General features: G+C 42.8%; 45 protein-coding genes and 2 tRNA genes (1 of these 47 running past the window's edge). 9 read left to right on the plus strand and 38 right to left on the minus strand.

Features of this window, described 5'->3' with window-relative positions; genetic code table 11:
• Positions 1 to 193, plus strand: a 193-nt coding sequence (locus tag D1614_RS26075) for a hypothetical protein (protein ID WP_206610031.1), incomplete at its 5' end; no start/stop codon positions are given.
• 217 nt (positions 194 to 410) lie between these two features.
• Here the strand turns inward: D1614_RS26075 and D1614_RS14395 are convergent.
• The 21 genes from D1614_RS14395 to tamL form a co-directional block, all read right to left on the minus strand.
• On the minus strand, positions 411 to 1,217 hold the full coding sequence (locus D1614_RS14395) for a hypothetical protein (RefSeq protein WP_119438665.1): 807 nt from the start codon (positions 1,215 to 1,217) through the stop codon (positions 411 to 413).
• A gap of 236 nt (positions 1,218 to 1,453) precedes the next feature.
• The gene (locus tag D1614_RS14400; RefSeq protein WP_206610032.1) at positions 1,454 to 2,080 is read right to left on the minus strand and encodes an NAD(P)H-dependent oxidoreductase; all 627 of its coding nucleotides are present in this window, start codon (positions 2,078 to 2,080) and stop codon (positions 1,454 to 1,456) included.
• 119 nt (positions 2,081 to 2,199) lie between these two features.
• Positions 2,200 to 2,637 carry a MarR family winged helix-turn-helix transcriptional regulator gene (locus tag D1614_RS14405; RefSeq protein WP_119438667.1) on the minus strand — a complete coding sequence of 146 codons (438 nt, stop codon included), beginning with the start codon at positions 2,635 to 2,637 and terminating at the stop codon, positions 2,200 to 2,202.
• A 199-nt stretch (positions 2,638 to 2,836) separates the two neighbouring features.
• Positions 2,837 to 3,163 (minus strand): DUF3467 domain-containing protein, encoded by a 327-nt coding sequence (locus D1614_RS14410; protein WP_119438668.1) that lies wholly within the window; start codon positions 3,161 to 3,163, stop codon positions 2,837 to 2,839.
• Positions 3,164 to 3,176: 13 nt separating this feature from the next.
• On the minus strand, positions 3,177 to 7,436 hold the full coding sequence (gene rpoC / locus D1614_RS14415; RefSeq protein WP_119438669.1) for a DNA-directed RNA polymerase subunit beta': 4,260 nt from the start codon (positions 7,434 to 7,436) through the stop codon (positions 3,177 to 3,179).
• 41 nt (positions 7,437 to 7,477) lie between these two features.
• Positions 7,478 to 11,287 (minus strand): DNA-directed RNA polymerase subunit beta, encoded by a 3,810-nt coding sequence (rpoB, locus tag D1614_RS14420; RefSeq protein ID WP_119438670.1) that lies wholly within the window; start codon positions 11,285 to 11,287, stop codon positions 7,478 to 7,480.
• Positions 11,288 to 11,394: 107 nt separating this feature from the next.
• On the minus strand, positions 11,395 to 11,772 hold the full coding sequence (gene rplL / locus D1614_RS14425) for a 50S ribosomal protein L7/L12 (protein ID WP_119438671.1): 378 nt from the start codon (positions 11,770 to 11,772) through the stop codon (positions 11,395 to 11,397).
• 32 nt (positions 11,773 to 11,804) lie between these two features.
• Complete coding sequence (gene rplJ, locus D1614_RS14430; RefSeq protein ID WP_119438672.1) at positions 11,805 to 12,323, minus strand: 50S ribosomal protein L10; 519 nt, start codon at positions 12,321 to 12,323, stop codon at positions 11,805 to 11,807.
• Positions 12,324 to 12,334: 11 nt separating this feature from the next.
• On the minus strand, positions 12,335 to 13,030 hold the full coding sequence (rplA, locus tag D1614_RS14435) for a 50S ribosomal protein L1 (RefSeq protein ID WP_119438673.1): 696 nt from the start codon (positions 13,028 to 13,030) through the stop codon (positions 12,335 to 12,337).
• Between the two features lie 21 nt (positions 13,031 to 13,051).
• Positions 13,052 to 13,489, minus strand: coding sequence for a 50S ribosomal protein L11 (rplK, locus tag D1614_RS14440; protein ID WP_119438674.1), 438 nt, complete (start codon positions 13,487 to 13,489; stop codon positions 13,052 to 13,054).
• Positions 13,490 to 13,509: 20 nt separating this feature from the next.
• Positions 13,510 to 14,058, minus strand: coding sequence for a transcription termination/antitermination protein NusG (nusG, locus tag D1614_RS14445; RefSeq protein WP_119438675.1), 549 nt, complete (start codon positions 14,056 to 14,058; stop codon positions 13,510 to 13,512).
• Positions 14,059 to 14,077: 19 nt separating this feature from the next.
• Positions 14,078 to 14,269: a preprotein translocase subunit SecE gene (gene secE / locus D1614_RS14450; protein WP_119438676.1), complete on the minus strand. Its 192-nt coding sequence runs from the start codon at positions 14,267 to 14,269 to the stop codon at positions 14,078 to 14,080.
• A gap of 208 nt (positions 14,270 to 14,477) precedes the next feature.
• The gene (gene tuf / locus D1614_RS14455) at positions 14,478 to 15,665 is read right to left on the minus strand and encodes an elongation factor Tu (RefSeq protein ID WP_119438677.1); all 1,188 of its coding nucleotides are present in this window, start codon (positions 15,663 to 15,665) and stop codon (positions 14,478 to 14,480) included.
• Positions 15,666 to 15,704: 39 nt separating this feature from the next.
• A tRNA-Thr gene (locus tag D1614_RS14460) sits at positions 15,705 to 15,776 on the minus strand.
• 65 nt (positions 15,777 to 15,841) lie between these two features.
• Positions 15,842 to 15,914: transfer RNA gene (locus D1614_RS14465), tRNA-Gly, on the minus strand.
• Between the two features lie 260 nt (positions 15,915 to 16,174).
• Complete coding sequence (gene hpf / locus D1614_RS14470; protein WP_119438678.1) at positions 16,175 to 16,477, minus strand: ribosome hibernation-promoting factor, HPF/YfiA family; 303 nt, start codon at positions 16,475 to 16,477, stop codon at positions 16,175 to 16,177.
• 2 nt (positions 16,478 to 16,479) lie between these two features.
• Positions 16,480 to 17,379 carry a tyrosine-type recombinase/integrase gene (locus D1614_RS14475; RefSeq protein ID WP_119438679.1) on the minus strand — a complete coding sequence of 300 codons (900 nt, stop codon included), beginning with the start codon at positions 17,377 to 17,379 and terminating at the stop codon, positions 16,480 to 16,482.
• A gap of 38 nt (positions 17,380 to 17,417) precedes the next feature.
• The gene (gene rpsU, locus D1614_RS14480; protein ID WP_119438680.1) at positions 17,418 to 17,609 is read right to left on the minus strand and encodes a 30S ribosomal protein S21; all 192 of its coding nucleotides are present in this window, start codon (positions 17,607 to 17,609) and stop codon (positions 17,418 to 17,420) included.
• A gap of 116 nt (positions 17,610 to 17,725) precedes the next feature.
• On the minus strand, positions 17,726 to 18,823 hold the full coding sequence (locus tag D1614_RS14485) for a helix-hairpin-helix domain-containing protein (RefSeq protein WP_119438681.1): 1,098 nt from the start codon (positions 18,821 to 18,823) through the stop codon (positions 17,726 to 17,728).
• A 116-nt stretch (positions 18,824 to 18,939) separates the two neighbouring features.
• A complete protein-coding gene (locus D1614_RS14490) occupies positions 18,940 to 20,313 on the minus strand; it encodes a sodium-dependent transporter (RefSeq protein ID WP_119438682.1) in 1,374 nt (457 codons plus the stop codon).
• A 115-nt stretch (positions 20,314 to 20,428) separates the two neighbouring features.
• Positions 20,429 to 22,768: a translocation and assembly module lipoprotein TamL gene (gene tamL / locus D1614_RS14495; protein WP_194086711.1), complete on the minus strand. Its 2,340-nt coding sequence runs from the start codon at positions 22,766 to 22,768 to the stop codon at positions 20,429 to 20,431.
• A gap of 16 nt (positions 22,769 to 22,784) precedes the next feature.
• On the opposite strand from tamL, the gene D1614_RS14500 reads away from it, so the two are divergent.
• Positions 22,785 to 23,636, plus strand: a complete 852-nt coding sequence (locus tag D1614_RS14500) for a TrmH family RNA methyltransferase (RefSeq protein ID WP_241558114.1) — start codon at positions 22,785 to 22,787, stop codon at positions 23,634 to 23,636.
• A 923-nt stretch (positions 23,637 to 24,559) separates the two neighbouring features.
• Here D1614_RS14500 and D1614_RS14505 read toward each other — a convergent pair.
• From D1614_RS14505 to D1614_RS14520, 4 genes are all read right to left on the minus strand, one after another.
• Entirely contained in the window at positions 24,560 to 25,504 is a 945-nt protein-coding gene (locus D1614_RS14505; protein WP_119438684.1) for a lysophospholipid acyltransferase family protein, read from the minus strand.
• A gap of 185 nt (positions 25,505 to 25,689) precedes the next feature.
• Positions 25,690 to 26,463 (minus strand): type IX secretion/gliding motility protein PorT/SprT, encoded by a 774-nt coding sequence (gene porT / locus D1614_RS14510; RefSeq protein ID WP_162304511.1) that lies wholly within the window; start codon positions 26,461 to 26,463, stop codon positions 25,690 to 25,692.
• A gap of 70 nt (positions 26,464 to 26,533) precedes the next feature.
• A complete protein-coding gene (ubiE, locus tag D1614_RS14515) occupies positions 26,534 to 27,262 on the minus strand; it encodes a bifunctional demethylmenaquinone methyltransferase/2-methoxy-6-polyprenyl-1,4-benzoquinol methylase UbiE (RefSeq protein ID WP_119438686.1) in 729 nt (242 codons plus the stop codon).
• Positions 27,262 to 28,302, minus strand: a complete 1,041-nt coding sequence (locus D1614_RS14520) for an AIR synthase-related protein (protein WP_119438687.1) — start codon at positions 28,300 to 28,302, stop codon at positions 27,262 to 27,264. Before D1614_RS14520 ends, ubiE begins: the two co-directional genes overlap by 1 nt.
• Positions 28,303 to 28,413: 111 nt before the next feature.
• Here D1614_RS14520 and D1614_RS14525 point away from each other — a divergent pair, with 111 nt between their 5' ends.
• Positions 28,414 to 29,175 (plus strand): SDR family NAD(P)-dependent oxidoreductase, encoded by a 762-nt coding sequence (locus D1614_RS14525; RefSeq protein WP_119438822.1) that lies wholly within the window; start codon positions 28,414 to 28,416, stop codon positions 29,173 to 29,175.
• Here D1614_RS14525 and D1614_RS14530 read toward each other — a convergent pair.
• Complete coding sequence (locus tag D1614_RS14530) at positions 29,160 to 30,152, minus strand: glycosyltransferase family 4 protein (RefSeq protein ID WP_119438688.1); 993 nt, start codon at positions 30,150 to 30,152, stop codon at positions 29,160 to 29,162. The genes D1614_RS14525 and D1614_RS14530 overlap by 16 nt on opposite strands.
• Positions 30,153 to 30,432: 280 nt before the next feature.
• Here D1614_RS14530 and D1614_RS14535 point away from each other — a divergent pair, with 280 nt between their 5' ends.
• Complete coding sequence (locus tag D1614_RS14535; RefSeq protein ID WP_119438689.1) at positions 30,433 to 31,488, plus strand: sensor histidine kinase; 1,056 nt, start codon at positions 30,433 to 30,435, stop codon at positions 31,486 to 31,488.
• A gap of 13 nt (positions 31,489 to 31,501) precedes the next feature.
• Complete coding sequence (locus D1614_RS14540) at positions 31,502 to 32,218, plus strand: LytR/AlgR family response regulator transcription factor (protein WP_119438690.1); 717 nt, start codon at positions 31,502 to 31,504, stop codon at positions 32,216 to 32,218.
• Positions 32,219 to 32,221: 3 nt separating this feature from the next.
• Here D1614_RS14540 and D1614_RS14545 read toward each other — a convergent pair whose 3' ends face one another.
• Together D1614_RS14545 and D1614_RS14550 are read right to left on the minus strand one after the other, a co-directional pair.
• Positions 32,222 to 32,962, minus strand: coding sequence for a nitroreductase family protein (locus D1614_RS14545; protein ID WP_119438691.1), 741 nt, complete (start codon positions 32,960 to 32,962; stop codon positions 32,222 to 32,224).
• Positions 32,963 to 33,309: 347 nt separating this feature from the next.
• On the minus strand, positions 33,310 to 40,044 hold the full coding sequence (locus tag D1614_RS14550) for a T9SS type A sorting domain-containing protein (RefSeq protein ID WP_119438692.1): 6,735 nt from the start codon (positions 40,042 to 40,044) through the stop codon (positions 33,310 to 33,312).
• Between the two features lie 985 nt (positions 40,045 to 41,029).
• Between D1614_RS14550 and gap the strand changes: the two genes are divergently transcribed.
• Entirely contained in the window at positions 41,030 to 42,031 is a 1,002-nt protein-coding gene (gene gap, locus D1614_RS14555; RefSeq protein ID WP_119438693.1) for a type I glyceraldehyde-3-phosphate dehydrogenase, read from the plus strand.
• Between the two features lie 238 nt (positions 42,032 to 42,269).
• Here gap and D1614_RS14560 read toward each other — a convergent pair whose 3' ends face one another.
• A complete protein-coding gene (locus D1614_RS14560) occupies positions 42,270 to 43,517 on the minus strand; it encodes an ABC transporter permease (RefSeq protein ID WP_119438694.1) in 1,248 nt (415 codons plus the stop codon).
• Positions 43,518 to 43,902: 385 nt separating this feature from the next.
• Here D1614_RS14560 and bamJ (D1614_RS14565) point away from each other — a divergent pair, with 385 nt between their 5' ends.
• From bamJ (D1614_RS14565) to D1614_RS14575, 3 genes are all read left to right on the plus strand, one after another.
• A complete protein-coding gene (bamJ, locus tag D1614_RS14565) occupies positions 43,903 to 44,514 on the plus strand; it encodes a BamJ family beta-barrel-assembly machinery protein (protein ID WP_119438695.1) in 612 nt (203 codons plus the stop codon).
• A 52-nt stretch (positions 44,515 to 44,566) separates the two neighbouring features.
• The gene (gene bamJ, locus D1614_RS14570; RefSeq protein WP_119438696.1) at positions 44,567 to 45,280 is read left to right on the plus strand and encodes a BamJ family beta-barrel-assembly machinery protein; all 714 of its coding nucleotides are present in this window, start codon (positions 44,567 to 44,569) and stop codon (positions 45,278 to 45,280) included.
• A 101-nt stretch (positions 45,281 to 45,381) separates the two neighbouring features.
• The gene (locus D1614_RS14575; RefSeq protein ID WP_119438697.1) at positions 45,382 to 45,753 is read left to right on the plus strand and encodes a DUF3127 domain-containing protein; all 372 of its coding nucleotides are present in this window, start codon (positions 45,382 to 45,384) and stop codon (positions 45,751 to 45,753) included.
• A 351-nt stretch (positions 45,754 to 46,104) separates the two neighbouring features.
• Here D1614_RS14575 and yaaA read toward each other — a convergent pair whose 3' ends face one another.
• The 9 genes from yaaA to D1614_RS14620 all read right to left on the minus strand — a co-directional run.
• Positions 46,105 to 46,872 carry a peroxide stress protein YaaA gene (yaaA, locus tag D1614_RS14580; RefSeq protein ID WP_119438698.1) on the minus strand — a complete coding sequence of 256 codons (768 nt, stop codon included), beginning with the start codon at positions 46,870 to 46,872 and terminating at the stop codon, positions 46,105 to 46,107.
• Positions 46,873 to 47,090: 218 nt separating this feature from the next.
• Entirely contained in the window at positions 47,091 to 48,998 is a 1,908-nt protein-coding gene (locus D1614_RS14585; RefSeq protein ID WP_119438699.1) for an endonuclease MutS2, read from the minus strand.
• A 288-nt stretch (positions 48,999 to 49,286) separates the two neighbouring features.
• Positions 49,287 to 49,607 (minus strand): DUF1905 domain-containing protein, encoded by a 321-nt coding sequence (locus D1614_RS14590; protein ID WP_206610034.1) that lies wholly within the window; start codon positions 49,605 to 49,607, stop codon positions 49,287 to 49,289.
• Entirely contained in the window at positions 49,607 to 50,404 is a 798-nt protein-coding gene (locus D1614_RS14595; RefSeq protein WP_119438701.1) for a gluzincin family metallopeptidase, read from the minus strand. Before D1614_RS14595 ends, D1614_RS14590 begins: the two co-directional genes overlap by 1 nt.
• Positions 50,405 to 50,445: 41 nt before the next feature.
• The gene (locus D1614_RS14600) at positions 50,446 to 51,366 is read right to left on the minus strand and encodes a hypothetical protein (RefSeq protein WP_119438702.1); all 921 of its coding nucleotides are present in this window, start codon (positions 51,364 to 51,366) and stop codon (positions 50,446 to 50,448) included.
• Positions 51,367 to 52,475: 1,109 nt separating this feature from the next.
• Positions 52,476 to 52,985 carry a DUF3124 domain-containing protein gene (locus tag D1614_RS14605; protein WP_119438703.1) on the minus strand — a complete coding sequence of 170 codons (510 nt, stop codon included), beginning with the start codon at positions 52,983 to 52,985 and terminating at the stop codon, positions 52,476 to 52,478.
• Positions 52,986 to 53,087: 102 nt separating this feature from the next.
• Positions 53,088 to 53,903 carry a ZIP family metal transporter gene (locus D1614_RS14610; protein WP_119438704.1) on the minus strand — a complete coding sequence of 272 codons (816 nt, stop codon included), beginning with the start codon at positions 53,901 to 53,903 and terminating at the stop codon, positions 53,088 to 53,090.
• A gap of 43 nt (positions 53,904 to 53,946) precedes the next feature.
• Positions 53,947 to 56,304 (minus strand): ammonia-forming cytochrome c nitrite reductase subunit c552, encoded by a 2,358-nt coding sequence (locus D1614_RS14615; protein ID WP_119438705.1) that lies wholly within the window; start codon positions 56,302 to 56,304, stop codon positions 53,947 to 53,949.
• Between the two features lie 123 nt (positions 56,305 to 56,427).
• Positions 56,428 to 57,671, minus strand: partial view of a sulfatase family protein gene (locus tag D1614_RS14620; protein ID WP_119438823.1) — the 3' portion only. The gene runs 361 nt beyond the window's last position; 1,244 of the gene's 1,605 nt are visible here — the last part of the coding sequence; the start codon falls outside the window, past its right edge; its stop codon occupies positions 56,428 to 56,430.

The raw sequence follows: 57,671 nt of genomic DNA on the forward strand, positions 1-57,671 counted from the left end.
AAAAAAGATGGAAGAACTACTACAGAAAACAAATAAATTTGGAGTTATAACCTGTAAACTTTTTTTAGGACGAGTCACACTTACCAAAGCACAGCTACACCATAAGTTTTACCGGGAACAACCAAAGTGGGAAAAAAGTGCCTGCATACGAGCAGATCTTTCGTCGTCTAGAATCGCCTTCCCGGCAGAATAACATAGCATCGAATTATGTTATCAAGAATTTGCGGTACTGAATAATTTAGTATATTCAACCCTTGGGTTTTCAAACCAAATCTAACCAAATTAAAACGAGAAGTCGGTTCATCAGAGCCGGCTTCTCTTTTTGCCGAAACCAGTGTAGCACAAGCATTTGGAATCTATCAGGCGCTTTTAAACAATGCCATTCCAAAGAAGGCCGATGACTTTATCCGCTATAATTTCTGCAATACAATCACCTCTTCCTGACCATCTTTACTCAGCGAAATTTCCAGTTTGGCAGCCGTTAATTTGGCGACGCCGTTAACGCTCTCTCCGTCGGAATTTATCCAGGTTATTGTAAACACATCTTCCAGACCCGAAGGCGTTAGTGTCGCTATTCTTTGCTGCTTTTTATACCCCAGCACTTCACCATTTAAGATCAATAGTTCCTTTTTGCTGTTACCGGTATCCACGACATCCACCAAATAAGTACCGTTGTAGTAAGGACTTACCGGTTTATAATTTTCGTCCACTTCTCTTTCGGTCTGGGTCTGTGTAACCGCCGGCGCTTTTTCGGTTTTTACCAACGCGGTAACTCTAGGAGCTGTGTTCGCTTTCTGAGGCAGTCCGCTTATGGTTGTGTTGACAGGCAACTCAGTGAGGTCCTTTAATGCATCCACCACCGCTTCACCAAACCCTTCGCGGTAATCTTTTGAACGCCCGGTTCCCTCGTTCGACCATATTACTTTGCTCATACAGTCTTTTAATTCCACCTTTACTTTGTTTCGCAGCAAACTCGATGCTTTCACCAGGTTTACGGTTAAAGTCTCGCAGTAATCTTCCGGCATCTGGTTGGTGGCAAAAATGCCTTTAATGGATTGTTTGTCCAACTCGGCCTGCACAACAGAGCTAAGGCCGTATGGGTTAATATCGTTCCCAAAATCATCAAAATGAGTAGGAATTAGTACGTATTTATAAGGCTGCTGGGCATTTACCGAAATACCCATCAGCAAAATGGCAAAAAGAATCAGATACTTCATTGTTATTCGTTTTTAGCGAACCGGAAAAGATACGCTTGTACAAACATACCCGCGTTTTTGATTTCCGGTAGATTGGCACCAAGCTAACAATTTTTTGCCATCTGACGAAGCATCTGCCAATGGTTCTTTTCCCCGAGCCAGAAAAAAAGTGGTGATACTGAGTAAGCGTGTTTCCCGGGAGTCCATAAAAAAGGCTTCCACTATTGTGAAAGCCTTTATGTTGGTTCGACACGAAATTATGCGTATTCCAAAACGAATTCGTTTTTGGGATTTCTCACTTTCTTCATTCCTTCCAGCCAATCGCCTTCTGCGTCCCGGTAGCCAATAGGAAGCATGGTAACGCTTCTCAGCCCCTTTTCTTTCAGACCCAGTAACTCATCGAGTTCATCACTGCTAAAACCCTCCATCGGGGTACTGTCGATCTTTAACTCGGCGGCCTGTGTAATGGACAAACTAAACCCAATGTAGGCTTGCCGCGCAGTGTGATTAAAATTCTCCTCCGCTGTTTGCGGCAGGTACAAATCCTTTAATTTGCTGGTGTAAGAATCAAAACGTCCCCGTGGTAACCCCCGCTGATCAGTGGTATAATTAAAAATCTGGTCTATTCTTTCTTCGGTATACCGGTCCCATGCTGCAAAAACGAGGATATGCGAACAATCGGCCACGATTTGCTGTCCCCAGGCTATCGGCACAATCTTGTCTTTTAACTCCTGGTTCGAAATAACAATCACCCGGAACTGCTGTAAACCCGAAGAAGTAGGTGCCAAACGGGCAGCTTCCACAATTTTTTCCACAGCTTCCTGCGATACTTTTTTGGTAGGGTCGTACTTTTTTGTGGCGTAACGCCAATTTAAATTCTCCAATAACATTTTCTGTCTCCTCAATTATTAGTAAATCAAAACATCGTCGAATAAGATTAGGAAAATAAGTTTATTGATTTGCTAAATCGTTTGCTACGGAAAAGAAGTACCTGCTTTTTCAGCTAAGGCAGACTCTTTTTAGTCTTGTTCAAGATTTTGGTAACAATTCGTTTCAGATCTTCGAGGTCTTCGATTGTTAAACCGATATCCTTCACCACTTTTTCAGGAACCAGCACTGCTTTGTTTTTCAACGAACCGGCTTTCTCGGTGAGTGTAATTTCAACCACCCGCTCGTCGGAACGTCTCCTGCACCGGTGAATTAATTCTTTCGCTTCCAGCCTTTTTAACAGTGGTGTAAGTGTTCCGCTATCCAGGTTAAGTTTCTCTCCTATCTGGTTGACGGTTTGCACTTCGTTCTCCCACAATACCATCAGAACCAGGTACTGCGGATAGGTAATATCCAACTCATCCAAAAACGGACGGTACCTGTTAATGATTTCCCTTGATAATGAATATATAGGAAAACAAACCTGACTCTTTAACTGTAACTTTTCCTCCATAAGCGAGCACAAATATAGCCCACAATTATATTGTGCACAATTTTATTTCCCAAAACACAAACAATGAATCAACATTTAACATTCAGAGAACAAAACAAGGTGCTAGCGCGAGTTTGCAGGAGGCGATCATTCTAAAACAGGCTAAAAATAAAAGAGGAACCATTTCTGATTCCTCTTTCTATTTAGTGTAAGCTTTTTGTTACGCTTGTGCAGTAGGACCACCAAAATTCATTGGCGGCATCATGGGGTCAGATCCCGGTTTTACGTTCTTTATCGGCCCGTGCATGGCTTCATATTTTGCAATATTATCCTGAAGTGCCAATAACAAACGCTTTGCATGTTCCGGTGTAAGAATAACTCTCGACTTGACATTCGCCTTTGGAATACCGGGCATAATCCGGACAAAATCCACCACAAACTCTGAACTCGAGTGCGTAATAACTGCCAGGTTCGAATAAGTCCCCTGAGCTACTTCTTCACTCAATTCAATATTGATCTGCTGTGACTTTTGTTTGTTGTCTTCCATATCTGCTTAACTTTTATGAATGTCTTCCGTCAACCAACCTGTCGTATTCTTCTTTCGATCCTACAACCAGGTTTTTGTATTCTTTCAGACCGGTTCCGGCCGGAATCAAGTGACCGCAAATTACGTTCTCTTTCAATCCGTCGAGGTAGTCCACCTTACCGTTGATCGCTGCTTCGTTCAGTACCTTGGTAGTTTCCTGGAACGATGCTGCCGATAACCAGCTGCGTGTTTGAAGTGCAGCCCTGGTGATACCTTGCAGAACCTGGCTGGATGTGGCAGGAATTGCGTCCCTGGATTCCACCAGTTTCTTATCTTTCCTACGAAGCTGAGAGTTTTCGTCTCTCAAACGACGGGCAGAAATAATCTGACCAGCTTTCATTCCCTCTGCATCTCCCGGATCGACTACAACTTTCTTGCTGTAAATCCAGTCGTTTTCAGAAGAGAATTCGTTCTTGTCAACCACTTGTTTTTCAAGGAAACGGGTATCTCCCGGGTCAACGATTTCTACTTTACGCATCATCTGACGGATGATCACTTCAAAGTGTTTGTCGTTAATTTTTACCCCCTGCATGCGGTAAACATCCTGTACCTCGTTCAGAATATATTCCTGAACAGCTGTCGGGCCTTTGATCGCCAGAATATCTGAAGGAGTGGTAGCACCGTCAGAAAGTGAGATACCTGCACGGATATAGTCGTTTTCCTGTACCAGAATCTGTTTTGACAGCGGTACGAGGTATTTCTTCACATCGCCGTTTTTAGCGGTAACAATAATCTCACGGTTACCTCTTTTGATTTTACCCAGTGAAACCTCACCGTCCACCTCGGAAACAACTGCCGGGTTAGAGGGGTTACGTGCTTCGAACAATTCGGTAACACGTGGAAGCCCCCCGGTGATATCGCCTGCTTTACCAGCAGCACGAGGAATTTTCACCAGAATAGTACCTGCTTTCACCTTCTGACCTGGAGTTACTGAAATGTGACCACCTACCGGAAGGTTGTAAGAACGAATCATTTCGCCCGCGTCGTCCATAATTTTCAGAGACGGGTTCTTCGTTTTATCCTTCGTTTCAATGATTACTCTTTCGCTATAACCGGTCTGCTCATCCGATTCTTCACGGAAGGTAATACCGTCAATCAGGTTGTCAAATTCAACTTTACCTTCAAACTCTGTGATGATAACACCGTTGAACGGGTCCCACTCACAAATCAAGGTACCTTTGCGGATTTCCTGACCGTTTTTCACATAAAGTTTTGCACCGTAAGGTATCGGATGCGTCGACAACGGAATGTTGGTATTCTTGTCGATGATTTTGAGTTCAGCCAAACGACTAACCACAATATCCATCTCCTTACCATCTTCCAGCTTATATTGTACAGAACGAAGTTCTTCAATTTCACAGTAACCGTCGTATTTTGATTCGATGGTTGACTGAGCCGAAATGTTACCTGCAATACCCCCTACGTGGAAGGTACGCAGTGTAAGCTGTGTACCAGGCTCACCGATCGACTGAGCAGCAATTACGCCGACAGCCTCCCCTTTCTGAACTTTAAGCCCGGTGGCAAGGTTGCGGCCATAACATTTGGCACAAACACCTACTTTGGACTCACAAGTCAGTACCGAACGAATTTCAACAGTTTCAATCGGAGAATCTTCAATTACTTTTGCGATATCATCTGTAATTTCATCACCTGACTTAATGATCAGTTGACCATTTAACGGGTGATAAATATCGTGAACAGTTGTTCTACCAATGATTCTTTCGAAAAGAGAAGCAACTACTTCTTCGTTACTCTTCACATCGGCAGCTACCAAACCACGCAGTGTTCCACAGTCGTCTTCCGAGATGATCACATCTTGTGCAACGTCCACCAAACGACGGGTTAAGTAACCAGCATCCGCTGTTTTAAGGGCGGTATCCGCCAAACCTTTACGGGCACCGTGGGTAGAGATAAAGTACTCCAGTACCGAAAGGCCCTCTTTAAAGTTCGCAAGAATCGGGTTTTCGATAATCTGAGAACCGGTAGAACCTGATTTTTGTGGTTTTGCCATCAAACCCCTCATCCCGCATAACTGGCGAATCTGTTCTTTCGAACCACGAGCCCCCGAGTCAAGCATCATGTAAATAGAGTTGAAACCCTGACGGTCGGTACTCAAAGTTTTCATTACCGACTGTGTCAGCTTGGCATTGGCATGTGTCCAAATATCAATAACCTGGTTGTAACGTTCGTTATTGGTAATGAAACCCATGTTATAGTTACTGATCACTTCTTCTACTTCCTCGTAACCATCGCTTACGATTACTTCTTTGTCTTCCGGAATAATAACATCGCCCAGGTTGAACGACAAACCGCCACGGTAAGCCATTGTATAACCAAGGTGTTTAATATCATCCAGGAATTTAACAGTAACCGCATTACCACTTGTGTTGAACACATCGGTAATAATGGTTCTCAACGATTTTTTGGTCAGAAGCTGGTTTACGTAACCGGCTTCGCGAGGAACAACTTCGTTGAAAATAACACGACCAACAGTGGTTTCGATGATGTGTTTGAAGAACTCACCGTTCTCGTCCACATCCTCTACTTTTACTTTGATAATTGCGTGCAGGTCGATGGATTTCTCGTTGTAGGCGATCATTACTTCTTCCGGAGAATAGAATGTCATCCCTTCACCTCTTCCACCTTTACGCGGTTTGGTCATGTAGTAAAGACCTAATACCATGTCCTGAGAAGGAACCTGGATAGGCGCACCGTTAGCCGGGTTCAACAAGTTGTGTGATGCAAGCATCAGCAACTGAGCTTCCAAAATGGCGGCATTTCCCAGCGGGAGGTGAACGGCCATCTGGTCACCGTCGAAGTCGGCGTTAAAACCGGTACATACCAAAGGGTGCAACTGAATAGCTTTACCTTCGATCAAAACCGGCTGGAAAGCCTGGATTGACAGACGGTGCAGCGTGGGCGCCCTGTTCAGCATAACCGGGTGTCCTTTCAATACGTTTTCAAGGATTTCCCAAACAACCGGGTCTTTACGGTCAACTATTTTTTTCGCTGATTTTACTGTTTTTACAATACCTCTTTCGATCAACTTACGAATAACGAAAGGCTTGTAAAGTTCCGCTGCCATGTCTTTCGGAAGACCACATTCGTGGATCTGCAGTTTAGGCCCAACAACGATTACCGAACGTGCTGAATAGTCAACACGTTTACCCAAAAGGTTTTGACGGAAACGTCCCTGTTTTCCTTTCAAACTGTCCGAAAGCGATTTAAGCGCACGGTTATTCTCCGTTTTAACAGCGTTTACTTTTCTTGAGTTGTCGAACAAAGAGTCAACCGCTTCCTGTAACATACGTTTTTCGTTACGTAAGATTACTTCAGGAGCTTTGATCTCGATCAATCGCTTCAAACGGTTGTTACGAATGATCACTCGACGATACAAGTCATTTAAGTCGGATGTCGCAAAACGACCACCATCCAACGGCACCAACGGACGTAAATCCGGAGGAATAACCGGAACCACGCGAACGATCATCCATTCGGGACGGTTCAGGTTTTTGCTGGCACGGAAAGCTTCTACCACCTGCAATCTTTTCAGCGCTTCGTTTTTACGCTGTTGAGATGTTTCAGTATTGGCTTTGTGTCTCAGGTCGTACGACAGTTCATCCAGTTCAAGTTTTGCCAAAATATCGTAAAGAGCTTCTGCTCCCATTTTTGCAATAAACTTGTTTGGATCATCATCGTCCAGGAACTGGTTTTCTTTTGGCAGTGTATCCAGAATATCCAGGTACTCTTCCTCGGTAAGAAAATCAAGGTCCTTTACGCCATCCTGTCTCTTAATACCTGAATTGATCACAACATAACGTTCGTAGTAAATGATCGAATCCAGTTTTTTAGTTGGCAAACCCAGCAGGTAACCAATTTTGTTTGGCAACGAGCGGAAATACCAAATATGTGCTACAGGCACCACCAGCGAGATGTGTCCCATTCTTTCGCGGCGTACTTTCTTCTCGGTTACTTCCACACCACAGCGGTCGCAAACGATCCCTTTGTAACGGATACGCTTGTATTTTCCGCAATGGCATTCGTAGTCTTTAACAGGTCCGAAGATACGCTCACAGAATAAACCGTCTCTTTCAGGCTTGTAGGTTCTGTAGTTAATGGTTTCCGGTTTCAAAACCTCGCCGTATGATCTTTCCAGAATTTCTTCCGGTGAAGCCAAACTGATCGAAACTTTTGAGAAACTCGTTTTTGCTTTATTATCTTTTCTGAATGCCATAATTCAAATTAAATTCAATTAAACTGAACCTTTAAAATATCCTACTCCATGCGAACGCTTAGTCCAAGACCACGCAATTCGTGAAGCAGTACGTTCAACGACTCCGGAATACCAGGCTGCGGCATTGGTTCACCTTTTACAATGGTTTCGTATGCTTTTGCCCTACCCATTACGTCGTCCGACTTAACGGTCAGAATTTCCTGAAGGATATGAGAAGCACCAAAAGCTTCCAGCGCCCAAACTTCCATCTCACCAAAACGCTGACCACCAAACTGAGCTTTACCACCCAATGGCTGCTGTGTAATAAGTGAGTACGGACCGATTGAACGGGCGTGCATTTTGTCTTCTACCATGTGGCCCAGTTTCATCATGTAAATAACCCCAACGGTTGCAGGTTGGTCGAATGGCTCACCGGTCTCACCATTGGTAAGTACCGTTTCACCAAAACGTGGCACACCAGCTTTGTCAGTATATTCACTAATTTCTTCCAGGCTCGCACCGTCAAAGATCGGGGTAGCAAATTTCAGCCCCAGTTCTTTTCCGGCCCATCCAAGAACCGTTTCGTAAATCTGTCCAAGGTTCATCCTCGAAGGTACACCCAGCGGGTTCAAAACAATGTCAACCGGTGTACCGTCTTTCAGGAACGGCATATCTTCCCGGCGAACAACGCGCGATACAATACCTTTGTTACCGTGACGACCTGCCATTTTATCACCAATCTGGAGTTTACGTTTTTTAGCTACGTAAATCTTCGCCAACTGAATGATACCGGCTGGAAGTTCATCTCCAATGGTAACATTGTATCTTTCGCGACGAGAAACCGCTTCGGCTTCTTTGCTCTTCATGATGAAGTTGTTGATTACCCGGAAAATCAGATCGTTTTTGTCTTTGTCCGTTGTCCATTTTGCAGGATTAATGTTCATGTAATCGATCTCCTGGAGTTGTTTCAAAGTGAATTTCACACCTTTGGCAACTACTTCGGTTCCGTAATAATCTTTAACACCTTGCGAGGTTTTACCGCTTACCAACGTGAAGAGTTTGTCTTCAAGTTTTGCTCTCAAAGCTGCAATGTCACGATCCAGTTTTTCATCGATCTGATCAAGCAGTGTTTTGGTAGCTTTCCCTTTTTTGTCTTTGGTAACGCGCGAGAACAATTTTTTATCGATCACAACACCTGTTAATGAAGGAGAAGCTTTCAATGAAGCATCTTTCACATCACCGGCTTTGTCACCAAAAATCGCCCGTAACAGTTTTTCTTCCGGAGAAGGATCAGACTCACCTTTTGGGGTAATTTTTCCGATCAGGATATCTCCCGGTTTTACATTTGCACCGATACGAATCAAACCATTCTCATCAAGGTTGCGTGTAGCTTCCTCACTAACGTTTGGAATATCGGAAGTAAATTCTTCCACGCCACGCTTGGTATCGCGAACTTCGAGGCTGTATTCGTCCACGTGAACCGAAGTGAAGACATCTTCACGAACGATTCTTTCTGAAATCACAATCGCATCCTCGTAGTTATATCCCTGCCATGGCATGAATGCCACCATCAGGTTCCTTCCCAATGCCAGTTCCCCGTTTTCAGTTGCGTAACCTTCCGTCAAAATCTGGCCCTGCTTAATGCGCTGGCCTTTTTCAACGATCGGCTTCAGGTCAACTGTAGTTCCCTGGTTGGTTTTGGTATATTTCATTAAATTATAGGTTACCACTTCAGGATCGAAGCTTACAAAGCGATCGTCTTCTGAAACGTCGTAACGTACTATAATTTGCTTGGCATCTACAAATTCGATAACACCGTCGGCTTCGGCTTTCACCATAATGTTTGAGTCGGCGGCAGCTCTTCCTTCCAGACCGGTACCAACAATTGGCGCTTCAGGGCGAAGCAGTGGTACGGCCTGACGCATCATGTTCGATCCCATCAAGGCTCGGTTGGCATCGTCGTGTTCAAGGAAAGAAATCAGTGATGCTGCCACAGAAGCAATCTGGTTAGGACCTACGTCCATCAATTCCACCTCCTGTTTTTCAACCACCGGGTAGTCACCATCCAAACGTGCTTTTACACGCTCGTTAACAAAGTATCCTTCTTCGTCAATCGGCGCGTTTGCCTGAGCAATGATTTTTCCTTCTTCTTCTTCGGCTGTCAAATAAACAGCTCCCTCGGGAGAAAGGTCTACTTTACCGTTTTCAACTTTACGGTACGGAGTAGAAATAAAACCAAGATCATTGATTTTGGCGAACACACACAACGAAGAAATCAAACCGATGTTCGGACCTTCAGGTGTTTCAATCGGACACAAACGTCCGTAGTGGGTGTAGTGAACGTCACGAACCTCGAAACCGGCTCTTTCACGCGAAAGACCACCAGGTCCCAGTGCCGACATACGACGTTTGTGTGTCATCTCGGCCAGCGGGTTCGTTTGGTCCATAAACTGCGACAGTGCATTGGTTCCAAAGAATGAGTTGATAACCGACGAAAGTGTTTTTGAGTTGATCAGGTCGATCGGAGTAAACACCTCGTTATCGCGTACGTTCATACGTTCGCGAATGGTACGGGCCATACGAGCCAAACCAACACCAAACTGGTTGAACATTTGCTCGCCTACGGTACGTACCCTACGGTTACTAAGGTGGTCGATATCGTCAACATCGGTTTTAGAGTTCACCAACTGAATGAGGTTCTTGATAATCTCAATGATATCCTCTTTGGTCAACACTCTGTTTTCCATGTCAACATCCAGACCCAACTTTTTATTGATCCGGTAACGCCCCACTTCTCCCAAATCATAACGTTTGTCAGAGAAGAACAATTTATCAATTACGTCGCGGGCAGTCGCTTCATCCGGCGGTTCGGCGTTACGTAACTGACGGTATATGTGCAACACTGCTTCTTTCTCAGAGTTACACGGGTCCTTCTGAAGGGTATTGTAAATAATAGCAAAATCCTGCTGATTCTGATCTTCTTTGTGCAGAAGAATGGTTTTCACCCCAGAATCCAGGATTTCTTCAATGTGGTCTTCTTCGATCTCTGTTTCACGATCGATAATAACCTCATTACGCTCAATTGATACCACTTCACCTGTATCTTCATCAACGAAATCTTCAACCCACGATTTCAACACACGGGCGGCCAGTTTGCGACCCACTAATTTCTTTAAACCTGTTTTGGAAACTTTAATCTCATCGGCCAGATCAAATATTTCAAGAATATCTTTATCGCTTTCAAAACCGATGGCACGTAAAAGAGTGGTAACAGGTAATTTCTTTTTCCTGTCGATGTAGGCAAACATCACACTGTTGATGTCGGTGGCAAATTCGATCCACGAGCCTTTAAACGGAATAATACGTGCTGAATAAAGTTTGGTACCGTTGGCGTGCATGCTCTGCCCGAAGAATACCCCGGGAGAACGGTGCAGCTGAGAAACGATAACCCTTTCTGCTCCGTTTATGATGAAGGTACCTTTTTCGGTCATATACGGTACAGTACCAAGGTAAACGTCCTGCACTACCGTATCAAAATCTTCATGTTCCGGATCGGTACAGTAAAGTTTTAACTTCGCCTTTAATGGTACACTAAAAGTTAGACCACGTTCGATACATTCTTCGATGCTGTATCGAGGAGGATCTACCTGGTAATCCAGAAACTCAAGAACGAAGTTGTTCCTGGTATCTGAAATCGGGAAGTTTTCTTCAAAGACTTTGAACAAACCTTCATCCTTCCGGTGATCGGGAGTGGTTCTTAACTGGAAAAAATCTTTAAATGATTTAACTTGTACTTCTAAGAAGTCAGGGTAATCAAACCTGGTTTGTGTTGAGGAAAAATTAATCCTCTCTTGTGTTGTATTTACTGTCATGTATTTATACAGGTTAATGATATAAAATATAAATACACAAAAAGGTTTAGAACCCAACTTCCGCGGGATTCTAAACCATATTACCTATAAAAATAGGTAGCAATGCGTTATTTCAATTCTACTTCAGCTCCGGCTTCTTCCAACTGAGCTTTCAGCGCTTCAGCTTCTTCCTTTGAAATTTTTTCTTTCAAAGCTTTTGGAGCACTGTCAACTACTTCTTTTGCTTCTTTTAAGCCAAGACCAGTTAATTCTTTAACGAGTTTAACAACTGCAAGTTTAGAGGCACCTGCTGATTTCAGAATCACGTCAAACTCAGTCTGTTCAGCAGCAGCTTCTTCGCCACCGCCAGCGGCTGGGCCTGCAACTGCAACTGCAGCAGCAGCTGGTTCAATACCATATTCATCTTTAAGGATGCCAGCTAATTCGTTAACCTCTTTAACAGTCAAGTTTACCAACTCTTCTGCAAGCTGTTTTAAATCTGCCATTTTTATTACTTTTTAAATTATTTCGTAAAAAATTATTTTTTCTCTTTCAGTGTTTCTAGAACACCATGAATAATAGTACCACCTGATTGCAGCTGACCAACAACTGTTTTGATCGGTGATTGTAAAAGGGCCACAACGTCTGCGATAAGCTCGTTTTTAGATTTAACTGAAACCAGCGCATCGAGTTGTTCTGCTCCCATGTAAACTGATTCTTCAACAAATGCAGCCTTTAAAACAGGCTTCTTTTTCGTTTTGCTGAATTCTTTGATCAGTTTTGCAGGAACGTTACCTGTAGAGGTAAACATTACCGTTGTATTCCCTTTAAGTGCATCGAAAATCTCTTCAGCATTCTTTGACGAATTCTCAAGAGCTTTACGTAAAAGAGTATTCTTAACAACAACCAGTTTTACATCTTGTTTAAAACATAGTCTCCTTAAATCACTGGTATCGGCAGCATTTAGTCCACTAGTGTCTGTCAGATAAAAATGGTCGTATGAATCTATCTGTTCTTGTAAATTATTGATAATAACTTGTTTCTCTGAACTCTTCATAATTCCTATTTTTATTCTGCAAACGACTTAGATTCTACCTGAATACCAGGGCTCATGGTACTGGATAAATAGATACTCTTAATGTAGGTTCCTTTTGCAGCTGTTGGCTTCAGTTTGTTGATCATGTTGATAAACTCAACGGCATTTTCCTTGATCTTTTCGGGAGTAAATGATACTTTACCGATAGATGTGTGAACGATACCAAATTTATCTACTTTGAAATCAATTTTACCTTGCTTAACTTCTGATATTGCTTTACCAACTTCCATGGTTACGGTTCCGCTCTTTGGGTTTGGCATCAAACCACGCGGACCAAGGATACGACCCAGCGCACCTACTTTTCCCATAACCGGAGGCATAGTGATAATTACATCAATATCTGTCCAGCCACCTTTAATCTTCTCAACAAAATCGTCGAGACCTACATAGTCAGCTCCGGCGTCTCTGGCTTCCTGTTCTTTGTCAGGAGTAACCAACGCCAAAACACGTACCTCTTTTCCTGTTCCATGGGGTAACGAAACTACGCCTCTAACCATCTGGTTAGCTTTTCTTGGATCAACTCCCAAGCGTACGTCAATGTCAACAGAAGCATCAAACTTAGTAAAAGTAACTTCTTTCACCAGTTGTGCCGCTTCATCAATTGAGTAAACTTTTCCTTTCTCAAGTTTTTCCAAAGAAGCTTTTTTATTTTTCGTAATTCTGCCCATCGTAAAAGATATTTTTAGTTATTAGAATGGTGAAGTACCTTTAACGGCAATTCCCATACTTCTGGCAGTTCCAGCTACCATTCTCATTGCTGATTCCACTGTAAAGCAGTTCAGGTCTGACATTTTGCCTTCGGCAATTTGCTTTACCTGATCCCAGTTCACTGAACCCACTTTTTTTACGTGAGGCTCTGATGAACCACTTTTTACTTTAGCAGCTTCCAACAGCTGAACAGCTACCGGAGGTTGTTTAATTATGAAGTCAAACGACTTGTCTGCATAAACAGTGATAATCACCGGAAGCACTTTCCCTGGTTGGTCTTGTGTTCTTCCGTTGAACTGCTTGCAGAACTGCATAATGTTTACCCCCTTGGCTCCTAATGCTGGTCCTACCGGTGGTGATGGATTAGCAGCACCACCTTTGATTTGTAATTTAATTAATGCAGCAACTTCTTTCGCCATAACAATAAATTAAAGCGTTACTATTCCTTTTCGACTTGCATAAAGCTAAGTTCCAAAGGCGTTTTACGACCAAAAATCTTCACCATTACTTGCAGCTTCTTCTTCTCTTCATTGATTTCCTCAATGGTTCCGTTAAAGCCGTTAAATGGTCCATCGATAACTTTCACAGTTTCTCCAACCACATATGGGATATTGATTTCTTCGTCGGTTTCAGCTAATTCATCCACACGACCTAAAATCCTGTTTACCTCGCTTTGCCGCATCGGTACCGGATCTCCACCCTTGGTGTCGCCTAAAAATCCGATTACGTTAGGAAAATTCCTTAGTGTGTGTGCAACTTCACCCACTAAAGCGGCTTCGATTAAAACATACCCCGGGAAAAAGTTTCGCTCCTTGCTGATTTTTTTACCATTTCGGATTTGATAGACTTTTTCCGTCGGAATGAGAACCTGATCAACAAAACCTTTTAGATCTCCGTTTGCGATTTCGTTTTCGATATATTCCTTTACCTTCTTCTCCTTGCCTCCAATCGCACGCAGAACATACCATTTTTTACTATTTTCGCTCATCTCGACTTAAAGGTTTTGATTAATAAAATAATCCATAAATAAAACTCATTATGTTTCTGAATGACAGATCCATAAAGAAGATAACTAATGATATAATAAAGGAAGCAATCATTACTACCAGTGCGCTACTTTGTAGCTCTTTCCAAGTAGGCCATGTTACTTTGTGTACGAGTTCGTCGTACGCCTCTTGCAAGTAAATTTTTAATTTCATGTGATAATTTTATTATCTACGCAACAAATGAAACCTGCGTAATCTTCTCTTTCCTTAAGAGAAAAACTTATGCATGCTTCATTCTAAAGGTTCATTGTTTTGTACGAAAGGTAAGCTTCGAACTTACTGTTTACAACCACTCCCATCTGAGATTCTTTCGTGAGTAGTCCCGGGCCGAAACCCGGGACTAATATCTTATCGAATTGTATTATTCAACAATTTCAGTTACCTGACCAGCACCTACTGTACGTCCACCTTCGCGGATTGCGAAACGAAGACCAATGTTCAGAGCCACTGGGTAGATCAATTCTACTTCGATTGATACGTTATCACCAGGCATAACCATTTCGCGGCCAGCTTCCAGGTGAATTTCACCAGTTACGTCCAATGTACGCAGGTAGAACTGAGGACGGTATTTATTGTGGAATGGAGTGTGACGTCCACCTTCTTCTTTTTTCAATACGTAAACCTCAGCTTTGAATCTTTTGTGAGGAGTGATTGAACCTGGTTTTGCCAAGATCTGTCCACGTTTGATTTCTTTTTTGTCAACACCACGCAACAACAAACCTACGTTGTCACCAGCTTGTCCATCGTCCAAAATCTTACGGAACATTTCAACCCCTGTACATACAGTCTTACGACCTTCTGCACCCAAACCAATCAACTGCAGTTCATCACCAGTGTGAACAACACCAGTTTCGATACGACCTGTTGCTACAGTACCACGACCAGTGATCGAGAATACGTCTTCAACCGGCATCAGGAATGGTTTGTCAATATCACGTGGAGGCAGCGGGATCCAAGTATCACAAGCTTCCATCAATTCCAATACTTTTTCTTCCCATTCTGGTTCACCATTCAATGCACCAAGTGCAGAACCTTTGATAACAGGAGTATTATCACCGTCAAACTCATAGAAATCAAGCAACTCACGGATTTCCATTTCAACAAGTTCCAATAACTCTTCATCGTCAACCATATCCACTTTATTCATGAATACGACCAATTTAGGTACGTTTACCTGACGAGCAAGAAGAATGTGTTCACGCGTTTGTGGCATAGGACCATCAGTAGCGGCAACAACGATAATAGCACCGTCCATCTGAGCAGCACCAGTTACCATGTTCTTAACGTAGTCGGCGTGACCAGGACAGTCAACGTGTGCATAGTGACGAGTAGCTGTCTGATACTCTACGTGCGCGGTATTTATAGTAATACCCCTTTCTTTTTCTTCCGGAGCATTGTCAATTTGGTCAAATGCTTTAACTTCTGACCATCCTTTTTTAGCTAATACCATAGTAATAGCTGCAGTCAGGGTAGTCTTACCATGGTCAACGTGGCCAATAGTACCAATGTTAACATGGTCCTTATCCCTTACAAACGTTTGTTTAGCCATAATTGCAAAATTTTAATTTATTTATCTTTAATTCATCTGAGCCGAAGACGAGAATTGAACTCGTGACCTCATCCTTACCAAGGATGCGCTCTACCCCTGAGCTACTCCGGCCTTACACACAAGAAGAGATGGGAATTAAGAGCAGTTATTTACTCAAAATTCCGATCCCTAAATTGAGCGGGAAACGGGACTCAAACCCGCGACCCTTAGCTTGGAAGGCTAATGCTCTATCAACTGAGCTATTCCCGCTTATACTTTCCACGCAAAAAATGCGGTGCAAAATTACAACTTTTTTCCAAACTACCGAATAAAAAATTCACTATCCGATAAAATCGGTAAATTTTTCTTGTACTTCGGTAAAAATCAAGCAAAACCATGTAACCAATTCGCACCTGATTTTCTTCGAAAGCCCAATATATTCAGCTGTTGTAAGAACGCCCCTAAAAAGGGTTTGCAAATGTAAAAATTATATTTTAAAAACCTAAAACTTGATCGTCAAATTTTAAATTTTATTTGTTTTTAAGTTTCTCCTTGTATTTATCGATTTGCTTTTTGAGTGCATCTGTCGCCAAATCAATTGCTTCCTCAAAAGAATCAGCCTGTTTCTTCGCGAATAAATTGTCTTGTGCAGGAATTGAAAGCTCTAACTCAGCAACCTTGTTATTTGCTGCTTCAGGCTTAATAACTTTTAAAGTCACCTCAGCCTTGATAATGCCATCAAAAAAAGTATCCAGTTTCCCTACCTTTTTATTTACGAAATCTACCAATTTCTGATCGGCATTAAAATGTACTGAATTAATTTTTACTTCCATAATTAATCGTTTTTATCACCACGAGGGTGGGCTTGTTTATAACTGTCGCGCAGCTTCTCGAAGGTTGTATGCGTATATACCTGGGTAGCTGCTAAATTTGAATGTCCTAACAACTCTTTTACCGCATTTAAATCGGCACCTCTGTTCAATAAATGAGTGGCATAAGTATGGCGTAAAACATGGGGACTTCTCTTTTCCAATGAGGTAACCTTCCCCAAACTATTCTTTACCAAACGGTAAACAAGCTTTTCGTAAACCTGTTCTCCTTTATCTGTCACCAGTAAATACTCGGTCTTATGCCCAAACTCTTTGTCCCGTGCTCCAATATAATCATTTAATAGCTCGTTTATCTCGCGCGGATAAGGAATTACTCTTTCTTTTTGCCTTTTTCCCAAAACCCGGATCAAATATTCTTTTGAGTCGATGTCCCGGTCACGCAATCCAATCAGTTCCGATAACCTCATCCCTGTTCCGTAAAACAATGAAAGTATCAACTTGTCCCTAACGCCAGAAAAGGTACTGTCAAAAACCAACCCGTCATCCAGTAAATGATTCAAACTGTTTTCATCTACAAAGGTTGGCAGTTTCTTCCTCACTTTTGGCAAGGTAAGATTTACCGCCGGGTTGGAAACAACAATCTCTTCGCGCATCAAATAATTATAAAAAGACTTCACCGAGGTTACTTTCCGATGAATACTTCTTGGAGTCAATCCTTGCTCCATAAGCTCAAGCAGCCAACTTCTCACCGAACCGAAATCAACCTCTTTAACATGAAATTCCCCGATCACTTTTGTGTAAAAATCCACAAACTGATCGAGGTCATTTTTATATGCCACTACCGTATGAGGAGAGTATCTCTTCTCATACTTCAAATAGTTGATAAACGATTCCTGATAACTCATCGGCCATCTCTACAAAAAATCAGGAACCACTAAACTAGTTAGTCTTCCTGTTGCTGCAAACCTTGTACGTAAGCTGCTTTCTTCAACTCTTCCCTTCTCTTTACCGAAGGTTTGGTAAATTTCTGACGTTCGCGCAATTCCTTAATTACACCTGTCTTTTCGAATTTTCTCTTGAACCTTTTCAAGGCTCTTTCAATATTTTCGCCCTCTTTTACCGGAATAATAATCATATCTATCGGTTTTAACTTTTTTAAATTGAGGCGCAAATTTAGAAATTATTCATACTATATCAAATTTAAAGTAAAAAAATAATAATTCCTATCTGCTAAATTCAGTTTTAGGATTTTTAACGACAGGTAAGATACGGTCTGACTCGCTCGAATGTCACGTCATCAAACCCCTGTAATGCAGCAACTTCGGCAATACTTTTGAATGCCCCCAGTTTCTCTTTTCTGTCCAAAATCTGGGCTACCTGCTCTTTAGATAAATATGGATGACGCAACAGTTCGGCAAACTCTAAAAAATTGATCCTCATTTTTCTGATCTGGAGAGTATCGGTGTAGATATAGTCTTCGAGCCTGTGGAAAGTATCCTCCGGAAAGTTGTAAACCTCCAGCAGTTGTTTGGGGGTATAATAGCCTCCCAACAATTCACGGTACCGAATGATTCTTTTTGCATAGGCTGGTCCAATTCCCGGCAATTTAATCAGTAAAGCAGAGTCAGCACTATTTAACTCAACCATTGGAATCTCATCGAAAGAAGGTACGATCACTTCATTTACCGAATCAAGCTTTATGAATGGTTTTACTTTGATGAACAGAACAGAGTCCACTCCGTAAATTTTGAGCATATCATCAGCTTTTCGAAATACGCCACCGCTTAAACGGTAATTCACCAGGTTGCTTGCCTGGTAATTAGTAAAGCCCATAGTTCTCAACTCTTCTTTTGTAATTGTATTCGGATCGAAATAGTCAAGAGCTTTCATCTCGGGCTTATCTATTCCCGAAGAAGAAGATCTTAACTTCTCTGAAGGAATTTCCAGGTACTTCTCCACCACCTCATAAATAGAATCAGTCATTCCGTATATCTTCCGGAAATCACTGGCTGTTTTAAACCGACCTCCTGCACGCCTGTACGATACTATATTTCTTTTTATGGGTTCCGGAATATCCAGTGAATCAAGTTGAGGGCGTGAAATACTATTGGGATTAAATGAGAAAAGCCTTCTTGATTCATTTTCCGGGATCTCCATTTCAGCTTCCCATTCTTCTAGCAGTTTCTTTATCTCAGAAAAATCGGTTCCCTCTTTTGGCGGCAAGTAATCTACCAGGCCGTTTATAAGTACAGAAACAAAAAGAAGACCGGCCAGAATAAGTATGGCATTTCGATCCGACCTCGAATAAGTAAGGTATTGACGTTTTATGCGTTGTAGGAACTTCTTCATTGTGCTCGGAAATAAAGATGAAGATTAGCACATTACAAGTTATTAAAAATGAACGAGTAAAGCAACGCAAAAAAAAAGCCGGATCTACCGGCTTTCATAATTTTCAAGTATCGTTTCTATGTAATTCCTTTTATGAAAAGTGCAGCAACGGCTATTATCCCGATGGCTACCGGAGCGATGTACCGGATGATAAAAAAGACGACTTTGTAAAGCGATGATTTCAACTGTCCCTGATTGCTCAGCTCGTCCAGGAAATTGATTTTGCCCAACTTCCAACCGACAAATATTACAATTAACAAGGCCCCAAAAGTTAACATGATGTTGGCCGAAGCAAAATCGAGCAGCCCAAATATTGTTTTTCCGAAAATGAGGAAATTGCTCAATACGCCAAACGACAATGTTGCCAACACTCCCAAAACACTAATCGAAACGGATGCAATTAAAGTAGCCTTTCCTCTTGATAATTTTAATTCTTCCTTCAAATAGGCAACCACAACTTCCAGCACCGAGATGGTGGAAGTGAGCGCAGCCACACACAAAAGAAAAAAGAAAATAACGGCAAACACCACACCTCCGGGCATAGCTTTGAAAACATTGGGCAGCACTTCAAAAACCAATCCCGGGCCGGGCGACATCTGATCAACCGATCCGACCGAGAAGGCAAAAATGGCAGGAATTACCATCAGACTTGCCAGAATGGCGATGAAGGTATCAGTAAAAGCTACCTGAGAGGCAGTCTTTAAAAGGTGATTGTCTTTTTGAATATAAGAACCGTAGGTTATGAGCGTTCCCATACCGATACTCAATGAGAAAGCTGCCTGTCCCAGGGCCATTAAAACCGTCTTAAAATTAACGGCCGACCAATCGGGGATAAACAAATAACGAATCCCCTCGCCGGCACCGGGTAAAGTAACCGAACGCACCACAACCAGTGCAATCAGAATAACCAATACCGGCATAAGTATTTTGGTGAACTTCTCTATTCCTTTTTTGATTCCGCCATACACCACCAATCCCGTGATTACCATAATCACCAATTGCCAGATAACAGGACGCGCCGAACTTGAGCTAAAACCGGCAAAATTCGACACCATATCATCGGTATGTAACAGCTTTCCGCTGACTGCCTGCACCAGGTACTCCAAAGTCCAACCAGCCACCGTGCTGTAAAACGAAAGAATGGCAAAGGCGGTTATAATTCCGAGCGAGCCTACCAAATACCACGGGCTTTTGGGTGCAAGCTTCTTAAACGAGCCAAAGGCATTGAGCTGGGCACGCCGCCCGATGGTGAACTCAGACAGCATTACCGGAATCCCGATAAGAATGATAAACCCGATATAAAGCATCAAAAAAGCTCCCCCTCCGTTTTGAGTAGTTACAAGCGGGAACCTCCAGATATTCCCCAAGCCTACCGCAGAACCGGCAGCTGCAGCAATAACACCAAATTTAGAGCTAAAAGAGTCTCTGTTTCCGGAAGGAAGATTTGCCATAAAATTTCAGTTAAATATTTTATACTCAGATATGCTTACGATTTCTCATGCTTTGCGCACCAAAAATGCAAAAAAATAATTCTATCCGATATAAAACCTGGCAAAAAAGGGAAAATTAAAAAGGATAACCGATTGCAAAGTTCAGGTTGAAATCGTCTCCGGTGAGTTTCCGGGTGCCAATGATCCACCTTTTGCCAGCCTCAGCAGACGGATCGCGTAATTTCATTCCCAAATCGAAGCGCAGGATAAAATAATTCAGGTTGAAACGAAAACCGGTACCTGTACCAACTGCAATCTGTTTATAAAACTCATTTATGTGAAAGCGAACACCTTCTCTTTTGTAATATTTGTTGATGGCCCAAATGTTTCCGGCATCCAGAAAGAGCGCTCCTTCCATTCTCCCAATCAGGTTGTAACGATACTCCAGATTGGCTTCAATCTTTAAGTCAGACGATTGGTTGGGGTAAAAGCCATCGGGAGCTTTATAATTACCAGGTCCCAGCGACCTCACCTGCCAGGCACGTATGCCGTTGGCACCTCCGGCAAAATACTGCTTCTCGAAAGGCAGCAATCCTGAATTCCCATAAGGGAAACCAATACCGAAAAAAGCGCGCCCCACAATGCTGTTATACTGGTCGATCTCAATGGCTCTGCGAACCTCAATATCGGCCTTCAGGTATTGGGCAAACGGGGTTCCCAGATACCGGTAGTATTCGATCAGGCTGTTTTCGTAGTTTGGATCCTGATATTTACTCCGCCCGGTGATTTTAGACAAAGCCCACAATGAGTTTCCAGCCGATTCAACATTCAACCGAGCATAGGTGTAATTGCTTTTCACGCCTAAATGCTGATTGTTGTATACCAGCGAGTAGTTTGTGGCAAAAATAAAATGATCGGTAAAACTACTTTTGATGTACAAATCCTGAATAGAATCAATAAAAGCCTGATCAAATTCAAATAAATGGACAAAATTAACGTCCATCAAATTCCACAAATGGCTGAAGTTTTGTGACGTTTTCCAGTCGTATCCAAATCTTAGGTTGGTGATGGTTCGTGTGTATTCCGGCCTTCGCTGGTAGTTAAAGCCCATGTTTAACACCGTTTTCGGAAGGTTCTTTTCAAAGCTTCGGATAAACTTACCAGGCCCCAGCAACTTGGGAATATTCAAACTGTTCTCGATACCAAATTCGCGTGTATTAAACGACTCTGAACCATTATCCACCTGCCGCTGCATTCGCTCAACAGCACCTTTTAAACGGATCTGAAAAACCTCGGCCCCCCGAAACAAATTCCGGTGCTGGTAGTAAATGTTTCCTGCCACCCCGAGGTTTCCCGAGGTATTGGTCCCTTCCAGGTCGAGTGATATTGATTGTTTACTTAGTGGCGACAAACGCACATTACAGTCCAGCAAGTTGGAGTAAGGATTATCTGCAGCCTCTTCAAACTGAATATCAACATACCTGAACTGCCTCAAGCGGTTCAGCGCGTTAAACGTATTTTCTACATCGGTAGCGTTGTATAAATCGCCACTTTGCATTTGTGTGGTCCGTCGAAAAAGATTGGCCGGATAGTAAATCGAAGGAGCCAGAAACAACCTGGCATTGTCCCACTCAAGGGTATCGGCAAATACATTGGCAGCCTTGCCCTGAGAAAGATTAGGCGCTGTTCCCGGAATAATGGAATAATAGAAATTATTGAAATAATAGGGCCGGAGTATTTTTGTAGAATCAACCTGCGAATTTCTCGTTTCGCCAATATACAAATCCAGCGCTACACGTTTTTCAAGTTGCGTGGTATCGGCTTTGTACCTTACCTGGTTTTTGGAAAAATAAAAATATCCCTTGTCCCGGTACAACTTTACGATCCGCTCCTGCTGTTTTTGTAAATCATAAATATCAAAAGGAACTCCTCTCTTAAATTGAAGGCTCATGGAATCTTTCTTGAAAATCTCCTCCAGTTTTGGCGTGGCAAAATGATAACGGACATCGTTTATCGTGTACCTTTCGCCCGTTTCGATGTTGAAGGTCAGCTTCGCCTTTTTCTTTTTATCTTTTAGGTCCAGTCCACTCGTAATATCTGCGCGGTAATATCCTTTGTTATCGAGGTATTGCTTTAACTGTTCTTTCGACCGGTCTGTCATCACCTCGTCGTACAGTTGCGGTGCTTCCCCAATTCGCTTCAGCCAGTCGTCCGTTTTCTTTTTCGACGACATATTGTACAATATCAGGTAAAACTTTACAAACCCAAGTATCTTGTAATTTTCCTTCTGCCGGATAAATGATTTGGCTTCGTCCTTGTTTATCTCTGGATTATCCACCTCCAGTTCCACTTTATTCAAAAGATACTTATCCTCGGGAACAAATCTCGTGGTTGAACAGGAAGCAAGTATCAACACGGCCAACACGCCAATAAAACCCTTCCCAATCCTTTCGGTGATATAACGGTATAAAATCAAATTCAAATTTCTTTTAATGCACAAAAATAAAGAAGACTTTTTAACAGAAACAGTAACTTTACTCCAAATAATATACGAAGGTGATTTTTTCTCGATGATAAGTAAATCAAAAATCAAACAACTTTCTTCGCTTGCGATAAAAAAATACAGAAACAGTGCAGGTTTGTTCCTGGTTGAAGGTGATAAAATGGTACTGGAACTGGCAAAATCGCACATTGGTATTGCAGAACTTATTGTAACCGGCGAATTTGAGCAGTCGGTTCACAACCATGGTCTGCGGGCCGAAACCATTACCCTTGTCAGCAAAGATGAGTTAAAAAAGGTAAGCCTGTTAAAAACGCCTCAAAACAGTCTGGCTGTTTGCCGCATACCCGAACAGAAACCGCTTCCGGAAACCTTGTCTGACGACCTGACGCTTTACCTGGATGGCATCCAGGATCCGGGAAACATGGGAACAATTATTCGAATCTGTGATTGGTTTGGCATCCGGAATATTTTCTGTTCCGCTGAAACTGTCGATCCGTACAATCCCAAGGTTATCCAAGCCAGCATGGGATCGTTTGCCAGGGTAAGCGTTACCGAGTGCGATTTTATGCAGTTCAGAACTATCGCCCAAAACTCCGGGGCATGCATTTACGGCACTTTTATGGAAGGCTCAAATGTGTACACCGAAAACTTATCCAAAAAATCGGTGCTGGTAATGGGAAATGAAGGGAACGGAATCAGCGATGCCATTAAGAACGCAGTTGATCAGAAAATCAGTATTCCCAATTTCTCGGAAAATGAACACAAAGCCGAGTCACTCAATGTTTCGGTAGCAACGGCCATTCTTTGTTCCGAGTTTAAAAGGAGTGTTGGCAGAGTTTAGTGTTTAGAGTTTAAAGTTCAGAGTGATCTGCAACACAGCAATACGGCGACATAGCAACACCGAACTTCAGGCTATTGCTAAATTGTGAAACTGTTAAATTGCAAAGGGCATGAGGCAAAGGGCATGGAGGACAACTCTGAACCCTGAACGTTGAACTCTGAACTACAGGCTGCGAGCTTAGAGCTTCGAGTAAAACACCGCATCACAGCAACACCTTTCCTTCAGATTGCTTCTCCGTCCGTCGGCTGCCGGACGAATCGCAATGACGTCCGGTTTTGTTTTCGTTTGGCAGCGGACATAGGGTGTCGTAACTGGAAATTGTCAGCTGCTGTCCGCTGCCCGAATACCTCCGCTTTGGTGTCATGGCGAGCGTGCGAAGCCAACTCTTTCGAAGGAAATTGTCAAACTGCAAAACAAGCTAAGCTACGAGCTGTTAGCCACAAGCTTCAAGTTTGTCAGGTATTCATTTCCCAACTGAATACTGAATACTGAGACTGTAAACTGCGACTACAGCACCCCCTCCGTCATTCCGACGTCAAAGCCGCCTGAATTCTTCGTCCCCCTGAATGGGAACAAACAAGCTCCCCGTTTTTGGAAACCATGGGTACACCGGAAGAAGTAAGCATTCACTAAAAGGAAATGGCGATGACATCCGAGGAAATAAGCATTCACTAAAAGGAAACTACGATGACATCTGAGGAAATAAGCATTCACTAAAAGGAAACTGCGATGACATCCGAGGAAGTAAGCATTCACTAAAAGGAAACTGCGATGACATCCGAGGAAGTAAGCATTCACTAAAAGGAAATGGCGATGACATCAGAAGAAGTAAGCATTCATCAAAAGGAAATTGACCGCTCAGAGCGTAACAATTGACCGCTTGAACTCAAACAATGCCTGCTCAGCTTGCAACAATAAGCAAGTTAAAGGGTAAGCTCTATGTTCTCCGGACGTTTATGCTTCCATCTCCGGTGCGACCAAAGGTAAAGCTCCGGTGCTTCATGAATAATTTCTTCCATTTTCCGGATGTAGGCCAGCAAAATATCTTTATGCTGAAGTTTGCCCGGCTCTTTAATCAACAATTCCACATTGGCTTCATAATGTCCCCTGCCGGTCTTTTTCATGTAAACAAAAACAATGGGCTGGTTGGTTTTAATCGCGATCTTCTCGGGCCCGATAAAAAACGGAGCTTCGCGGTTTAAAAAATACGTCCAGAATGGTGAGTCAGCCGGCGGAGTCTGGTCGGAGGCAAGCCACAAAGTACTCGGAATATTGTTTTTCATGTATTCGAGTAAAGCCCTTGCTATTTTGTGAATAGGAATTGATTCTCCGCCCCATTTTTCGCGCGAATGCAAAATAAAATGTTCCATGGCACTGTTGCCACGAAGCGGGCTGTAAACCATCAAAAGCTTATGCTTTGACTTGGCCTGCAAATAACTCCCCCACTCCCAGTTACTGTAATGAAACCCCAGAGTGATCATACTCTTTCCTTCGTCGGCAATGGCATTTCCAATTTCAAGGCCTTTAATCTTCACCCGCTTCTCCATATCTGCTACCGTCATACTGTGAAGCTTTACTGTTTCCAGCGAAAAATCGCAAAAGTGACGGTAAAACTTCCCTGTAATCGCTTTAATTTCCTCCTCCGTTTTTTCGGGGAATGCATAAGAAAGGTTTTCGAAGATTACCTTCTTCCGGTATCTTACAACGTACCTCAAAACAACGTACATACAATCGGAAATCAGGTACAAAACGGGAAACGGTAAAAACGAGATTATTTTTAGCAACAGTACCAGTATCTTGTTCAATACTCTTCGTAGAAAACTTTCGTAATACCTGCTGTCTTTTTTAACTAAATCTTTATCAACCATACTTTGTAAATTATCCGGTTAACGAAAAGGCCAACCGTGTCGTCATTTTTCAGGCCAAACTACCTTTCTGTAATTTCTTCTGCAAAGATGAAGAAAATACCATTCACGAAAAAGACAAAACGAATAAAGCAAAACATAGCTCGTTTTACGACTCAATTATTGCATCAACAGCAACAGCTGTCAATTTATTCAAAATGGAAGGAAAGGGTAAAGATCTTCGAGCGTAATTCTTTAATGGATTTAGCATACATTCCTTTCTGGACCCCACCAGGTAAGCCTCCCAGTTGGTCATTCAGTCCAAAACTGAATTTAGCCTCTACCGAAAAGCGGAAGAACGGGAAATAATGATCCCAGCCACCACCCACTTCGGCATAAAACCCGCCACCTTTTAACTTAACAAGGTCTTCCTGGGCTGTTTTTGAAATATCGTGCCGGTATGCACCGCCCAATATTACATAAGGACGATCGTTATTTATTCTTCTTGCTTTGTATTTCAGAAGCAATGGGAAATCCAAAAAAGTAGATTTTATGGAATAATATTCTGCAGCCTGCGTGTAATTGTTGATGTCATAAACAGGAACATTGTAAGTTATCTGCCGCTCGCCAAACGAAAGTCCCGGTAAAAACCGCAGGTTGAAATCTTTCGATAAACGCAGGCTCGAGATAATGCCAACGGTAAATCCCGGAACCAGAGTCGCAACATCGGAGTGAATATAGCCACCTGAAGATCTTTCGGGAATATTATTGACTAATTCATCAGGAATGTCACTTGGACTGATTCCCGCAAGATCAGTATTTTCATAATTAACGATGTTAAAGTCAAGCGTATTCACACCAATCGTAAAACCAAAGTGGATCAATTTATCATCAAAGGTCGTCAGATAATTGATCTTTTGTTTTTGGGCGATGACAGCTCCTCCCGCAACGATTAAAAGTATGAACAGAATAATTTTCTTCACTGTAATTGGCAATTGCTTATCTTCTCAAACGCTAAAAAGTGTAAATATTGTATTCTTTTTTGTTATTCCGCTAATTTTTAGGTTTATGAGCTTCATAAATCGAAGCAATCCCAAAAGTTTGCCGGAAGCACCGGTTATCCGCAAAACCCACCTTTTTCAAGATAGCTAAAAAATCATCGCCATCCGGAAATTCATTCACCGACTCAGGTAAATAAGTATACGCACTTTTGTCTTTCGAAACCATTCGGCCGATTGCCGGAAGAATGTATTTAAAGTAGAACTGGTAAATCTGCCTGAACGGTGTTTTTTGGGGTTTGGAAAACTCGAGTACAAAAAAAGTTCCGCCCGGTTTTATTACCCGGCAAATTTCGGCCAACCCTTTTTCCAGGTTCTCGAAATTGCGAACTCCAAAACCAACAATAGCGGCATCAAACTCACCATCGCCAAACGGCAGGTTTTCAGAATCGGCCTTTTGTACCTCTATTTTATCTGAAAGTTGCTTTTTACTGATCTTTTCGCGGGCAACGTTGAGCATTCCCTCCGAAATGTCGATTCCCACTACTTTTACCGGGCCCAGTTTTGTGGCGGCAACGGCAAAATCGCCGGTACCGGTGGCCACATCCAAAATACGGCCGGGCTGATAAGCTTTCAGTTTTTTGATGGTACGCTTGCGCCACAACTTATCGATATTCACCGAAAGCAGATGATTTAACAGGTCGTATTTCGGCGAGATATTGTCAAACATCTCCTCGACCTGCCCTCTTTTCGATTGCTGTGATTGCTTATACGGAAGAGCCATTAAACTCCGGCGCTCATTTTATCAATAAACCCCAACGACTCGTCGTCGATTCTGATCTCTCCTTTGGTGACGTGTCCCAACGTAAAGAAAGGAACGTTCATTTCGCTCATGGCATCCACAAACTTTTCTTCATCGTTCGGGTTTACCCCCACCAAAATGCGTCCCATCGCTTCGCCAAACAAAAACGAATCGATACGGGTCTCGGCACTCGTGGTTATATCAAAACCCAACTCGTTGGGAATAGCCGCCCGAAGCAAGGTGAAAAACAATCCGCCTTTTCCGATCGGACTGGCGCTTTCAATCAAAGCTTCTTCGTGCAGTTTCTTTAAACACTGCTGAATCTTCAGTTCGTCTTCGATGCTGAAAGCCGGCAGCGGCGATTCCGAAATGCCGTGGTAAAATTCCAGGTATTCCGAAGAATTGATATCATCCACCATCCTGCCGATCATAAAAATATGATTCCCCTTATTTTTAAAGGAATGTGTTGTTAGCGATGCCCCCGGATTCACCTGCGAAAGCATACTTACAATGATGGTTGGCGGAACCGGACCATGTTTCGAGAAATGATCGAAACGAATTTTACGGTCCGAAATTTTCAGGTTAAATTTTTGTGCGGCATTCTCCAGGCCCTTTTTTGCTCCTGAAGCAAGCAAATATCCATTGGGGTCGGCAAAATCGATGTGATACAAAAAGGCACTAACTACACTGGGAGTAGCCCCGTAGCACAACATGTTCCGAACTGCCCTTGAAATAAGAATCTCAGTAGCCTTTTGCGGATCGCTCTCCAGGTGATGGTGCAAAGCGTGGGTGCTCATCGCCATTTTGGTGCCATTGTTATCCAGGTCAAACAAGCCCGTCTCATCTGTGTCGCTATCCCCGATTGCGTCGGGAGAAATATTGTGCTCACTGAAATCGTTAAAGTAGTTAATGGTCGACAAATTTGGATTCACCATTAATGAATAGATCACCTCCTCAATGTTCTCAGGCTCAGGAATACTCTCTATCGTGAATTGTTCCTCTGCTTGGATTGTTTCGCTCATATGCCTTGTTATTTCAGATACTAAGTACGAACAAAGGTAATTAAGTCCCTTGTTTCTCCATAAAAATAGATGTTTTTTTTAATTTCGCATCACGTCAAAATTATTTCAAAAATGAACAAAATTGCTTTAATCACAGGTGCTACTGCAGGTATTGGCAGGGCAACTGCCAGAGCCCTCGCGGCAAATGGGTTTGATCTCATACTTACCGGCCGCAGAAAAGATCGTTTGGATGAACTGGAAACAGAAATCAAAAAAACAAGCAATTGCCGGGTTATTACCCTGAATTTTGACATCCGAAATCTTGACGAAACAACCCAGGCATACAACGCATTGCCGGAAGAATGGAAGGCAGTTGATGTGCTGATCAACAACGCAGGGCTGGCTGTTGGCATGGAGCCCATACAGGAAGGTTTTGTCGATGACTGGGAACGCATGATCGACACCAATGTAAAAGGCTTGCTTTACATCACACGTTTGGTTTCTCCGCAAATGGTGAAACAGGGATCCGGGCATATTGTAAACATTTCTTCCATAGCAGGAAAAGAAGCCTATGCCAAAGGAAACGTTTATTGCGCCACCAAACATGCCGTGCAGGCTCTTACCCAGGGAATGCGTATCGATCTTTTGCAACACGGAATTAAAGTAAGCTCAGTGGCTCCTGGCGCTGTTGAAACAGAGTTCTCGGTGGTGCGTTTTAAAGGCGACAATGATAAAGCTGATGGTGTTTACAAAGGTTTTACCCCATTGTTTGCGGAAGACATTGCAGAAACGATCCTTTTTATTGTTACAAGGCCACCGCATGTAAACATCGACGATGTGTTAATTATGCCAACCGCTCAGGCCTTCACCCGGCAATTTCACCGCGAGGAATAAACTTCGGAAAGACGGGCAGCCTCCACTTTGGAGCTCCAGTTTTGAGCAACTTCTTTTCTGGCAGCCTCTCCCAAATGACTTAGCTTTCCGTCCATTAGTTGCACCAGGATGGCTTGCAGCTGGTCGCGGTTACCTGACTCAAACAGATAGCCGGTTTTGCCGTCAACAATTAAATCGGAGTGAATGCCCACATCCTTTGTTGCCACAACGTTGCAGCTGCACGACATTGCTTCGGCACATACCAGCGAAAACCCTTCGGTATAAGAAGGTACAACAACCGTGTGAGCCGCCTGGTAAAAGTCAACAATACCCGTTGTTTCATTTAAGAAATAGATTTGATTTGCGGCATTGTTATCGCTCACAATCTTCCTTAACTCTTTTAGAAACGGAGGTTTATCCACCTTCCCAATAATCACCAGCGCCCACTCCGGAAACTCACCAATAACCGGGGCCAAAGCCTCTGCCAAAAGTTTTTGTCCTTTAGCTTCCCGCACCCTTCCGGCACAAAGAATGATATTACGCTGTTGTATTTCGGGAACAGACTTTTTCTCTCCGGGGATAAAGACATGCTGATCAACCCCGTGCCCGATCACAACCGCTTTGCACGGAATAGTACTCAGCATTCGTTGCGTGAGCGAAACCACCACATCGGCCTTTTTCAAAAGAAAGCGGGTAATTGCCGACGGCATATTGTCGGCATGCTTGGTAAAAAGAAGCTTAAAATTTCCGCCCAGCAAACGAAGAAGTAAGGCAAAAAGCATTTCATTGTTCCGATGACAATGCAATACAAAACGCTGCTTTTGAGCCACCAGTTTCAACACGCTGACTAACGAAATCTTCCTTCCCTTAACACCATAGCCCAAAATAGATGCATCGAAATCGGTCTGCAAAAAAGGCATAATATTTTCGAGGCTCGTGGTAACTCCGGTTCTTCGTCCGTGAAAATGCGTATGTATTAATATCGGTGGTACTTCCATAAAAATGTACGCTGAATTTCGCTAAATTTGCTATGGTTCTTATCCCTTTGACCTTAGTCGGTCTGATTTGCTAAAAGTAATCAATTTCCGAAGAACCGAAAGAAAGATAAACCCCGGCGGGGAAATAAAATACCTGCAAGCGGAAATGTATCATGAAAGAAAAAGAGCCAATATGTCCTTGCGGTGTAATTTCCGGACCAAAATTCAGACCGATGGAAACGACGAAGCAAACCAATAAAAAATGATTCTTAAAAGCTTTAACACTCAAAATAAGTAATGAATGTCGGAAAGGATACTAAATAAAAGAAACTATATAATCGGACACGTTGTTTTTTGGATCATAAGCGCTTCATTCTTTTGCATTATCTTTTACTTCAACAGTAAAAGCTTTAATACATCATTGGTAGCTAAGGCAATTATCACCAACATTGGGTTTGCAGCCAGCGTTTACATCAACCTTTACGTACTAATTCCACGCTTTCTGAAAAAGAAGAGCTATATCTTTTATTTCTTTTGGCTGATTGTAACGCTATCTGCCAGCAGCCTTTTGGTGCAGCTGATCATCGTTTATCCGCTGCGAAATGTACTGCACGTTTCTGAAGAATTCGCCAGTTTTAATACCAACACCCACTCAGCCTTCTTTTTTGTAACCCTCATTTATGTGGGTATTTTCTCCTTTTTTAAAATGGTGAAAGACTGGATTGCCATGCAGGATTTGAATTTCAAGCTTGCAAAAATTGAAAAACAAAAGCTGGAAGCGGAGTTAACCACCCTCAAAGGTCAGTTAAATCCTCACTTCCTTTTTAACTCATTAAACAACATCTACTCTCTTGCGCTGGTAAAATCAGACAAGGTGCCTGAACTGATTCTGAAGCTCTCTGATTTAATGCGCCATATTATTTACGAATCGCGGGAAGACTTTATTTCCCTGCAGAAAGAAATCGAGTTTGTCGACAATTTTATCGCCCTGCAAAAGATCCGGGTATCCGATCAAACCAGTATCATTTACGAGAAAATAGGTGATGTACCTTCGGCCCGAATTGCCCCTTTATTATTCGAACCCTTTATCGATAACGCATTTAAACACGGTATCCCGGGCGATATTGACAAGGACTATATCCGGATAAGTTTTGATTTCCAACAGGACTCTTCCGTCGTTTTTCATATTGAAAACAATTACTCGGAGGTTGAGAAATGGAATACAAAACATTCAGGTATTGGGCTTCAAAATGTGAAACAACGCTTATCGCTTCTTTATAAAAAGGATGAATTTAAACTGGATATAAAACGGGAATATCCTGTATTTGGAGTAAAACTACATCTTAAGCTAAAATAAATTTTAAGCTGATATGAATATAAATGCGCTGATTATAGATGACGAACCTTTGGCACAGGACGTAATAAAACAATATGCTCAAAAATTGCCTGATTTAAAGATTGCGGCCACCTGTAGCGAAGCAATTTGTGCCCACAGGATTTTGCAGGAACAATCCATTGATCTGATATTTTTGGACATTAATATGCCCAAACTGTCAGGTATCTCTTTCTTAAAAAACCTGAACAATCCACCTTTGGTGATCTTTACTACCGCTTATTCGGAGTATGCACTCGAAGGTTTTGAATTAAATGCGGTTGATTACCTGAAGAAGCCTTTTTCATTTGAGCGCTTTTGCAAAGCCTTTTACCGGGCCGAAGAACTTCTGCTGTTAAAAAGGAAAGCAGTGACTCAACCAGGTGAATCGGACGCAAAATTTCTCTTTATAAAATCAAATAAGAAAAACTACAAAATCAATTTCGCTGACATCATGTTTGTCGAAGGCCTGGGCGATTACATTAAAATACACATCAAAGAGAATCACTACGTCACCAACCTGTCAATGAAACGGATATTGGATCTGTTGCCTGCCGATTTGTTCTACCGTATCCACAAATCCTACATCATCTCGCTGCATAACATCGAATCAGTGGAAGGAAACATGGTTTCGATCGAAGGAAACAAACTTCCGATAGGCAACAGCTACCGCCAGGATTTTTTTGACTTTATAAACCGCTTTTCAGCTGATTAACGCCTATTTTAAGAAGCCTTGTTGCTTTAATACCTCGAGTATTTTTGCGGAGAAAAACTCATTATCGGCCTTTTTGTAGCGAACATCGGTAAATACTTGTGCCAAGGTTTCCTTTGCATTCTCCGCCACAAACTTCCTTGACGACTCCAGCCCTTCCTTAAAGCGATATAAGCCGCTTATATCGTCGTTACTGTAGTCTTGGTAAGATTCTTCATGAATGATCCCTTTCAACGGAATACGGTCTGTTAATTCGGGATTCTCGGCAGGATAGCCCAATGCAATGGTCGTAACAGGAAAAGTGCGCTTCGGCAAATTCAATAGTTCAATAATTTCACCTGCATTGTATGTGGTGGTCCCCAGGTAACAAATACCCAACCCGGCGTTCTCAGCTGCTACACAAATATTCTGGGCAAATAAAAGCGCATCAATTAATGCAGTGGTAAACGACAAAAGATTATCATAACCGGGTTCAGCATTACTTGCTGTGCACCATTTTGAAAAACGGTTAAAATCTGCAACTATAGTTAGCAGTACAGGGGCATTTTTGGCAACGGGTTGATTAAAATGCAAGGGAGCCAATTGAGCTTTCATTTCCTCCTTCCGTGTAATAACCACACTATAAAGCTGCATATTACCAGTTGTTGAAGCTCTTGTGCCTGAGTAAATAATAGACTCCAGTAACTTCTGATCCACTTCCTGATCCTTAAATTTCCGAATGGTGACGTGCTTATTTAATAGTTCCATTTTATGCGAGTTTTGTGCAAAAGTACATTTTGTAAGCTACTATCCGGCATCTACCAATAAAACATTTATGACTCCAGGAAGTCACCAACAGGCACAAAAGTATTATTCGGACCTAACTTAACTCTCCCTCTTCTCCATTCAGTGTATAGCAACTCATATATACACAAGAATTTGAAAAAAGTAAGAGAACAAGAAATAAAAAATAAGGAATTACGAATAATGAGGTATAGAAGATTGAATAATCTGAGCCAACATTTTCTGATTTCTTATTCCTTATTCGATGTATCTTATTAAAAATAAAAAAGGGAAGCCATCCGGCTTCCCCTTTTTAATCAATCAATTCGGTATTACCTCTTAATAATCCTTTCTGATTTAACGATTTCGTCGTTAGCAATTAATGTAACAACGTAAACGCCAGTTACCAGATTTCCAGTACGTATTTCGTAAGTTGGATTTTCAATATCCAGTACACGTTGACCAGCGATGTTAGAAACAATCACTCTGTCAAGTTTTTGTGCATTGTCAATTCTGATAAAGCTGCTGAATGGGTTCGGATATACTTTGAACTCAACAGTTTCAATATCTGTGATATCAGTTACGAAATCACCAGTTGTGAATTCCCAAGCATAAGACATTTTACCATCCCATGGCAGACCATCACCCATTACTACGCCACTATCAACTGCAACTACATAAGTTGTGAATCTATCCAGACCACCTAGTTGTGAGTCATATACATAATCAACAGTAACAGTATTACCACTAACCATTTCAGGTGTTATCGTAATAGTCAAAGTTGCATTGGCTGAATCCTTCTTAGTAACAGTCAGAACACCTGCTTCGTTGAAAGTAACATCATCTTTAAATGTGATTACAAATGTCGGATGGTTGTCAGTGATAGTACCCATTGGACTAACTGTATCCAACTCAGGTTGGTAACGCATCATTTCTTTAACATGTAACATCAACATTACATCACATCCGGTTTCTGTATCAATGTATGGGATTTCATAATCACCTCCATAAACTACAGTATCCATTTCAACACCCGCATCAGTATAAGTATAAGTTGTTGAATCATCAACATAAATACTGATAGTATCGTAAGCCATCGGCTCAATTGCACGTTCAACAGTTACAGAACCGCTATAACCGCAATACATTCTGGCTTCTACGTTCAGGTCGTACATTCCCGGATCAACAGTGAATGCTGCGCTACCACCTACTTCAGCAACATTGGCTTGTTCATCACCAAGTGTTACCACAAACGGAGCTACACCACTATTTACGGTTACAGTTACGATCGACTGACAAGCTTCAGTAGCAGCTACTTCATAAGAAACAGCAGTAGAAGAGAATACTGAATCGAAAGTCATTGTATCAGGTTCAGACATACAACCTAAAGTATCTACTACCATGAATACCCAATGTTTGTCATCCACATTCTCAGTATCGTAAGTAAACATCTGGTTCAAAGGAATGCTTGAAGTGAACCATACAGGATGTTTGGTCCATGCAGGATTAACCTGATCTTCAATTTCTTTGTACCAAACCTGGAATGAACGTCCTTCAGTACCTGTAGCAGTTACCAGTGCAGATGCTTTTGGATCGTCTTTACAAGTAGTGTTTTTAACCGTCATTTCAACTTCAACAGGCGCTACAACAAAGGTATCAGCTGAAGTTTCACATCCGTTTGCATCCCTTGCATAAATAGTATAGTAAAGATCACCGTAGCCATTGAATGTTCTGGTGTATCCCCAAATATCATCAGACAAGCTGTCTACTCTTTGAGTAAGAGCTTCGTCAGTGAAAGCTTCCCATTTGTATTCATACAATGGTTTGTTATCAGGACCTGTACCAAATGGTGTACCACCGCTTACTACTTCCAGTTCAAACAAGCCACCTTGATCATTCGGACAAATAAATGAGTTTTGTTTGTCTTTTAATTCTACAACAAACGGTTCTGGCTGTAGTACATATTGATGATAAACTACAGATTCACAACCTTCAGCATCTGTGATGACGATTGAGTATTTATCAGCAGCAGTCATCGTTGCTGTATTTGTTTTATTGGTTGATGCCAATAAACCTTCTAAATTGATGCCTGAGCTAGCAGTTCTAGTATATGTTTTGTCTACTACTGTTTCACCATCGTAAGCAACACCATATACACGAATTGTCCAAGGACTACCGTTACCACCTGTAATGCTTCCAATAGTAATGCTACCGTCAGCATAAGCATAACACTCAGCTTCTATCTGTCCAAGGCTAGCAGCTACAATTGGATCTGGTTCCAAAACAGTTGTTCTGTGATGCATAATCGGAGTACCATTTTCATCGGTAGAGAAACCAACAATACATCCTACAGAGTCCATTACATAACCTACCCAAGTTGCAGCAGTAACTTCAAAAACAGGATCTTTTTGCCATTTCAAACCATTGATATAAGTAGCATAATCCAAATGATCTGGGAACAAATGTGATCCAGGACTAGGAACCAAAGTTGAATCCACCGCGTACATGTACCCACCGTCGCTGTATTGAACACCACCTGTTGCATGGATTTCGATTTTTCCTTTACCGTCGTAGCAAAGTGCATTCTCAAGTCTTTCAACTACAACCAGTTTCAGGGTATCAGGATTTTCGATCTCACCAGACTCTTTGTAGATCCAGCAACCGTTATAATCCTTAATATGGATAGTATAGTGACCATACACTAAATTGTCAAAAGTGAAAGCATCGTCAGTTGTTTCAAACCATGTTACGCTGTTGTATACTTCAGAATAAGTACCAGGTGCTAAAGTTTGCAACGACGCATCATAATCAGCAGGCCCTTCCAATCCAACCAAGTAGCCTTGGAAGTTGTCGCTTGTAAGACCAGGAGTTCCACCACTGATGTTTGTCAATTCAATCTTACCAGTTGCGGTATTATGACATTGAACATCTACCCAATTTACATTGTAGGCAATAGGAGCAGGTTCACCAACGGTAACTTCCTCAATAGCAAAACATGCACTATTTGAGTTCTGATAAGGAGCAAACTGTCCCCAAACTGACTCGTTGCTAGCATAGCCGCTATAAGTAGTCACAGGGTTTGCGTATCCTGTACCAGCGATATCTGTGCTTCTCTCGTAAACTTTGATTACATAATCACCTGCAGCTAAATTATCAAATACGAATCCGTTTACAGGAATTACATTCACAGTTTGAGTTTCTAATTTGTTAGCACCTTGCCACAATTCAACATAATAATGAAATACGTTAGTAAGCTCAGCGATATTCCAACCGCCAGCTATGTTAAATGTGATAGATCCGTCATCAGTTACACCTTCGTGCAATTCACTCTGATCGTTACAGCTAACCATGTTAGAAACAACATTAATCACATCCAATTTTGCAGGCTGTTCAATGTCTACAACAACAGGTCCATAAATACAACCTTTGGCGTCGCGAATCCAGATTTTCTTAACATCGGCCCGCACTCTACGGTCGAAAATGTATTGTCCACCTTCGTTCCAACCTTCACCAGCTGTATTAACCCATCTTTCTTCAGGGATAGTATTAATATCTTCGAAAACGCTCACATTTTCAGTTACTTCTGAATAAGGAGCAGTTCCTCCAGAAATTTTATAACGTAAGATACCATCATGTGTTTCAAAACAGCTTGGATAAACCAAAGTAGTTTCCAAACGTAAAGGTTCTGGCTGTGTGAATTTCAACTCGTAAGTTACATTACAGCCATTTTTATCTTCAATTGTTAATGTATAACAACCAGCAACTAAATCACTAAAGTCACCTGTTGTATTTACCAATGGATTTACACTAGGAGTCGTTACATCCGCGTCATCACAGTCGCCTAACCATGTTAACGTATACTCATATTCGCCATAACCACCTGTGGTAGCAGCGAGCAGACCTGTTAACATACCGTCGTTAGAAGGCATAGATACCTCTCCGTCCCAAATATTACAAGTAAGGTCTTTCTTCGTAACAGCATTCCAATCTATTTCGATCGCATCCGCGCCACCAACAGTAACGGTATGGAACTGGATAAGAGCAGGATTTTCAATTCCACAGAAATCGCGTACTGCAAAATGGTAGGTACCATCTTGTACTGTTTTTACCAACAAGCTATCGTTAGCTGGGTCACCATTTTGGAATGCAGCCCAAGTAACTTCTTCCCACCAGTTGTCGTTGGTGAAAATTTCAGCCTGCTGCGTCATCACATATTGGTAACGTTTCGCACCAAGAACTCCAGGAATCAGGTAACGTCCGTTAAGAGCCTTAAACTCAATAGTACCATCGGTACTTCCGGCACAACCGGCATCTACTACTATAGGTTCAGTAAGCGCAAGTGGCAGCGGATCAATGATCTGTACTTTTTCAATGTTTGAATAACATCCCCACTCATCTTTTACAACCAACCAGTAAGTACCGGCGCCAAAAGCTGAGTTATGATTTACCACTTCACCAGTAGAAACAACAGCGGAACCCATTCCGGCAGGATCTACATCAGTAATGTAAAGAACAGGATTTCTTTGTTGTTGGAATCCTTGAAGCGGACGGGTTACCCAACCTGAATCAGAAGTCCAGATATTAATATCGATGGTCATAGTACCGGTGAAATGTTCCATCGGAATTCCATACCATTCGAAGTCATTCAGGTAGTCGAAATCCATGTCAACACCTTCATCGCAATTGAAGAAAGCGGGATTCCAGAAATAGAACGGACCATTCTCATCTCCAAAATAAGGGCAGCTATTTCCTGGCTCGGCATTAAACAGGTTGATTTTTGCCTCTGCACATGGAGTGTAGATTTTATCCACAAAATCGATCATATTTTCAGAGTCGGGCAGGTCGATCATTACAGTTGTTGTGCATTCATTTGCATCCATAACTGTAACGGTATGAGGTTCATTATCTATTGCAAAGTCAGGATAACCAACCCAGCTGATCCAGTCACCATCGTCCATTTTGTACTTATAGCTTCCATCAGAGAAAGGAGTTCCACCCCAGGCATTTACTACCAAGCGACCATCGGTATTATCCGGGCACGAGGGAGGCAAGGTTTGGAAGAAATTAACCCAAGCGTTCAACTGAGCAGGTTCTTCCATCGTAAATGGATACTCAAGATTACAACCAATTGTATTGTCTACAATCGTTACAATATAGTTTCCGGCCGATAGTGTCCAACCGTTATTTGAAGCTACTGTCTGAATTGTATCATCATTGGTTACGTCATAAAGAATGTATTCAATATCATGACTGGCATTAGAACCACTAATCACCACTTTTACATCGGCTGATTCATCGTTACACAGAATTTCATCCATATCCAGATCCACTTCATAAGTAAAGATCTTGATGGCATTGTCGCCATTGGCATTCATGTAAGTAGCCGAACAGCCATTATCATCGTAAATCTTGGCATAATAAACATGCGGAGCCAAACCTGTTGCATCGGCAGTTAAAGCAAGATCAACAACAGGAGTCCCTGAGTAATCAGAAGTAGTAAATAATTGCCAGTGAGCAGAACCACCTTCAAAAGTACCACCGTTGGTACCGGCTAAAAATGGAGCTTCATCCAGCGTAATCGTTCCGTTAGGTGTCTCACAGCCAGTATCGGTATGATCCAACAGGTTGAAAACAATAGCAGCTGGTTCAGTAATATTAACAGTAACTGAGTAATCACAACCCACGCTATCAATAACGGTCACTGTATGAGCTCCCGCTGCCAATCCAGTTTTTGTGTAGGTTAATTGACGACCGATGTAAACCTCGTCGATCCAAAGATTGTAACCGTTAACAAAAGGTGTTCCTCCAGTAATAGAAGTAACTGAAATCTGCCCTGTAGCAACATTATTACAAGTCAGGTTAACCTGAGTTGTTACAATATCAAAAGCATCCAGAGTATCCTGTACTTCTACAGTTTGCCACCATGCAAGATCTCTGATGTCCTGACACTCATTCGCATCCTGAACCGCTACATGGTACATTCCAACACCGCGTTCAAATATATTATTCGTTTTTGCATAGCTGGCAACAACATCCATTCCCTGTGATGCATTGCTGGTGTTGGCAAAATCAGCCTGCACCTGCGCCCAATTAGCATCTGGAACAATAAAATAAGTATATTCCTTGGTACCACCAGCAGCAAAAACTTCTATATCGCCATTACCTCCAGGGCAATTAGTATAAACAATTTCTTCTGTTGTAAATGATAAAACAGCTGGTGCATCTACATCAAACTTTTTATAGTAAGATACACATGCGCCGTCCATTACCCTAACTGAGTTCTCTACCGAAGGAGCGACAACGTCTGCTGACGGACTAACAGTAAAAGAACTGCCATTATAAGAGTAAGTATATCCGTTCGCAGCAGGAGAAGTAACCGTAGCAATGGCATCATTTCCATTACAATCAGCCATACCTGCATCTACAACTACATCTTCAATGCCTTGTTTAACAGCCAATGTACCACCACTGGTCATCTCTGTTAAAATATCTGTCACATCCGCAGGATATACATTCCAAAATGCACTTGCACCCCACGTAAGAGCAGAAGCAAAATCAAAATTTGGAACCGGTCCATAAGTGTGAGGATAACCATCTAACTTAAACTTCAGTTTGACTACCAAAGTCTTTTGATTCTGTTCTTCAACTGTGCTTCCAATTGTACCATTGTTTACTGGATCATTATTGCTATCCCACTCTAAACGCAATGAGCTGGATGACAATTCCGTAACACTAAAAGTACTGGTTGCAGCCAGAGTAGGATGCAAACTTGCGACATCATACCCCACATAACTAAATGCATTCGTATTTGAATAATTCAATACGAGTGAGAATGTGTCTATTTTTATGAAGTCACGCATATAAACGTTCACCTCATAGGTATTATCGTAGCGATAACAATAAGGATTGTCACCGTTACCACTCTCAGCCCAAACATGATAGGTATCCTGAGGCTGCGCAAAAGCGGCAACAGTCATCAGAATCGCAATCATGCTTAAGCCAACCTTTCGAAAAACACTGCTAAGGACAGGTTTACCGAACAAAAAATTTAAAGTAAATTTTTTCATAGCAACTTGCTTTTAATTGAACTTAATTGATTGATCTTAATTTATTTAATTCTTTAATCATCCGTCGTGTCTTATTTGGCTTACAGGTATAGCAAACTTTACAAACGTATAAAAATTTGCGTCAATGTACAAAATATATGCTGCATAATATACACCGCTACTACTAATGTTTTCAACAGTTAGGGACTTAAATGTTTAACTCTTTAAATCAATTCAGGCTAAAAGGGATTAGACGACTGTCCCGATTCTGTGTTTTCTTGTAATTCCTTACAATTTTAAACTATTTTTTTTAATTACAACCTAGGTTAACACTATTTTTTAGCGTTATTCGTTGAAATAAATAACCATTAACTAAAAATGAATACAAACAATACTTTTGTTAACAATATTATCAAATGCCAACCTAAAAAAAAAGTTGTATGTTAATAAATAAGCAAGCACCTGAATTATCCTCCCTCTTTCGAAATTTATTGATAATACTGGCGCTCATATTGCTGTTGGCTCTCGAATCGTGCAAAGGGTGCAAATGTCCGGCGTATAGTGAGCAACCCAAAACGGAATCACCCGCTGCCAAAATTCCTGTGACATACCCTTCCTCTCTCGACAGTTAGTTTCAAAGGTATGGGCAAGAGAATATGCGCAAAGCGGCCAATTTATGCGGGAAAGCGGGCTTTTTTTCCAGATGAAGTTAAATATCGAACATAAAAAATCAAACTATTTCGTTAAATACAAGTTATTTACTCCAATTTTAAGCCCCTGAGAATTCCATATTTCTCAAAAAGCGAACAACAGCCCGCAAATAAACGAAATACGCCACTCTAAACACTTTAAGTAATTATTAAGGTTAGAGCTAAAAGAAAATCGACAGCTTGTGTCTGTTCGCAAAATGTATTTACTTTGTGAGGCTTTATAAAACTCAGGTTTTTATCCTGAGCATGAAATGTTTAGAAATATTTTCTTTTAAATAATTAAAACTTTCTCAACTATGATTAAAATAGGTATAAACGGTTTCGGAAGAATCGGACGTTTTGTTTTCCGTCAGGCAGTTGCCAAAGGAACAATCCAGGTAGTAGCTATCAACGACCTTATTGATGTTGAATACATGGCTTACATGTTGAAATACGACTCTACTCACGGTCAGTTCAACGGAACTGTTGAAGTAAAAGACGGTAAACTGATTGTAAACGGTAACGAAATTCGTGTTACTGCAGAAAGAAACCCTGCTGATATCAACTGGGGAGCTGTAGGTGCTGACTATGTTGTTGAATCAACCGGTCTTTTCCTGGAAAAAGGAAAAGCTCAGGGTCACATCGACGCTGGTGCGAAAAAAGTGATCATGTCTGCTCCGTCTAAAGACGATACTCCAATGTTCGTTATGGGTGTTAACCACACTTCATATACTAACGATATGAATTTCGTTTCAAATGCTTCTTGTACAACCAACTGTTTGGCTCCTGTTGCAAAAGTATTGAACGACAAATTCGGTATCAAAGAAGGTCTTATGACTACTGTTCACGCTACTACTGCTACTCAGAAAACTGTTGACGGTCCTTCGATGAAAGACTGGAGAGGTGGTCGTGGTGCCGGTCAAAACATCATCCCTTCTTCTACAGGTGCAGCTAAAGCTGTAGGTAAAGTTATTCCTGAACTGAACGGAAAACTTACCGGTATGGCTTTCCGTGTTCCTACTCCTGACGTATCAGTTGTTGACCTGACTGTTACTTTGGAAAAAGGTGCAACTTACGCAGAAATTTGCGCTGCTATGAAAGAAGCTTCTGAAGGCGAATTGAAAGGTATCCTTGGATACACTGAAGATCAGGTTGTTTCTAACGACTTCGTTGGCGACACTCGTACTTCTATCTTCGACGCAGGTGCTGGTATTTCATTGAACCCTAACTTCGTAAAAGTTGTTTCTTGGTACGACAACGAAATGGGTTACTCTGCAAAAGTTTGCGAATTGATTCAGTACATGGATTCTGTAAAGTAATTCCACACTACGAGTATAAATGAAAGGGAATCGAAAGGTTCCCTTTTTTTTTGTTTCAAGCTGAGAGCTGCTAGCTTCGAGCCAAGAGCTAAAACCAAACTGATGGAGTGAAGGATTGAAGGACTGGATTATTGAATGCGTAAATGCGTAAATGTTTTCAGCAGCACAGCATAACAGACGCTAGACACAAACTACTAAACAAAGGCTAAACTCTGAACACTGAACTTTGAACTCTAAACTACTCGTAGCGAAGCGATTCAATCGGATCCAGTTTGGAAGCTTTTTGAGCGGGATAGTAACCCGAAATAATCCCTACAAAGAAACACAGAATTACCCCCAGAATAATCCAGGTCCAGGGAATGATAAAGGAGGAGCCGATCAGCGAAGAAACCAGGTTACCGGCGATGATCCCAAGGATAATCCCAACGAAACCTCCAATCTGCCCCACTACAATTGCCTCAACCAGAAACTGTTGTTTTACCGTAGAACTTTTGGCTCCGATTGCTTTCCGGACGCCGATCTCCCGCGTGCGCTCGGTCACCGAAACCAACATAATATTCATTAAACCAACCGCTGCGCCCAGCAAAGTTATCAGTCCGATGATGGTAGCCACAAAGGTGATGTTCTTTATATTCTCCAGCAACATGTTGGCAAGATTGTCGCTTTTCTCGATGTTAAAATCCGATTCATCCAGCGGATCAAGGTCGCGGACAACACGAAAAGTTGCTTCCGCCTGACCAACAGCCGCGTCCATTAACTCAGGACGATCGACCATTACCTGCACGCCGAAATTCATGTTCGGACGGGAAAAATAAGTGCGTGCATTGGAGTAAGGAATAAAACACACCATATCGCTGTTCATTCCAAAACCACTTCCCTTTTTCTTTAATACACCGATCACTTTGTACTTTCCACTTCCGATACTGATTACTTTATCCGCCGGCTCCTCCCCCGATTTAAACAGGCGACGCGCCAGCTCACTTCCCAGCAAAACCACATTACGTCCCGAAGCAATGTCCTGACCACTAAAACTCCGGCCTTTGCCCACCTCATATCCTGAAGTGGCCAGGTAATTCTCGTCGATCCCCCGCACCGTAATGTTCGGATTTGTTTTCTCCGACCCGTATTTTAAAGTAGCTGTTCCGGTACAATACACCGATATAGCAGTTTGTGCCGGAAAATTAAAGTTCTCTTTGAACTCTTTTGCCTGGTAATAAGATATGTAGGAATAATTTTTAGCCCGGTAACGTTTGGCCCCAATCTGCACATTCATTCCACGACTCGAAATGGAAAACGTATTGGCCCCCATAGAAGCAAACTCCTGGGTGATCGAATTTTTAATCGAATCAATGGCTGTCAGAATTCCCACCAGTGCGGTAATACCCACCGCAATAATCAGCACCGTTAAAACGGTACGCAATAAATTGCTCTTGATCGAAATTAAAGCAATCCGTATGTTTTCTGCAAAAAGTGTGGTCCGCCGCATAAACAAGTCTCAATTCAGAGTAAAAATAACAATCTTTCGGGTGTAATCTGTCACATCTAAAAGCAAATAAACCTATGCCCCGAATTATGTGCTATTAATTATGGTATAAGTATAGCCTGGCTTGCTATAATTACGAAAGCATCTCAATTATTTTTGACCACTTTAAGGGCCCACGGAAGAGCTGGATAAAATGTTACCAGACAGTCAAATGCCAAAAGTGTCGATCTCACAAACCAGAGGCGCCGGATAAAACAAACCTACTCTTTATGAATTGATATACAGCGCTTCAAATTAATTATACACGCATGAAATTAAAGGAAAGCATTCTGCCAATTGCCAAAAAATTACTTTATATTCGCACACCTAATTAGTTATCAAAATAATAATGTCAAAAATCAAATTAAGCGACGATTTAGAAAAGTTTAGTTATTCATTGGGTTTAAGTATCTCTGCAAACCTTATCCAGTCGGGAGTTAAAACCATTCACCCCGATGCATTTGTAGCAGCATTAAAAGATGTTTTCACAGGTGAGAAACCACAGATTTCGCCCGAGGAAGCCAACCAGATTCTGGAATCTTTTGTTGCACAGTCGCAAGCCGGAGAAAACAACAAAAACCTGGAAGAAGGACAGGCTTTTCTTGCTGAAAATGCCAGGAAAAGCGGAGTGGTTGTGCTGCCAAGCGGCTTGCAATACGAAGTGATGAAAGAAGGTGAAGGCGAAATTCCAACTTCCAGCGACCAGGTAAAGTGTCACTACCACGGCACCCTGATTGACGGCACTGTTTTCGACAGCTCGGTACAACGTAACCAGCCGGCAGTATTCCCGGTTAACGGCGTGATCCAGGGATGGGTAGAAGCACTTCAGTTGATGTCGGTCGGATCGAAATGGAAACTTTTCATCCCATCGGAACTGGCTTACGGACCTCGTGGTGCAGGCGGTGCCATTGGCCCGAATTCCACCTTGGTTTTCGAAGTGGAACTACTCGAGATTATGTAATTTGATTGTCCTTGACATTCGTGGTTTAGATCAAACATAAAATTTAATAGAAATGAAAAATGCAATTCTTTTTGTAGCGGTCGTAGCAATGATGATCGCAGCAACATCTTGCCAACCTGGCGGTGCGCCTGATGTAAAACTTGAAACCCGTGTTGACTCAGCAAGTTATGCCATTGGTGTACTGGTGGGTGCCAACAACAAAAAACAACTGGAAGGAGCTCCCGGTGGTAAGGAAATGAATATCGAAGCAATGGCTCAGGCTTTCCGTTCTTCTTCATTGGGAGAAGAAGTTAAAATTTCGGAAGAAGATGCCAATGCACTGATTCAGAAATTCTTTATGGAAGAAAACGACCGTGAAGCTCAGGAAAACCTGGAAGCCGGTAACAAATTCCTCGAAGAAAACGGTAAACGCGAAGGCGTAACAACTACCGAAAGTGGCTTGCAATACGAAGTACTGACTGAAGGAAGTGGTGAAAAACCAGCTGCTACTGATCAGGTGCGCGTACATTACCACGGAACCTTAATCGATGGTACTGTTTTCGACAGCTCAGTTGATCGCGGTGAACCAACAGTATTTGGTGTTAACCGGGTTATTCCGGGTTGGACAGAAGCCCTTGAACTGATGCCGGTTGGATCAAAATGGAAAGTTTACATTCCTGCAGAACTTGCTTATGGCGAACGCGGTGCAGGTGCCAATATTGGCCCGAATTCGGCACTTGTTTTCGAAGTTGAATTACTCGAAATTGTAAAAGACGACAACAAATAAGATTCCCGTTTGGGAAATCATGTTGATAAAAACCCTTTGTCTCGTTCAGGCAAAGGGTTTCTTTTTTATATTTTTGGGCCTCATCAACAAGAAAGGATAAAATGGCATTAAGCGTAAAAGGAAAAGTAGATCAGATTTTAAAGCCTGAATCGGGAGTGAGCCGTGCAGGAAAAGAATGGAAGAAACAGGAATTCGTACTGGAAACGGAAGAGCAATATCCCCGGAAAGTGTGTTTCACGCTGTTTGGTGAAAAAGTGGACCTGTTGAACGGGTTGAATGCAGGCGAAAGTGTGGAGGTTTCCTTTAACGTTGAATCGCGCGAATTTAACGGGCGCTGGTTTACCAACGTAAATGCATGGAAAATTGACCGCGCAACCGACGATCAGAACTTCCCGGAACCACCACCGGAGTTCAGAATGCAAGATATCCCGCCGGAGCCGGGAGACGATGCGGCAGGTGATCTGCCGTTCTAATAGGAAAGAATTATTCCAATACAATAAAAAGCCGGAGGTTTCAAAAACTTCCGGCTTTCTTATCTTAATATGTATCGGTTTAAGCTTTGTCTATACCCATCCTCTTATCCTTCCCTGCAAGCACTACCCTCTATAAACATCTTTTTATGAGATTTGAAGAAAATACGAAAGATTCGTAATAAGAAACATGGAATAAAGAATAAAAAGTTTCCGATCCTTTTTTATTCGTTATTCCTTATTATTTATTTCTTATTCTCCAGCTTTTTTAGGTAAACGAGCTTTAAAATTAAGACCCTTTTATTTCTGCTGATTCGTCTGAATCATGGTTGTTTTATTCGTTTCAGGAACTAATTACCCCCGGGTAAACACAGGCTTTCCGGGCTTTGACAAACGCGGATTAAAAACATAGCCTTCCGAATCAAAAGCCTGCAAATCTTCCACTTTCTCCACCTTGTTTTCAATGATAAAACGCGTCATTAAACCCCGGGCTTTCTTCGCAAAAAAGGAGATCATTTTGTACTCACCGTTTTTCATATCCTTAAACTCCGGCGTAACAATCTCGGCTCCCAGTTTTTTCGGGTCGATGCTTTTGTAATACTCGTTCGACGCCAGGTTGATCAATACCTGGCTGCCCGATTCTGCAATCGCTTCCTTTATTTTGGGCGTGATTTTGCTTTTCCAGAACGCATACAAATCATCCGAACGCAGGTATTTCAGCTTGGTCCCCATTTCCAGACGATAAGGCTGAATGAGGTCGAGCGGGCGCAACACCCCGTACAAACCGGAAAGAATGCGCAGCTTGTTTTGCAGCAACATCAACTGATCTTCGGTAAGCGAAGGCGCATCCAGTCCCTGGTACACATCGCCGTTAAACGCCAGTATTGCCTGTTTGGCATTTTCGGGCGTAAAAGGCGGTTGCCAGGTTTGGTTACGCTCGTAGTTCAGTTGCCCCAGGGCAGCCGAAATCCCCATCAACTCCGAAAGTTGTTTGGGTTTCATTTTCCGTAACCGACTCATTAGCTTTTCCGATTCGTCCAGCATGTCGGGCCGGGTAAAAGTTGCTGTAGTGGGGGCGGTTTCAAAGTCCAGCGATTTGGCCGGAGATATTACTATTAACATGACAGTATAGCTGATTATTTGTTTCCAAAATTAACAGGAAAAACACAGGAAAGTTTAAAAGACCGTCAATAGTATCCGCGAAAATTCAGGGACGATTGTTTCGAAGGCACAATCTGGGTGAGTTTGAATATTATAACTACATTCTGTTGTTTTTGAGAGACTTTCAGAAGAAGAAAGAACGAGCATATCGTAATGGACAGCTCGTTCTTCCGTTGTATCTAGTGGCCTTTTTTGCTGACAAGGTTCAGTCGCTCCAAAGCAACGGTGCTTTTCAGGCTACCAAATACTACCGTTACCTTCTTCCCTTTCATCTCCAGCACAAGTCCCGGAGCGGTTTGGCCTTCCAGGCAAACGGTATCTCCCTTTTCGATTACGGCATTGATTATTGGCGGCTTATCTTCTGCCGCTTTATTTGTTTGGACAGGACTGACTTCTGAAACAACAACCGGACTATCCACCTGTTGTTTTACTTCTTTCCGCCTGGCTTCCCAATAAAGCTTATCGCGGGCAATCGACTGCAAGAAATTATCCATGTTGATAAAATCGTCCCCTATTTTGGCCGACGAATCTACAATAATATCTTCCGGTAAGCCAATTCGCCGGGCTACTTCAATGGCAAACGAACTTCCCGGATTACCAATGGAAAGCCGGTACAGCGGCTGCATTCGTTCCGCATCGTAAAGCATTGCCCCGTTGATAATCCCATCGGTTTCGTAGGCAAAGTGTTTCAGGTTTTGAAAGTGCGTGGTAATCACGCCAAAGCTGTGCTTCCGGTTGAAGCGGTCGAGCAGGGTTTCGGCAATCGCTCCCCCAATCTGAGGTTCTGTTCCACTGCCAAACTCATCAATCAGAATCAGTGTTTGGGCGGTACAGTTTTCCACAAAGAACTTCATGCTGCCCAAATGCGAAGTATAGGTACTAAGACTGTTCTCGATGCTTTGCCCGTCGCCAATGTCCATAAAAATATGTTCAAATATTCCGGCCCGCGAATCTTTGCTTACCGGGATAAGAAGCCCGCATTGCAGCATGTATTGCAACAAGGCCACGGTTTTTAAACAAAGCGACTTTCCGCCGGCATTTGCGCCCGAAACAATCAACAGGCGGTCTTTGGCATTCAGGCTGATATCCAGCGGCAAGGCCTGCTTGTTTTGCTGCCGGAGCGCAATGTTCAGCAAAGGATGAACCGCGTGGCTCCATTCCACCTGCTGGCGGTCTTCAAAAACAGGTTTAACCCCGTTAATGCGGGATGCAAACAAAGCCTTGGCACGTGTAAAGTCAATCTCCCCCAAAAAGCTGTACGACTTCAACAATTTGGGGATATGCGGCCTTACCTGGTCGGTAAAAACAGTCAGTATTTTGATGACTTCCCTGCGCTCGTCGGTTTCCAGTTCACGCAAACGACGATTGGCTTCGGCCACCGCTTCGGGTTCAATGTAAACGGTTTTGCCACTGCCCGAATCATCGTGCACCACTCCTTTTATTTTGCGTTTGTTGGAGGCACTCACGGGAATTACAATGCGGCCGTCGCGCATGGTCGATTGAATATCGCGGCTGATATGCCCTGCTGTTTGCGCATCGCGAATAGCCTTTTGCATGTTGCGCGTAACCGCCTTGGTGGCTTCGGCTTTGTCTTTGCGAATATCGGCCAGCCGCCGCGAGGCATTGTCTTTCACCTGGCCCGATTTGTCGAGAATAGAACCGGCCCGCTCTACCAACGAAGGGAACACCTGTATTTTTGCGGCCATTGCCGTAAGCGCCGGATAGCGGGGCTTGCCTGCCTTGGTGACGGCCTTCTGTAAAAAGTCGACTATTTGGTTCACCGTCTGGAGAGAGTTCATCAAGTCGGCTATCTCATTTTCATAAAACCAACGTGTAACATCGCCTGCAACCTTTTGCAAGGGAGTACGCGCATCGATAAAAAAGTCAGAAGGAAAATCTTCTTTGTTTCCAACAATTTGCAGTAACTCGTCGGTTTGTGTCAACCATCGGTTAATGCTTGAATAATCTGTTGAAAAAGCCATAGAGGCAACCCATTCTTCTCCAAGCGGGCATAAACATTTCTCGGTAATGTACTGGCGGATTTCTTCAATGCCAGTTTTTTGTTCAAAATTATCCGGGTAAATCATCTTCTCTTAAAATGATACGATACCAGCCGTCAGCCTTCAGTATACTGACAGACCAATATACAGTTAATAAAAAGTATTACTAATAACTGGAGATTTCCCATATTCCGACCCGGCGCAATCCTGCACCACCGGCACCTCACTGATCAGAGATGCGAACTCGCAATATGGTATTTACACGGAAGCAAAATTCATAAAAAGATGTATCTGTTTTTTCTGACGCAAATGTAAAAACATTTTACAATAAACCAGCCCTTTCCTTCCGCATCGGCAACAAATGCATCCATCCGGCTAAATCCACACCACAATTTCAATTTCATTCCCGGCCGCAATGTGCTCCTTTTTTCTGATTTCGGCCTTTAACGGCAGGATATAGGTATTCTGTTTGGTATCGAACCAAACGGCCGTTTTCCATTCGCTGTTTCCGATCTGTGCAGTGGCCTTTAACCTTCCCCATCCTTCCTCTTCGCGTCCGAATATACTTCTGATCTCTTTGGCCAATCCGGCAGGGAAAGAGACAAAAAACCAACCACCCGGCGCCCCGTATTGCCAGGGCTCCGCCTTAAACGTGTATTTAACTCCTTTTATTTGCATAGCAGAAAGAAGGTACATTATTCCTTATCTAATCCAACCTGCGTTTTCCAGTCTATTTCAAGTTCACGGATGTCCTTTTTATAAATCAGTTCGAACATCATCTCATTCCCGACATGATTTGAATTGGATAATGACCGGTATAACTTCAGAAACTTCTCCTCTCCAAATTGAGTAATCAAATACTCCACAAACGACGCTGATTGGCAATATTCCAAAAAGCTATTTCTTTTTTGTCCGATTTCGTCGTATAAAAGCAAAGCCGGGAGCTTTACCAACTCCTTTTTCTCATTCAGCATTAAAAGGATTTCATTTATACTTTTTGCCGGGTAACCGGTTAATCTTGAAAAAGCCTTGTCTCCGTACAACTGGGAAAGATAAACGGCCGTGCCCTCATCAATCAATGCCGGAGGCTGATTAATCGCGTATCCCAGCACATGAGCTAACTCATGGTAAGGGTCCAAACGTATGGAATCGTTAAATACTTCCACAATGGTGTTGTCGAAGCCCCAACCCAATCCTTTGTGGCCGGTTATTTTATACTTTAATTGCTCGCTCCCGAAAAGAAAAATATTTATTGACAGATCAACCTTCATCTTAAAAAAGTACGAGATCTCCCGGTAAGCCAATTCCCTTTCCTTTAATGTTTCCTGCCGGATTTCTGCGGAAAGGTGGCCTTTCACCGAGTACAATGTAAAATGCTCAGAAGCAATGGAAGTAAAAAGTGAATCTTTGTTTAAAAGCCATTCTCTCTCTTGTCCGTAGTGAATAAACGGAAGTAAGATCAGTAGGACAGCTACTAGTATTCCTTTTCTCATGGAAAGATTTTACGCGACATCTAACGTGTTAATACATCTGCTTATTTAAATTCTTCATCTATTTCTTTCAACATTTTCTCAAGTTCATCAATTCTGTCAGAAAGACTATCCATAAAAACCTCTGCGTCACTATTGTTAAATAAATTACTTTCCTTAATCCACCCATCCATTCGTTCGACAATGTAGTCTACTCGTCTAATCACATCTTCTAAACCCTGTAATGCAGAAATTTTTCCATAACGCTTTTCTATTTCTTTTTTAACTGAGTCAATTGTAGATTGTATTATTGAAAAATTCATCTCTGCCAAAGGGTAGCTGTTATAAATTCCCTCGTAAACTTTACTAATGGAATATCCAATACCGTTTGTTAAATCACTTATTTTACTGTTACTAAACTGTTTTTTGTGGCCTTCGTATTCCTTTTCCATAAGTTCAACTACATTATCTAAAATCTCGATTACACTTTTCTCTTGCTTTTCTCTTAGTTCTTGAATCTGGACATCTCGAAAAAGATGTTTATTCAAATCAGAGTAATGCGACATTAACTTAAAATTCCCTTTAGATATCGAATATCTGGCGATAAAATGAAATGATTTATCTTTACCTCTCTTTGTAGGATGTCCTATCGAATCATTTCTTAATTCTCTTACCTGATGAATATCTGGATAATCCTTCCTCCAATCAATTGGCTTATTAAATAAAGCCTCAGATAAATGATTGATAGCATCTTGCTGTAGAAACAATGCTTGTAATAGTCCATACAAAAATAGATATCCTCCATTATTAGATGAAAATGGAGGCAAAGCAAAAAAGTCATCAATTGCAATCTGAGTATCTCCTATAACATCCATAGAAGCACATAATTTATTCCATTTGGCTTTATCTTCTATGAGGGATTGTAGTTTCCATGGATTATTTACCAAATCACGAATTCTCTTTTCTCTTTGTTCAACTGCATTCATCTACATTGGCATTAACGTATCTAAAACTATATGTTATAATTCAAACAATTTCTTATGATCGTGCTTTATATCTATGTATTTCGGGCTCTGAAGACTTCTTCCAGTGGCTAAAGCTGAGCTCAAGGTTTTCGTTTTACTTGTTTTAACAGTAATTGCTACCGAACTAAAAATAAACATAATTTTCCGTTTCTGGCTGAAGAGGCTGGAATAGAATTCACCCCGGAAAAGGGAAACCAACGTAAGCGCGGGTAAACGATCCGTAGGTCAACAAACAAACGGAGAGGGCATAAGAATCGCTTTTCTGAGGTTTAACACGGACAACGGCTCGTCGGAACAATTTTTCATGCTTTGTCTGATGGACATGAGGTGAAAAATCATTTTTTCACTACTTGTCTGGCTGACGAGAGGTGACAAATCAGTTTTTCATGCTTTGTCTGACAGACACGGGCTGACCGAACAGTTTTTCATCCTTTGTCTGATGGACATGAGGTGAAAAATCAGTTTTTCACTACTTATCTGGCTGACGAGAGGTGACAAATCATTTTTTCATGCTTTGTCTGACAGACACGGGCTGACCGAACAGTTTTTCATCCTTTGTCTGATGGACACGAGGTAAAAAATCATTTTTTCACGGCTTGTCTGGCTGACGAGAGGTGGCAAATCAGTTTTTCATGCTTTGTCTGGCTGACATGGGCTGACCGAACAATTTTTCATGCTATTGTCGCGGACAAAAGCCTCACCAAACGGTTTTTCATGTTATTGACACGGTCAACGAGCTGTCTAAACAATTTTTCATGTCATTGACACGGTCAACGAGCTGTCCAAGCAATTTTTCATGCCATTGACACGGTCAACGAGCTGTCCAAACAATTTTTCATGTCATTGACACGGTCAACGAGCTGTCCAAGCAATTTTTCATGCCATTGACACGGTCAAAAGCTTGTCTGATGATTTTTTCGGATGGCTTAATACGCAACATGGAATAAGGAATAAGAAATCAGGAAATATGGGCTTAAAATATTCCGTTTTCGACCCTTTTTTATTCGTTATTTCTTATTCTCTGGCTTTTCAGATTTGTGCATAGAAGGTAGCTTTTACGGGGTTTCCGGCTACTCATAAATCCTGACGCCGCGCGACGAAAACGAAACGCCCTGTTCGCCGTAGGTAGAAATCATCACCGCCTCGAACAAGGGTGGATTCTTTTGGTCGCGAATGGCCCAGTCGAACACAAAATTGGCGCCCGATCCTCCTTCGCTGTCGTCTTCGGCAATCACAATCTCGATGGTCTCCATGGGCTGCACATAAACGGGCTTTTTGAAGTATTCCCTTATTTTGTCGCCTTTGGTATTGTAGTAATCTCCGTGCACAATAAAAATGGTGTCAGACAACGAAACGTTTCGAATGCTGACGGTAACCGTCAGGTCGTAGGTGCGGTGTTCGTGCACGTGGTAAATGTGCGAGTAGATGGGCAGATAGGTTTTGCCGTACTCCAGGCTGTCGGCCGGAGGCAACAAGGTCTCGCGGTCGGAAGTCTTAAAATCCTTTGGTTTCGAAGCTTTCTCCCGCTCACAGGAGGTAAGCAGTAACACAGCGGCCAAACAGGTAAGCAGGAGTCTCATAGGATAACTTTTTAAGTTAAAACGATGCGTTTCCTACAAATCTACTAAATCCGGTACTGAAAAGGACCAAAATCCATCAGAAAAAAAATGTTCTTTATCGGCCTAGCCCAATGCTACATCGAGCAGCATCATGGTGGCAAAACCGATGATGGCTCCCACGGTGGAAAGGTCGGTTTCGTTGCCTGACTGCGACTCGGGAATCAGTTCTTCCACCACCACAAAGATCATTGCACCGGCAGCAAACGAAAGTGCGTAAGGCAGCAAAGGCTCCATGGTTAAAACCAGGTAAGCCCCCAGCACACCGGCAATGGGTTCCACCACTCCCGACATTTGTCCGTAGTTAAAGGCTTTTAAACGCGAAAAACCTTCGCGCCGCAAAGGGATGGAAACCGCAGCACCTTCGGGGAAGTTTTGCAAACCGATACCAATCGCCAGCGCAATGGCTCCGGCCAGCATTCCGGCATCGGGGTTGTTGGCAAGTGCGCCAAAAGCCACACCCACCGCCAGTCCTTCGGGAATGTTGTGCAAGGTGATGGCCAGCACCAGCAACACGCTTCGTTTCCACGAAGTTTCAATTCCTTCGGCTTTTTCACGGGGTTGCCCCAGGTGAAGGTGAGGAAGAATTTTATCGACCGCCAGCAAAAAAGCTCCACCGGCCAAAAACCCCACTACGGCGGGTACCCACGGCACCAGGCCGCTGGCTTCTGCCATTTGAATGGCGGGGTTTAGCAGCGACCAGAAACTGGCAGCAATCATTACCCCCGATGCAAAACCCAGCATCGAGTTCAGCACTTTCCGCTTAATTGATTTAAAAAAGAACACCATGCCGGCTCCCAAAGCTGTCAGGAACCAGGTAAAAAGCGTCGCTCCGAGCGCCAGTATCACGGGATTATAATCCAGGAGTTTTTCGATCCACATATTCAAAACGTATTATTGTTACACCTAAGGGTATGATTCCAGTTTAGCTGTTTTGCTGCAAGGCGGAAATGGCTTGTTGCAGCGCGGCTCTGTCCTGCCCCGACAGCCCTTCTGCTTTCAGTGCATCAGAATACAACTTTATGGCACCGCTTTTATTTCCGTCCTTCAAATAAATATCGGCCAGAAACTGAACGTTTCTTAAATCGCCGGGATTCAGGGCAAGTGCTTTCTTCAGGTTATTGACCGCTGCTGCTTTTTGTCCGTTTTGCAGCTGGTAGAATGCCAGGGTATAAACGATGCTGCCATCCTCCGGACTGATCTTGTGTGCCTTTTCGGCATATTCCACGGCCTGTTTCAGGTCGCCGCGCTGAGCCACAATCACACTCAGGTTTTTGGCGGCTACGGCCTGTCCTGCCGGGTTGGCTTCCAGTGCAGCTTTCAGTGCCTGTTCAGCTTCGTCCATTCGTCCCTGCTCGGCCATCAAAAGCCCCAGGTTCAGGTTGGCCGCTTCGTTGCGGGGGTCGAATTTAATTACGTTGCGCAGGTTCTCTTCTGCTTTTGCCGGGTTGCCCACATAAGAATAGAGCACACTGCTGTTGATCAAAGGCAAAATGGATTCGGGATACAAACGGGTGGCCGTTTCATAGGCTCCCAATGCCGACTGTACATCTCCTTTATTCTGATGATAGAGCCCGAGATTGTAGTGGTTGCTCCAGTTGTCGAGCCGCGATGTCATCGAGGTTACATACTCTTTCTCGGCAGCGGCAATTATATTTTTCTGATCGGCGCTAAACAGGTCTTCCGGAAAAGTGAGAATGGCATTTGCCGCCTGTATGCGCACCAAACGAATATCATCCTGACAAGCTTTCAGAAGCGCATTTTTTGTTTCGTCGCTTACAATTCCGCCCAAGCCGTAAGCTGCCGACGAACGTACCAGTTCCGACGGATTGCCTAGCGCATCCATCAACACTGCTGCTTTTGATTCATCGGGGTAATTGTTCAACAGGCGCACCAGTGAGTTGGCCACCACATCGTCGGTTTCGGGATTGCGAATCAGTGCGAACATCTTGTCCACATTCTTCCATTCCAGTTCGCGGGCCTCCTTGATCAACTGTGCCCATTTCAGTGTTTCTTCCTGGTAATTACCGTTGGGACGGGCTTTTACGATTTTATTGGCCCACTCGGGCGATTTATCTTTATGACACTGGTTGCAGGCGTTGGGCGATCCGAACCGGATGGTAGCCTCGGGCATGGGCGGGCGGAACGAGTGATCGCTGCGCAGGAAATGCCCCACAAATTCGCGCTTGGGCATGTGGCAGCTTAAACAGGTTAAACCGGCCTCGGCCTTGTGTCCCGTATGCGCTTCCAGGTCTTCGTTGCGATTGTTGTGGCATTTCAGACAAGCCTGGTTGGGGTTGTCTTTGTTGCGGTCGCGCCCGCTGGATGTGTGGCACGAAACACAGTGCAATTCACTTTTTTCGGTACATGAATTCATCATCCAGCCTGTGAGCGTATAGTTTTCACCTAAATCGCGCCCGTCGGGATAAAAGTCACGGTCTTCGAGCGTGGTCACGTTGTAATTGTCAAAAAACTTATCGCCCGGCATGTAGCTCGGGGTAATGGGTTGCATTTTTGAATGGCAGGTAGCACAAGCATCGTTGTTCTGCTCTTTTGTAAACACCGATGTGCTGATCAGCCCCAACTCTTTGGCTTTCTCCCCTTCTTTCAGGTTCTTGAAAATACGAATGTGTTCGCCTGCCGGCCCGTGACAGGTTTCACAGTTGATTCCGGGTTCTTTCCAGGTAGTGTGGTAGGTGTCGGTTTCCAAATCGAAGTTGGTACTTAGCTGACTGATATGACAGCTGTAACACCCGGTATTAAACGCAAACTGGTCGTCTTTCCAGGGCAGAGCCTCATCTGCGGGAGAATTGTCGTTAAAATGACGAACGCCCGACTCAGGATAGTTGAACCACTTCTTTGCATTGGCATCATAAGCCAAAGGAATATTCTGAAGTTTGCCTTTTTCAAACGGCGTCAGAAAACAGTATACATTGTGTCCGCCCATGGCCCAGAGTATGTCGTAGGTAGTAACCAATTCCTTGCCCTTGCGCTCGTACATTACCATGGTCGAATCTTTAAACTCCACCTGAAACAGGTTCCCTTCCACAGCAATCGGTTCGCTGTTGGGCAAGCGGTGCTTGGCCATGAATTCGGCATTGACAGGCATCATCGCCTGCGCATGGTACGACGGCGACCACAGCTCGTAGAACTTTTCGTGGCATTCTTTACAACTCTGCGAGCCTACAAATTCTCCATCAGGATTTGGTTGCGCACCTCTTTGGGTGCATGAGAAAAGGGTGAATACAGTGATTACCCCCACTATCCAATTTTGCCGGTTCATTCTTCTCTTTTTGGTTTCTGACACAGCAAATATTGTAATTTATTGCGTAAGAATGAATTTAATTAGCTCCCTTTCTGTCTGACAGACAGATTTGTTCTTATCAAATTGAAACTCCGAACGGGATCATTTCCAGTACTCTATCCGTGGATTCTTTTTTACCTTCTCCTTGTATTCATCAATAAAATGCTGATTGAGTGAATCACTGTCCTCGTATTGAGTGCGTAATTCTTCCAACTCTTTATGAAGGGTTTCCTTGACAGAATCATAGGCCGGGTCGTTGTAAACATTTTTCATTTCCAGGGGATCTTTGGTCAAATCAAACAGTTCCCATTCATCGATGTCGTAATAGAAATGAATCAGTTTGTAATTGTCGGTGGTTATTCCGTAATGGCGCATAACGTTGTGTTCCGACGGATGTTCGTAATAATGGTAATAGTGCGCCTTCCGCCAGTCGGCCGGGGTCTCCCCTTTTAAAACCGGCAACATGCTTCGTCCCTGCATTTCTTCCGGAATCTCTGCCCCGGCAATGTCAATCAGTGTTTCTCCAAAATCGAGGTTGGATACCATGTCGTTGTTCACCGTTCCCGGCTCAATTACGCCCGGCCAGCTGATCAACAAGGGCGTACGCAGCGATTCTTTGTACATCCAGCGTTTGTCGAACCAGCCGTGCTCACCTAAATAAAATCCCTGGTCAGAAGAATAAATCACGATAGTGTTTTTATCCAAACCGCTTTCCTTTAAATAGTCGAGCACCTTCCCGACACTTTTATCCACCGAAGCAATACAGGCCAGGTAATCGCGCATGTAACGCTGGTATTTAAACCGTACCAGGTCTTCGCCCGTCGGGTTTGTTTGTTTGAATTCTTCGTAGATGGGCCCGTACACTGCCTGCCATTGTTTCTGTTGCTCGGCGTTTAATCCGCCCCTTGGCTGATCGCTTAATTTCAAATCGTAAACAGGCATCATCGTTTGAGCAATCGACATGTTGTTTAAGGCGGCAGCTTTCCGGTCTCCTTCGTAATCATCAAAAAGAGTCGGAGGTTCCGGGAAGGTCACATCTTCATACATACCCAGTTCGTTGGGTCCCGGCTCCCACGAACGATGGGGTGCCTTGTGCCACATCATTACCATAAACGGCTGCGTTGAATCTTTCATGCCTTGCATCCACTCAATCGTTTTATCGGTGATGATTTCGGTTGTATAACCTTCCATCTTGTACTCACCCGACTGGTTGATAAACATGGGATTGTAATACTTTCCCTGCCCGGGCAGAATATCAAAATAATCGAAGCCGGAAGGAGTTCCGCCTAAATGGAGTTTCCCAATCACAGCGGTTTTATAGCCCGTTTGCTGAAGCACTTTTGTAA

Origin of the sequence: Maribellus luteus (assembly GCF_003576475.1) — a bacterium.
Taxonomy (GTDB): Bacteria; Bacteroidota; Bacteroidia; order Bacteroidales; family Prolixibacteraceae; genus Draconibacterium; species Draconibacterium luteum.

Excerpts from the sequence above, each read along its gene's own strand:
- D1614_RS14395 (WP_119438665.1), bottom strand. The coding sequence starts at position 1,217 with ATGAAGTATCTGATTCTTTTTGCCATTTTGCTGATGGGTATTTCGGTA.
- D1614_RS14405 (WP_119438667.1), bottom strand. The coding sequence starts at position 2,637 with ATGGAGGAAAAGTTACAGTTAAAGAGTCAGGTTTGTTTTCCTATATAT.
- D1614_RS14410 (WP_119438668.1), bottom strand. The coding sequence starts at position 3,163 with ATGGAAGACAACAAACAAAAGTCACAGCAGATCAATATTGAATTGAGT.
- rpoC (WP_119438669.1), bottom strand. The coding sequence starts at position 7,436 with ATGGCATTCAGAAAAGATAATAAAGCAAAAACGAGTTTCTCAAAAGTT.
- rpoB (WP_119438670.1), bottom strand. The coding sequence starts at position 11,287 with ATGACAGTAAATACAACACAAGAGAGGATTAATTTTTCCTCAACACAA.
- rplL (WP_119438671.1), bottom strand. The coding sequence starts at position 11,772 with ATGGCAGATTTAAAACAGCTTGCAGAAGAGTTGGTAAACTTGACTGTT.
- rplJ (WP_119438672.1), bottom strand. The coding sequence starts at position 12,323 with ATGAAGAGTTCAGAGAAACAAGTTATTATCAATAATTTACAAGAACAG.
- rplA (WP_119438673.1), bottom strand. The coding sequence starts at position 13,030 with ATGGGCAGAATTACGAAAAATAAAAAAGCTTCTTTGGAAAAACTTGAG.
- rplK (WP_119438674.1), bottom strand. The coding sequence starts at position 13,489 with ATGGCGAAAGAAGTTGCTGCATTAATTAAATTACAAATCAAAGGTGGT.
- nusG (WP_119438675.1), bottom strand. The coding sequence starts at position 14,058 with ATGAGCGAAAATAGTAAAAAATGGTATGTTCTGCGTGCGATTGGAGGC.
- secE (WP_119438676.1), bottom strand. The coding sequence starts at position 14,269 with ATGAAATTAAAAATTTACTTGCAAGAGGCGTACGACGAACTCGTACAC.
- tuf (WP_119438677.1), bottom strand. The coding sequence starts at position 15,665 with ATGGCTAAACAAACGTTTGTAAGGGATAAGGACCATGTTAACATTGGT.
- hpf (WP_119438678.1), bottom strand. The coding sequence starts at position 16,477 with ATGGAAGTAAAAATTAATTCAGTACATTTTAATGCCGATCAGAAATTG.
- D1614_RS14475 (WP_119438679.1), bottom strand. The coding sequence starts at position 17,379 with ATGAGTTATCAGGAATCGTTTATCAACTATTTGAAGTATGAGAAGAGA.
- rpsU (WP_119438680.1), bottom strand. The coding sequence starts at position 17,609 with ATGATTATTATTCCGGTAAAAGAGGGCGAAAATATTGAAAGAGCCTTG.
- D1614_RS14485 (WP_119438681.1), bottom strand. The coding sequence starts at position 18,823 with ATGAAGAAGTTCCTACAACGCATAAAACGTCAATACCTTACTTATTCG.
- D1614_RS14490 (WP_119438682.1), bottom strand. The coding sequence starts at position 20,313 with ATGGCAAATCTTCCTTCCGGAAACAGAGACTCTTTTAGCTCTAAATTT.
- D1614_RS14500 (WP_241558114.1), top strand. The coding sequence starts at position 22,785 with ATGCACAAAAATAAAGAAGACTTTTTAACAGAAACAGTAACTTTACTC.
- D1614_RS14505 (WP_119438684.1), bottom strand. The coding sequence starts at position 25,504 with ATGGTTGATAAAGATTTAGTTAAAAAAGACAGCAGGTATTACGAAAGT.
- ubiE (WP_119438686.1), bottom strand. The coding sequence starts at position 27,262 with ATGGCTCTTCCGTATAAGCAATCACAGCAATCGAAAAGAGGGCAGGTC.
- D1614_RS14520 (WP_119438687.1), bottom strand. The coding sequence starts at position 28,302 with ATGAGCGAAACAATCCAAGCAGAGGAACAATTCACGATAGAGAGTATT.
- D1614_RS14525 (WP_119438822.1), top strand. The coding sequence starts at position 28,414 with ATGAACAAAATTGCTTTAATCACAGGTGCTACTGCAGGTATTGGCAGG.
- D1614_RS14530 (WP_119438688.1), bottom strand. The coding sequence starts at position 30,152 with ATGGAAGTACCACCGATATTAATACATACGCATTTTCACGGACGAAGA.
- D1614_RS14535 (WP_119438689.1), top strand. The coding sequence starts at position 30,433 with ATGTCGGAAAGGATACTAAATAAAAGAAACTATATAATCGGACACGTT.
- D1614_RS14540 (WP_119438690.1), top strand. The coding sequence starts at position 31,502 with ATGAATATAAATGCGCTGATTATAGATGACGAACCTTTGGCACAGGAC.
- D1614_RS14545 (WP_119438691.1), bottom strand. The coding sequence starts at position 32,962 with ATGGAACTATTAAATAAGCACGTCACCATTCGGAAATTTAAGGATCAG.
- D1614_RS14550 (WP_119438692.1), bottom strand. The coding sequence starts at position 40,044 with ATGAAAAAATTTACTTTAAATTTTTTGTTCGGTAAACCTGTCCTTAGC.
- gap (WP_119438693.1), top strand. The coding sequence starts at position 41,030 with ATGATTAAAATAGGTATAAACGGTTTCGGAAGAATCGGACGTTTTGTT.
- D1614_RS14560 (WP_119438694.1), bottom strand. The coding sequence starts at position 43,517 with ATGCGGCGGACCACACTTTTTGCAGAAAACATACGGATTGCTTTAATT.
- bamJ (WP_119438695.1), top strand. The coding sequence starts at position 43,903 with ATGTCAAAAATCAAATTAAGCGACGATTTAGAAAAGTTTAGTTATTCA.
- bamJ (WP_119438696.1), top strand. The coding sequence starts at position 44,567 with ATGAAAAATGCAATTCTTTTTGTAGCGGTCGTAGCAATGATGATCGCA.
- D1614_RS14575 (WP_119438697.1), top strand. The coding sequence starts at position 45,382 with ATGGCATTAAGCGTAAAAGGAAAAGTAGATCAGATTTTAAAGCCTGAA.
- yaaA (WP_119438698.1), bottom strand. The coding sequence starts at position 46,872 with ATGTTAATAGTAATATCTCCGGCCAAATCGCTGGACTTTGAAACCGCC.
- D1614_RS14585 (WP_119438699.1), bottom strand. The coding sequence starts at position 48,998 with ATGATTTACCCGGATAATTTTGAACAAAAAACTGGCATTGAAGAAATC.
- D1614_RS14590 (WP_206610034.1), bottom strand. The coding sequence starts at position 49,607 with ATGTACCTTCTTTCTGCTATGCAAATAAAAGGAGTTAAATACACGTTT.
- D1614_RS14595 (WP_119438701.1), bottom strand. The coding sequence starts at position 50,404 with ATGAGAAAAGGAATACTAGTAGCTGTCCTACTGATCTTACTTCCGTTT.
- D1614_RS14600 (WP_119438702.1), bottom strand. The coding sequence starts at position 51,366 with ATGAATGCAGTTGAACAAAGAGAAAAGAGAATTCGTGATTTGGTAAAT.
- D1614_RS14605 (WP_119438703.1), bottom strand. The coding sequence starts at position 52,985 with ATGAGACTCCTGCTTACCTGTTTGGCCGCTGTGTTACTGCTTACCTCC.
- D1614_RS14610 (WP_119438704.1), bottom strand. The coding sequence starts at position 53,903 with ATGTGGATCGAAAAACTCCTGGATTATAATCCCGTGATACTGGCGCTC.
- D1614_RS14615 (WP_119438705.1), bottom strand. The coding sequence starts at position 56,304 with ATGAACCGGCAAAATTGGATAGTGGGGGTAATCACTGTATTCACCCTT.